We start from the raw sequence: 56453 nt of genomic DNA, 5'->3' as shown, positions 1-56453 counted from the left end.
CATCGTGGCCGGCGCGCCGCTGTCGTACTGGGCCGGCTGGCGCGGCATGAATCCCATGCGCTACGCCGGCGGCCTGCTGGGCGGCAGCTGGCTCACCGCGCTGACCAGCGACCTGGGCAACGGCATGTTCGACGGCGCCTGGCTGGTGCAGAACTTCGAGAACCTGAATCCGGCCAACACGCTGTGGTCCAAGCAGTACAACCTGTACTCCAAGGTGGACACCGAGTCCCCGCGCTACCTCAGCTTCGAGAAATGGTGGGGCGGCCACGTCTTCCTGAACGGCCCCGAGATCCAGTACATCGTCGACAACCTGTTCGTCGGCAACCGGCTGGCCACCGCCGGCCTGGTGACTTCCGACGGCATCCGCATCGACCTGCGCAACATCCGTTCGCCCATCGTGGTGTTCTGCTCCAAGGGCGACAACATCACGCCCCCGCCGCAGGCGCTGGGCTGGATTCCCGACCTGTACCAGAACGAGGCCGAGGTGCTGGCCCACGGCCAGACCATCGTCTACGCCGTGCATGAAAGCATCGGCCACCTGGGCATCTTCGTGTCCGGCAGCGTGGCCTGCAAGGAGCACCTGGAGTTCACCTCCAACATCGACATGATCGACGTGCTGCCGCCGGGCATCTACCAGGCCGAAATCGCCGACAAGACGCCCGACACGCCCAACGCCGACCTGGCCTATGGCAACTACGTGCTGTCGTTCGAGCAGCGCACGCTGGACGACGTGCGCGCCATCGTCGACCGCAAGGAAGAAGACGACCGCCGCTTCGCCGCCGTCGCCCGCATCTCCGACATCAACCTGGGCATGTACCGCAGCTTCGTGCAGCCCTGGGTGCGCGCCATGGTCACGCCGCAATCGGCCGAATGGGCGCAGCGCCTGCATCCGCTGCGCCTGCCCTACGAACTGATCTCCGACCGCAACCCGCTGGTCGCGCCGGTCGCCCAGGTGGCCGAGCAGGTGCGCGAACACCGCCAGCCGGTCTCGCCCAACAACCCCTTCCTGCAGGCCCAGGAAATGTTCTCGAAACTGATCGAGACCAGCCTGAACATCTGGCAGGAGCTGCGCGACTCGGCCGACGAGCGCACCTTCATGAGCGTGTACGGCTCGCCCCTGGTGCAGGACCTGGCGGGGCTGGGCGCGCGCTCCGGCCCGCCGCGCAAGCACCCCGGCGTTTCGCCCGAACACCTGCAGTTCATGGAGCAGCGCGCCGCCGAGCTGTGCTCGCTGCTGCAGGAAGGCGGCCTGCGCGTGGCCGCCATCCGCATGCTGCTGTACGTCTCGGGCGCCGAGGGCGGCCTGGACGAGCGCAGCTTCGCACTCATTCGCAAGATGCGCGCCGAGTCCGACACCGCGCTGACCCTGCAGGAATTCAAGGACATCACCCGCGACCAGGCCCTGATGATGACGCTAGATTCGGCCGCCGCGGTCCAGGCCATGCCGCGTCTGCTCGACGGCGCGCCGGCTGCCGCGATCCGCGAAACGCTGGACACCATGAAGCACGTGCTGGAGGCGGCCGAGCCCCTCAGCGAGGCCGCGCGCGCCAGCCTGGGCGAGATGGAACGCATCTTCGAGGCCGCCGAAGAACGCGCCAGGAAGCGCGAACAGGCCCTGCTCGAAGCCTCGCCTGCGGTCAAGCCCGCGGCGCGCGTGGCCTCGGCCCGCAGCGCCGCGCCGGCCGCCGCGGTCAAGCCCGCCAAGGCGGTGAAGGCCGTGAAAGCCGTGAAGACCGCCGCCAAGGCCGCCCCGCCGGCCAAGCGCGCCGCCAAGACCCCCGCACGCAAATCCGCCAAGGCCAACACACGATGACCCTGCCCGCCGCCACCCACTACGACAAGCTCATCGCCCGCGCGCAGACGCTGGCGCCGGCCCCGTGCGCCATCGCCCATCCCTGCGACGAACCGTCGCTGTCGGCCGCGCTGATGGCGCGCGACCTGGGCCTGCTGCAGCCCATCCTGGTGGGGCCGGAACTGAAGATCCGCTCCACCGCCACCGAGCACGGGCTGGACCTGGGCAACGCCCGCATCGTCGACGCGCCGCACAGCCACGCGGCCGCCGAAACGGCGGTCGCGCTGGTGCGCAGCGCCGAGGCCACGCTGCTGATGAAGGGCAGCCTGCACACCGACGAGCTCATGCACGAGGTCGTGGCCCGCAACACCGGGCTGCGCAGCGGCCGGCGCATCAGCCATGCGTTCATCATGGAGGTGCCCACCTACGCCGAGCCGCTGTTCATCACCGACGCGGCCATCAACATCTTCCCCGACCTCGAAACCAAGGCCGACATCATCCGCAACGTGATCGACCTGCACCACGGCCTGGGCCTGGGCGAGCCGCGCGTGGCCATCCTGTCGGCGGTCGAGCAGGTCACGCCCAGCATCCCCGGCACCATCGACGCGGCGGCGCTGTGCAAGATGGCCGACCGCGGCCAGATCACCGGCGGCCTGCTCGACGGCCCGCTGGCGCTGGACAACGCCATCAATCCCGAGGCGGCCCGCATCAAGGGCATCCGCTCCCCCGTCGCCGGCATCGCGCAGGTGCTGGTGGTGCCGGACCTGGAAGCCGGCAACATGCTGGCCAAGAACCTGACCTTCCTGGCCAACGCCGAGGCGGCCGGCATCGTGCTGGGCGCGCGCGTGCCCATCATCCTGACCAGCCGCGCCGACAGCCCGCGCTCGCGCCTGGCTTCCTGTGCGGTGGCGGCCATCTACGCGCACCACCTGAGCCAGCAGCAGGCCCGCCCGCTGGCGTAAAGGTAAAACCCGGCAAAGAACCCGCCGCCCCTACTCTCCCGGAGTCACAGCGCCATGAGCGACACGCCCCGCGACACCATTCTCGTCATCAACGCCGGCAGTTCCAGCATCAAGTTCTACCTGTACGACATCGGGGGCGAGCAGGACCTGACCCCGCGGCTGGGCGGCCAGATCGAGGGCATCGGCACGCTGCGCCCCAGGCTGCGCGTGCGCGACGCGGCCGGCCAGCCGCTGGTCGAGCGCGACATCGCGCCGGGCCACGCGTCCGACGTGCCCAATGCGCAGGAAGTGGTGGGCACCTGGCTGAGCGGCCATCTGGGCGGCGCGCCGCTGGCGGTGGGCCATCGGGTGGTGCATGGCGGCCCCGACCTCTCCGAGCCCGTGCTGGTCGACGACGAGATCCTGGCGCAGCTGGAGACCTATGCGCCGCTGGCGCCGCTGCACCAGCCGAACAACCTGGCCCCGATCCGCGTGATCCGCGAGCGCCGCCCGGCGATCGCGCAGGTGGCCTGCTTCGACACGGCCTTCCACCGCAGCCATTCCGACGTGGCCGACCGCTATGCGGTGCCGGAAAAGCTGTACCGCGAAGGCGTGCGCCGCTACGGGTTTCATGGCCTGTCCTACGAATACATCGCGCAGCGCCTGCGCCAGGCCCTGCCCGACATCGCCACGGGCAGGATCATCGCCGCGCACCTGGGCTCGGGCGTGTCGGCCTGCGCCATGCACCACGGCAAAAGCGTGGACAGCACCATGGGCTTCACCGCGCTCGAAGGGCTGCCCATGGGCACGCGTCCGGGCCGGCTGGACGCCGGCGTGGTGCTGTGGATGATGGAACAAGGCATGAGCCACGACGAGATCGAGCACATGCTGTACTACGACTGCGGCATGAAGGGGCTGTCCGGCATCAGCAACGACATGCGCGAACTGCTGGCCAGCGAAGCGCCGTCGGCCAGGATGGCGCTGCAGTATTTCGCATGGCGCGTGGCCGAAGGCATGATCGGCCTGGCCTGCGCCATGAACGGCGTGGACGCCATCGTCTTCACCGCCGGCGTGGGCGAGAACTCCGCCGAGATCCGCCAGGCGATCAGCGCGCACTGGGGCTGGCTGGGCATCAGGCTGGACCCCGAACGCAACGCCCGCCACGGCCCGCGCATCTCCAGCGACGACAGCCCCATCGGCGTCTACGTCGTGCGCACCAACGAAGAACTGATCATTGCCCAGCACACGCTGGCGCTGCTGCGCCAGCGTTAGGCGCCGGCCGGCGCCAGCGCTCGATCGCGTCGACCGCCTGCTCGGGGCTGCCGAAGATCTTGTCGCGGCCGATCTTCCTGACCAGGCCGGAACGCTCCAGCGCCGTGCGGAACTGGCCGTGTCCGCCGGCGATCAGCAGCGTCATGCCGCGCGCGTCCAGCTCGCGCTTGAGTTCGTACAGCGCCTCGACCGCGTCGGCGTCGGCCTGGGTCATCGCCTCGGCGTCCAGCACGAACCACTGCGCGCCGGCGGCCTGGTCCATCACTTCGCGGGCGCGCCGGCGGAACGCGTCGGCGTTGAAGAACCACACGGACGATTCGAACAGCCACACCACCGTGCCCGGCACCGGCTGGGCGTCGGGGTTCAGGTGCAGCTTGCCCAGCACCGATTCGCCGGGCAGCCGCCCCAGCAGCGCGTCGCGGGGATTGCCCGACACGTACATGGCGTACAGCAGCGTGGCGCCCACCGAGACCGCCACGCCCTGCAGCACGCCGAAGCCGATCACGCCCACGGCCGCCAGGATGCCGAAGGCCAGCTCGATGCGCGAAATGTGCGCCAGGCGCATGAAGGCCTGGCCGTCGAACAGGCTGACCGCGGCCAGCAGCAGGATGGCCGACAGCACCGCCTGCGGCAGCCAGTACAGCGGCGCGCTCAACAGCCCCACCACCACCGCCAGCGCCGCCGCGGCGCTGATGCTGACCAGCGGCGACGAGCCGCCGGCCACCAGCCCGACCGCGGTGCGCGAGTCGGCGCCGGTCACCACGAAGCCCTGGAACAGGCCGGCGGCCACGTTGGCCGCGCCAAAGCCCACCAGCTCGCGGTTGGGGTCGATGTGTTCGCCGGTGCGCGCGGCGAAGCTGCGGGCCGTGACGATGCCGCTGGAAAAGCTCACCACCAGCACCCCGGCCGCGCCCATCAGGATGCCGTCCACGCCCTCCAGCCGCAGCGGCAGGCTGAGCGCCGGCAGACCGGCGGGCACGTCGCCGACCACGGCGATGCCCAGCGAGGGAAAGTCGAACAGCCAGGACAGCAGGCAGGAGCCCGCCACCAGCATGATGGGGCCGGGCCAGCCCGGCCGCCAGCGCTTGAGCGCCACCAGCAGCACGCATGAAAGCACGCCCAGGACGAGCGTGGGAATCCGGACCTCCGGCAGGCGCCGCGACAGCTCCAGGAAAGGATGCACCAGGCCGCTGTTGCGCAGGCCCACGCCCGTCAGGCCGCTGAGCTGCGAAAGGGCCAGCGTGACCGCCACGCCCGCCATATAGCCGATCAGCACCGGCCGCGACAGCAGGTTGGCCAGCACGCCCAGGCGCAGCACGCGCGCGATCAGGCAGCCCACGCCCACCGTCAGCGCGATGCCGGTGGCGGCCACCAGGCGATCTTCGGGGGTGCTGAGCGCCATGCCGGTAAGCGTGGCGGCGATCAGCGTGCAGGTGGCGGTGTCGGGCCCGACGATGAGCGTGCGCGACGATCCGAAGACCGCGTAGCCCAGCATGCCCGCGATGGCGGCCCACAGGCCGGCCACGGGCGGCACGCCCATCATGGCCGCGTAGGCCAGCCCCACCGGCAGCGCCACCGCCGCCACGCTCAGGCCGGCCATGGCGTCGCGCCGCGCCGATTCCCGGGTGAGGCCGCGGAGGTTGTTCAGGCCGGGAAACAGGCGGAGGATCATGGCGGCGCAATGACGGCAATGGCGGCAGCGGGGCCGGGGAAAACCGGCGGCTCGCGCCGCCGGATGGGTTACGCGCCGGCGTCCGTCGAGGCGCGGGCTTCCAGCACCGCGACGGCGGGCAGGGTCTTGCCTTCCAGGAACTCCAGGAACGCGCCGCCGCCGGTCGAGATGTAGCCGACCTGCTCGCCGATGCCGTACTTGGCGATGGCGGCCAGCGTGTCGCCGCCGCCGGCGATGGAAAAGCCGGCCGAGTCGGCGATGGCGCGGGCCACCACTTCGGTGCCGTGGGCGAACTGGTCGAACTCGAACACGCCCACCGGGCCGTTCCAGACGATGGTGCCGGCCTGCTTCAGGATGCCGGCCAGCTGCGCCGCGGTCTGCGGGCCGATGTCCAGGATCATGTCGTCCTCGGCCACGTCGGCCGCGGCCTTGACCGTGGCTTCGGCGTCGGCGCCGAAGGACTTGGCGCAGACCACGTCCACCGGGATCGGCACGGCCGCGCCGCGCTGTTTCATCATGTCGATGACGGCGCGGGCCTGCTCGACCTGGTCGGGCTCGGCCAGCGATTTGCCGATGGGCAGGCCGGCGGCCAGCATGAAGGTGTTGGCGATGCCGCCGCCCACCACCAGCTGGTCGACCTTGTCGGCCAGCGATTGCAGGATGGACAGCTTGGTCGAGACCTTGGAGCCGCCGACGATGGCGACCAGCGGACGCTTGGGCTCGTGCAGCGCGCGGCCCAGGGCTTCGAGTTCGGCGGCCAGCAGCGGGCCGGCGCAGGCCACGGGCGCGAAGCGCGCGATGCCGTGGGTGGTGGCCTCGGCGCGGTGCGCGGTGCCGAAGGCGTCGTTGACATAGACGTCGCAAAGCGCGGCCATCTTGCGCGCGAGGGTTTCGTCGTCTTTCTTCTCGCCGACGTTGACGCGGCAGTTCTCCAGCAGCACGACCTGGCCGTGGTCGACCTTGACGCCGTCGACCCAGTCGCGCACCAGCTGCACGGGCATGCCCAGCAGCTCGGACAGGCGCTGGCCGACCTTGGCCAGCGAATCGGCCTCGGTCAGCACGCCTTCCTTGGGGCGGCCCAGGTGGGACGTGACCATCACGGCGGCGCCGGCGTCCAGCGCCATGCGGATGCCGGGCACCGAGGCGCGGATGCGGGTGTCTTCGCTGATGCGGCCGGCGTCGTCGAACGGCACGTTCAGATCGGCGCGGATGAACACGCGCTTGCCGGACAGGGCGCCGGACTTGGCCAGCGCGGACAGGGTATTGACCTTGGGCATGAGTATGGATTCCTACGATTGGCGTACAAAGGGGACGAACCCATTTTCCGCGCCGGCGGAAAACAAATCCGTCCCCTGTGGACTGACTGCGTGGCTTACTTGGCCGTCATCAGCGCGACGGTGGTGTCGAGCATGCGGTTCGAGAAGCCCCACTCGTTGTCGTACCAGGACGAGACCTTGACCAGGCGGCCCGAGACCTTGGTCAGCGACGCGTCGACGGTGCTGGAGGCCGGGTTGTGGTTGTAGTCCACCGAGACCAGGGGTTCGGTGTTGTAGTCCAGGATGCCCTTGAGCTCGCCTTCCGAGGCGGCCTTCAGGATGCCGTTGACTTCTTCGACGGTGGTGTCGCGCTTGGCCACGAAGGACAGGTCGACGATGGACACGTTGATGGTCGGGACGCGGATGGCGTAGCCGTCCAGCTTGCCGTTCAGTTCAGGCAGCACCAGGCCCACGGCGGCGGCGGCGCCGGTCTTGGTGGGAATCATGCTCATGGTGGCCGAACGGGCGCGGCGCAGGTCTTCGTGGTAGACGTCGGTCAGGACCTGGTCGTTGGTGTAGGCGTGGACCGTGGTCATCAGGCCGTTTTCCAGGCCCAGCTTGTCGTTCAGCGGCTTGACCAGCGGGGCCAGGCAGTTGGTGGTGCACGACGCGTTGGAGATGACGGTGTCCGAGGCCTTCAGCACGCCGTGGTTCACGCCGTACACGACGGTGGCGTCGACGTCCTTGCCGCCGGGAGCCGAGATGATGACCTTCTTGGCGCCGCCCTTGATGTGCGCGCCGGCCTTTTCCTTGGTGGTGAAAAAGCCCGTGCATTCCAGCACCACGTCGACCTTCAGCTCGCCCCAGGGCAGCTCGGCCGGGTTGCGGTTGGCCAGCACGCGGATCTTGTCGCCGTTGACGACCATGTATTCGCCGTCGACCTCGACCGTGCCCGGGAACTTGCCGTGGGCGGTGTCGTAGCGCGTCAGGTGCGCGTTGGTCTTGGGATCGCCCAGGTCGTTGATGGCGACGATTTCGATGTCGTGCTTCTTGCCACCTTCGTAGTGGGCACGCAGGATGTTGCGGCCGATGCGGCCGTAACCGTTGATGGCGACGCGAATGGTCATGACTAAGCTCCTTTTTACAAAACTTGGCGGACGGTCTCGGCCACCTTGTCGGCGGTCAGCCCGAAGAACTTGAACAGAGCGCCGGCCGGCGCGGATTCGCCGTAGCGGTCGATGCCGACGACGGCGCCTTCCAGGCCCACGTACTTGTGCCAGAAGGCGGTGATGCCGGCCTCGACGGCCACGCGCGGCAGGCCCTTGGGCAGCACCGACTGCTTCCAGGCGGCGTCCTGGCGGTCGAACACATCGGTGCTGGGCATGGAGACCACGCGCACCGCGATGCCTTCCTTGGCCAGCTGGGCCTGCGCGTCCAGCGCGATGGCGACTTCCGAGCCGGTGGCGATGATGACGGCGCGGGCGCCCTCGGCGTCGCGCAGCACGTAGCCGCCGCGGGCGATGGCGTCCACGGTGGCGGCGTCACGCTGCACGAACGGCAGGTTCTGGCGCGACAGCAGCAGCGCCGTGGGGCCGCCGTCGTGCACGTCCATGCCGATGCTGGCCGGGCGCGTCACGGCCGCGTTCCAGGCCACGGCGGTTTCCGTGGTATCGCAGGGGCGCCACAGCGACAGGTTGGGGATCAGGCGCAGGCTGGAGGCGTGTTCGATGGACTGGTGGGTCGGGCCGTCTTCGCCCAGGCCGATCGAGTCGTGGGTGAACACGTGCACCACGCGCTGCTTCATCAGCGCCGCCATGCGGATGGCGTTGCGCGAGTAGTCGGAGAAGGTCAGGAAGGTGCCGCCGAACGGCAGGTAGCCGCCGTGCAGGGCCACGCCGTTCATGATGGCGGCCATGCCGAATTCGCGCACGCCGTAGTTGATATGGCGGCCGAACTGGATGCCCTGCTCGCCGGCGCGCACGGGCGCGACGCCCTTCCAGTCGGTGAAGTTGGAGCCGGTCAGGTCGGCCGAGCCGCCCAGCATTTCCGGCAGCGCGGCGGCCAGCGCCGCGATCGCGAACTGCGACGCCTTGCGGGTGGCCACGGTCTCGGCCTTTTCCAGCGTGGCGTTCAGGAAGGCCTGGAACTGCTCGGCGTAGCCGGCGGGCAGCTCGCCCTTCATGCGGCGGGTGAATTCGGCGGCTTCGGCCGGGAATTCGGCGGCGTAGGCGTCGAAGGCGGACTGCCATTCGGCCTGGGCCGCGGCGCCGCGCTTGCGGCCGTCCCAGCCGTCGTAGATTTCCTGCGGGATCTGGAACGGCTCCGACGACCAGCCCAGCGCGGCGCGGGTGGCGGCGATCTCGTCCTTGCCCAGCGGCGCGCCGTGCACGTTGTGGGTGCCGGCCATGTTGGGCGAACCCTTGCCGATGACGGTGCGGCAGACGATCAGGGTGGGCTTTTCCGATTGCGAGCGCGCGGCCTTGATGGCGGCGTCCACGGCGGCGACGTCGTGGCCGTCCACGCCGCGGATCACGTTCCAGCCGTAGCCTTCGAAGCGCTTGGCGGTGTCGTCGGCGAACCAGTGCTCGACGTGGCCGTCGATGGAAATGCCGTTGTCGTCATACAGCACCACCAGCTTGCCCAGCTTGAGCGTGCCGGCCAGCGAGCAGACTTCGTGCGAGATGCCTTCCATCAGGCAGCCGTCGCCGGTGAAGGCGTAGGTGTGGTGGTCGACGATGGTGTGGCCGGGCTTGTTGAATTCGGCGGCCAGCAGGGCTTCGGCCAGCGCCATGCCCACGGCGTTGCCCAGGCCCTGGCCCAGCGGGCCGGTGGTCGTTTCCACGCCCGGGGTGATGCCCACTTCGGGGTGGCCCGGGGTCTTGGAATGCAGCTGGCGGAAGTTCTTGAGTTCTTCGATCGGCAGATCGTAGCCGGTCAGGTGCAGCAGGGCGTAGATCAGCATGGAGCCGTGGCCGTTGGACAGCACGAAGCGGTCGCGGTTGGCCCAGGCGGGATCTTTGGGGTTGTGACGCAGGTTGCCGGCCCACAAGGCTTGGGCGATTTCCGCCATGCCCATGGGAGCACCCGGGTGCCCGGAGTTCGCTTGTTGCACGGCGTCCATCGCGAGGGCGCGGATGGCATCCGCCAAGGCAAGTTTAGGGGCGGTCGGATTGCTCATTCGGAAGGCTCTTTGAAGCTGGTCACCTGGAACACGGCAGGGCCAGTTAAGTAGGTTGCGAAGCAGGGGATTTTAGCACCCGGGGGTTTCCCTCAGGCCATCGGCCATAAGCCGTCCCCCATGCTAGGCTACGCGGCTGACGCAAATGCCCCGCGCCGGCTCCGCCGCCGGGGCCGGCCGCCCCCCGGAGGGGCTGTTTTTCCCCCGATCCGCCACGTTTCGTTTCATGTCCGCCCCCCGCTTCTTCTGCGACCTCCCTCTGACCGCCGGCGTCCGAGTCGCCCTGCCGGACGCCCTGGCCCACCACGCGCTGCGGGTGCTGCGGCTGCGCCACGGCGAGGCCATCGTCCTGTTCAACGGCCAGGGCGGCGAATTCCCCGCCGTACTGGAGGCCGAGGGCAAGGCCGGGTTCGCCCGGCTGGGGCCGTTTTCGCCGCGCGAGGCCGAGCTGGCCGGGCGCATCACCCTGGTCCAGGGCCTGCCTTCCGGCGACAAGATGGACTGGGTGGTGGAAAAAGCGGTGGAACTGGGGGTGGCCCGGGTCTGCCCGGTGGCGGCGCAGCGCAGCGTGCTGCAATTGTCGGGGCCGCGGCTGGACAAGCGCGTGGCGCACTGGCGGCGCATCGCCCAAGCCGCCAGCGAGCAATGCGGACGCAACCGGCTGATGGCGGTGGACGCGCCCCTGGCGCTGGCCGAATGGCTGGCGCAGCCCGCCGACGGCCTGCGCCTGATGTGCCATCCGGAAGCGGCCGACGATCTGGCCGCCCGGCTGCGCGCTGATCCCGGTCTGCAGGCGCTGACGCTGCTGGTCGGCCCCGAGGGCGGATGGTCGGACAAGGAACTGGAACAGGCGCGGCAGGCGGGGGTCCAGGCGGTGCGCTTCGGCCCGCGGGTGCTGCGCACCGAGACGGCGGGCCTGGCGCTGGCCTCGGCCGCCGGGGCGCTGCTGGGCTGGTAGCCCGGCCAGGGCTTCAGTGGTTTTCGCCGTAGGGCGCGGCCGCCACGCCCGGCTCGGGATCGGGGTGCCTGCCGGCGTGTTCGATCACGTACGAAAACACGCGCCCGTTTTCGCGGGCGAAATCGGACGCATCGGAACATACGGTTTCGATCAGGCCGGCGTCTTCCTCGAGCGCCGGATCGCCCGAGTGCAGCCGGTACAGCCACAGCACCACGCCGGTCTTGTGGTCCAGCACGGTGTCGCACAGACAGTCGTAGAGCGCGTCGAGATTGCCGCCGAAGTACTCGGGAAAGTCGACCGCCTTGACGATGGCGCGCAGCACCGCCGAACGGCTGCGGGCGGGATCGCAATTGGCGACGAACAAGGCCAGGCCGAGCTCATGGGCGGCGTCTACCACGGCCTTCTTGTCCAGCCCCTCGTGGGCCAGCGCACCGCCGCGCAGCAGCTGCCGCTGCAAAGTAGATTGGCCATTGCGCGTCATGCCCGAGCCTCCTTGAAAAAGGCGATCACTTCATCGCTACGCTGCATCGTATCGGCATAACCCAGTTCAATCAATCGCTTGGTGTAGCTGGATTCAAACAGGAGGTAGGACATCAGCGACCCGCCTCCCGGACGGCCTGGATCGGACGATACACCGAGCACGCGGAAAAGGGCACGGGCCTGGGTCGGCATGTCCTTCAAATGCTCCAGCGCCATCAGGTCCAGCGACTGGCTGGGCGTGATGGTCAGCACCTCCACGCGGCGCACGCCGCCGCGGACGCCCTCCTCGCCGGCCAGCTCTGTCAGGAAGTTCATGCGCTGCAGGCGCTCGACGTCGGCCGACAGCCCGTCCAGGAAGATGCTGGCCAGCGCATGGCCGCCCACCTGCGCCAGGGACGGGTACGGCGGCGAGTCTTCGCGGTTCTCGGGGTGGGTGTCGTCGCGGAATCCGGTGCCGATCACCAGCACGCGGCTGGCGCCCAGGTGGATGGCCGGGCTGATCGGCGCCAGCTGGCGCATCGAGCCGTCGCCGCACCATTCGCCCTTGCCGTGCACCTGTACCTGGCGGGCCGGGAAGACGAAGGGAATGGCCGACGAGGCCATCAGGTGGTCGATGCCGATCGGGGTCGGGATGGCCAGGCGCAGATAGCGGTGCCAGGGCTCGATCGGCGTATGCGCCTGGTAGAAGGTCAGGTGCTCGCCGCTGGTGTAGCCCGAGGCCGTGATGGCCAGCGCCGACAGGGCGCCGCTTTCGAGGTTGGCGCGCAGGTGCTGGAAGTCCAGCACCCGGCCCAGCAAGGCCTCCATGGGGCTGTTGTCCAGCAGCGAGGTGGGCCGCTTGCGCGCCAGGCCCGAGAACATCCAGCCCAGCGACAGCAGGCCCAGCCAGCGGCCGCCCGTGCGGATGATGCCGGGCGTGTCGGCCCGGTAGATCATGTCGGTGTTGAGCGAAGACCACAGGCGCCGGATGCGGCGCACGCCCAGGTGCGGACGGTCGGCGCGGCAGGCCAGCGCGGCGGCGTTGATGGCGCCGGCGGACGTGCCGCAGATGATGTGAAACGGGTTCTGGAAGCGCGAATGCCAGTCCGGGTCCAGCAGCTCCATGATGGCGCTGAGCACGCCGACCTGGTAGGCGGCGCGGGCGCCGCCTCCGGTCAGGACCAGGCCGGTCTGCGTGCGCGGGCACGCAGGGCCGGCCGGGCGGACTTCAACGCGGGGTGTTGGCATCGACGACCGTCATGGCGGTCATGTTGACGATGCGGCGCACGGTCGAGCTGGAAGTCAGGATGTGCACCGGCGCGTTCGCGCCCAGCAGGAACGGACCCACCGCCACGTTGCTGCCCGCGGTGGTCTTGAGCAGGTTGTAGGCGATGTTGCCGGCGTCCACGTTCGGGCACACCAGCAGGTTGGCCTCGCCCTTGAGCGAGGACGAAGGCAGGATGCGCATGCGCAGCGCCTCGTCCAGCGCGCAGTCGCCGTGCATCTCGCCGTCGATCTCCAGCTCCGGGTCGATCTCGCGCACCAGCTCCAGCGCGCGGCGCATCTTGGCGCCCGAGGCCGAGCTGCCCGAGCCGAAGTTGGAACGCGACAGCAGCGCCGCCTTGGGCGCCAGGAACATGCGGCGCATCTCGTGGGCGGCCGCGACGGTGAACTCGGCGATCTGCTCGGCCGTGGGCTCGTCGTTGACGTGGGTGTCGACCAGCACCACCGTGCGCTCGTTGAGCAGCAGGATGTTCATGGCCGCGTACACGTTGTGGCCGGGGCGGCGGCCGATCACCTCGTCCACGAAACGCAGGTGGTCGTGGTAGGCGCCGACCGAACCGCAGACCATGCCGTCGGCGTCGCCCAGGCGCACCATCATCGCGCCGATCAGCGTCATGCGGCGGCGCATCTCCACCCGCGCCATTTCCTTGGTGATGCCGCGGCGGCACATCAGCTCCCAGTACGTGGTCCAGTACTGGTGGAAGCGCTCGTCGTATTCCGGGTTGGTGACTTCCACGTCCTGGCCCAGGCGCAGGCGCAGGCCCAGTTTTTCGATGCGGGCCAGCAGCACCGACGGGCGGCCCACCAGGATGGGGCGGGCCAGGCCTTCGTCGACCACCACCTGCACCGCGCGCAGCACGCGCTCGTCCTCGCCTTCGGCGAACACGATGCGAGCCTTGCCACCCTCGCGCACGATGCGCTTGGACGCCGCGAACAGCGGCTTCATGAACGCGCCCGAGTGGTACACGAACTGCTGCAGCTGCGCCTCGTAGGCCTCCAGGTCGGCCAGCGGGCGCGTGGCCACGCCGTCTTCCATCGCCGCCTTGGCCACCGCCGGCGCGATGCGCACGATCAGCCGCGGATCGAACGGCTTGGGAATCAGGTAGTCCGGGCCGAACGAAATGTCATAGGTGCCGTAGGCGGCCGCCACCACTTCGTTCTGCTCTTCCTCGGCCAGCTCGGCGATGGCGTACACCGCCGCCTTTTCCATCTCGCGCGTGATGGTGGTGGCGCCCACGTCCAGCGCGCCGCGGAAAATGTACGGAAAGCACAGCACGTTGTTGACCTGGTTCGGGTAGTCCGAACGGCCCGTGGCCATCACCACGTCGTCGCGCACGCCGTGCGCCACTTCCGGCAGGATCTCCGGCGTCGGGTTGGCCAGCGCCAGGATCAGCGGACGCGGACCCATCGCCGCCACCATCTCCGGCTTGAGCACGCCGCCGGCCGACAGGCCCAGGAACACGTCGGCGCCCTGGATCACCTCGGCCAGCTTGCGCGCGTCGGTCTTTTGCGCGAAGCGCGCCTTGTCCGGGTCCATCAGCGCCGTGCGGCCTTCGTAGACCACGCCTTCGATGTCGGTGACCCAGACGTTCTCCAGCGGCAGCCCCAGGTCCACCATCAGGTCCAGGCAGGCCAGGGCGGCCGCGCCGGCGCCCGAGGTCACCACCTTGACCTGCTTGATGTCCTTGCCTACCACTTTCAGGCCGTTGATGAAGGCCGCCGACACACAGATCGCGGTGCCGTGCTGGTCGTCGTGGAAAACCGGGATCTTCATGCGGTCGCGCAGCTTGCGCTCGACGACGAAGCATTCGGGGGCCTTGATGTCTTCGAGGTTGATGCCGCCGAAGGTGGCTTCCAGGCCGGCGATGATCTCGACCAGCTTGTCCGGGTCGGTCTCGTTGATTTCGATGTCGAACACGTCCAGGCCGGCGAACTTCTTGAACAGCACCGCCTTGCCTTCCATCACCGGCTTGGACGCCAGCGCACCGATATTGCCCAGCCCCAGCACCGCGGTGCCGTTGGTGATCACGCCCACCAGGTTGCCGCGCGCCGTGTAGCGGAACACGTTGGCCGGGTCGGCCACGATTTCCTCGCAGGCCGCCGCCACGCCGGGCGAATAGGCCAGCGCCAGGTCGCGCTGGTTGGTGAGCTGCTTGGTCGGCATGACCGAGACTTTGCCGGGGCGTCCGTGCTCGTGGTATTCAAGGGCGGCTTTGCGGAGATTGGCATCCATAGGGGCGGGCTACTTGCTAGAGTGTGAGACACGGAAAGGGGGGAATTCTATTCCGATGGCGCCGGCCGCGATACCTCCGCGCCCCTTGCCAGGCTTGCGTTTCCATCTTAACGCGAGCTTACAAATTGTCGCTATTGCGGCGCCGACAACAAGGGGAAACGGCCGTCCGGATCGAACAGCGCCTTCACCCGCGAATCCAGCCGGGTCGTGGCCAGCCCGGGCGGCTCGGCCGGCGGCGGCAGTTGCGGCGCCGGCGGCGCGTCGGCCAGCGTGACGCCAGACACCCACGCCAGCGTGCCGCCGTGGCCCAGCAGCAGCTGCCCCAGGTTGACGGTGGCCGGCGCCTCGGGCTTGAGCGCGTCCAGGCGGTAGCGTCCCAGCCAGCGTTCGCCGTCGCGCGTGGCGAAGGCGTCCCCGCCCGAGGCCAGCTGGAACAGCGACGGCACCAGGCGCTGCACGGTGGCGGAACGCAGCGGCTGCACGTCGGCCTCGCCGAAGGCCCCCAGCGTTTCCTCCACCCCATCGGCCAGCATCACGTCCACCGCCAGCACGCCCGAACCGGCGCAGCGCCCGGCCTCCCAGCGCGCCGGCGCGGCCAGCCAGGCGGCCAGCGTCAACTCGCCCGGCAGCCCGGCGAACTGGCGCAGCCCGGCGCGCGCCAGCGCGGCCAGCGGCACCCCGGGCCGGGCATGCCAGCGCGCGGGCTCGCCGGGCAGGCGCAGCAATTCCGTCAGGGCCGACGGGTCCACCCGCAGCAACGGCCCGTAATGGGTTTCGAACGGGCCTTCGGCCCCTTCCAGCGCCAGCGTGACGCGGTACTCGGCGCACAGGGCGCGGGCGTGCGCCACGTCGGCCTCGCGCGCCGGGATCAAAACGGCCCGCGGGCCGGCCTCGCCGCTCTCGCCCAGGTCGCGCACGGCGCCCTGGCACAGCAGCCCCAGGCGCTGCAGGAATGCCGCCCAGGGGCTCTGGGCCGGACGTCGGCCCAGGAGGAAAGCGCGGCGCGATGGCTGCATGACTACAATTCCTTTTTTGCTACGAGACGCCTTCGAGAATCCCATGCCCCGCCTTGCCGCCCGCACCCACGATTTCCTGACCTTCCAGGTAATGGAGCTTTTCAAGCAGGCGCAAGCGCTGCAGGCGGCCGGCAAGGACATTATCAGCCTGGGCATCGGCGAACCGGACTTTACCGCGCCGCCCCAGGTCGTGGAAGCGCTGGAACGCGCGGCCCGCGCCGGGCTCAGCGGCTACAGTCCCTCGGCCGGCCTGACCCCGCTGCGCGAAGCCATCGCCCGGTTCTACCACGAACAGTTCGGCGCCAGCATCGATCCGTCGCGCGTCATCGTCACCGCGGGCGCCTCGGGCGCGCTGACGCTGGCCTGCGCGGCCCTGGTCAACGGCGGCGGCGAAGTGCTGATGCCCGACCCCTCCTACCCCGCCAACAGCAATTTCGTGCTGGCCGCCGGCGGCGTGCCGCGGCTGATTTCCAGCACGGCGCAGAAGCGTTTCCAGCTGTCGGCCCAGGACGTGGCCGACAACTGGACGCCGGCCACCCAGGGCGTGCTGATCGCTTCGCCCAGCAACCCCACCGGCACCTCCATCGCCCACGGCGAACTGGCCGAGCTGCTGGCGCAGGTCCGCGCGCGCGACGGCTTCGCCATCGTCGACGAGATCTACCTGGGCCTGTCCTACGAGGGCCAGCCGCGTTCGGCGCTGACGCTGGACGACGACGTCATCGTCATCAACAGCTTCTCGAAGTATTTCCACATGACCGGCTGGCGCCTGGGCTGGATGATCGTGCCGCAGGACATGGTGGCGCCGGTGGAGAAGATCGCCGCCAGCCTGGCGATCTGCGCGCCCACGCTGGCCCAGCATGCCGCGCTGGCCTGCTTCACGCCGGGCGCGATGAAAACCTTCGAGCACCGCCGCGAGGCGTTCAGGCAGCGCCGCGACTACCTGCTGCCGGAATTCGAGCGCCTGGGCATCCAGGTGCCGGTCAAGCCGGACGGCGCCTTCTATATTTATGCCGACATCTCCAACCTGGGCATGGACAGCGCCGCGTTCTCGCAGCGCCTGCTGCTGGAGGCCGGCGTGGCCGCCGTGCCCGGGCTGGACTTCGGCCCGGCCCACGGCGGGCACACCATGCGCTTTTCCTATGCCACGGGACTGGACCGCCTGGAAGAGGCGGTGGCCCGAATGGGGCGGTTGCTGCAGGGGTGAGGGGCGGCGGCGGCTGGGGCCGCCGTTTTCGGGCGCTCAGTCGCGCGCCAGCGCGATGCCCGAGGCCAGCGCCAGGCGGCGCCGTTCGGCCTGCACCTTGGCGCCGTAGCCGTTGTCGTCCGGCCCCGTAGCGCCCACGTAACAGGCCAGGCCGCCGTCCACCGATCCGCGGCGGTTGATGCAATCGCGCAGGATCGTGGTGCCCACGCCGATGTTGGCGGCCGGGTCCAGCGGGTTCTTGCCGACGGCGTCGAACTTGTCCTGGTGCACGCTGGTCATCACCTGCATCAGGCCCTGGGCGCCCACGTGGCTTTCGGCCAGCGGGTTGTAGCGGGACTCGATGGCGATCACGGCCAGCACCAGCAGCGGGTCCAGCTTCTTTTCGCGGCTGACCTTGTATACCGTGTTCAGCAGCGGGCCGGTCGCGTCATACGCGACCTTGTACTTGCGCGAGATATAGTTGCGCAAGGCTTCGGCCTGCGGGCCGCTCGCGATGCTGGCGACCGGCTTCACCGGCGGCGGAGCGACACGCGCCGGCCCCAGCATGCCGGTGGCGTTGCTGGCGGGCGCGTCGGGGATGGCCATGGCGATGGCCGACGACATGTCCGTGCCGAGTTCGGAACCCGTATCGAGATCGGTGCCGGCTTGCATGGACGTGGGCGCTAGGGCGGTCAACAAGGCTTTGTGCACCTGCAATGCCTGGTCGCGCAATCCAGGCAGGGCGAATCCCATGCTTACCGTCACGATCACCGCGATGCCCAGGTAGACGGAGCAGATGCGCAGCGATTCGGCAAGATATTGGTGCACTCCTTGGGCCATGCTCCTGAAGAGCGAGGCCACTGACGCATCGGGCATATAACCTCCTGCGTAAAAAAGAGGGAGTCAATGTTAACCTCTCTTTCTCTCCAAAATGTAACCAAATCGCCGGGATCTGTAGTGAAATACCGCGACCTTAGAGACTTCCTCGCTCAACTCGAACGCATGGGCGAGCTCAAACGCATCGCCCCGCCGGTGTCCACCCGGCTGGAAATGACCGAGATTTCCGACCGCGTGCTGCGGGCCGAAGGCCCCGCCCTGCTGTTCGAAAACGCCATGCACGACGGCCGTCCGGCGCAGATGCCGGTGCTGACCAACCTGTTCGGCACGCCGGCCCGCGTGGCCCGCGGCATGGGCGCCGACGACGTCAGCGCGCTGCGCGACATCGGCGAGCTGCTGGCATCGCTGCGCGAGCCCGAAGCGCCCCGCGGTCTGCGCGACGCGCTGGCCAAGGTGTCGATGCTGAAATCGGCGCTATGGGACATGAGCCCCAAGAACGTCAAGAGCCCCGCCTGCCAGGAGATCGTCTGGGAAGGCAAGGACGTGGACCTGACCCGCCTGCCGATCCAGACCTGCTGGCCGGGCGACGTGGCGCCGCTGCTGACCTGGGGCCTGGTGATCACGCGCGGCCCGAACGCGCGCCGCCAGAACCTGGGCATCTACCGCCAGCAGCTGCTCGGCCCCAACAAGCTGATCATGCGCTGGCTGTCGCATCGCGGCGGCGCGCTGGATTTCCGCGACCACGCCCTGGCCCATCCCGGCACGCCCTTCCCGGTCGCCGTCGCCCTGGGCGCGGACCCCGCCACCACGCTGGGCGCGGTCACGCCGGTGCCGGACAGCCTGTCCGAATACCAGTTCGCCGGCCTGCTGCGCGGCTCGCGCACCGAAACGGCGCAGGCGCTGGGCAGCAACCTGTCGGTGCCGGCCTGGGCCGAGATCGTGCTGGAAGGCCACCTGCTGCCCTCGTCGGACCCGCGCGCCGTCGCGCCCCGGGTGCCCGAGGGCGTCAATCCGCCGGCCAACACCGACTACGAGATGGCGCTGGAAGGCCCCTACGGCGACCACACCGGCTACTACAACGAGCAGGACTGGTTCCCCGTCTTCACGGTGGAGCGGATCACGATGCGGCGCAATCCCATCTACCACTCCACCTATACCGGCAAGCCGCCGGACGAGCCCGCCGTGCTGGGCGTGGCGCTCAACGAGGTGTTCGTGCCGCTGCTGCGCCGCCAGCTGCCGGAGATCGTGGACTTCTACCTGCCGCCCGAGGGCTGCAGCTACCGCCTGGCGGTGGTGTCCATCCGCAAGCAGTATGCCGGCCACGCCAAGCGCGTGATGTTCGGCCTGTGGAGCATTCTGCGGCAGTTCATGTACACCAAGTTCATCGTCGTGGTGGACGAGGACATCAACCCGCGCGACTGGAAGGAAGTGGTGTGGGCGATGACCACGCGCATGGACCCGGTGCGCGACACCCTGCTGGTGGAGAACACGCCCATCGACTATCTGGATTTCGCCTCGCCGGTGTCCGGCCTGGGCGGCAAGATGGGCATGGACGCCACCAATAAATGGCCGGGCGAAACCCAGCGCGAATGGGGCACGCCCATCACGATGGACGCCGACGTCAAGCAGCGCGTGGATGCGCTGTGGGGCCAGCTCGGCCTGTAGGCCGGGCCGCCCGGCTCAGCGCGGTTCGCCGTCGCGCCCGCCGTCCTGGCGGGCGCCGCGCCAGGCCTTGAACAGCTGCCAGCCGACGAACGCGCCGCCGGCGATCTTCAAGAGCCTGGAACGCTTGCCCCCGCGCATGACCATGGCCGAGAGCGAGGAACTGACGAGAGGATAGCGGCGCGCCAGGCTGATCGCCTGCAGCGCCCAGCGCGATGCGCTGCTGGAGGCCAGGCTGGGCAGCAGGCCGCGCAGAAGCGCGGACGGCTCCAGCCTGCGGCCCGCGGACGCGATGCTTTGCGCCAGCGATTCGCGCTCGATCGCGGCGCGGGCGCGCAGCAGTTCGATGCGCACGGCGCGGTCGACGGAAGGAGATCTTTTCGCCATCGCTCAGGCCTCCTCGCGGCGGGGCGCCTGCGGCGCTTCGTCTTCGTCCTGCGCGTCGCGGATGCGGTCGAGCAGCTCCGCGTCGCGCCCCAGCTCTTCGAGCGTGGCGGAGAACGGCGGCGCGCCGTAAACCAGCCCGTGCCGGACCATCAGCAGCAGCACCACGCCGACGATGCCGTAGAAGGCCGCCAGCAGGCCCAGGGCCAGATAACGGTCTTCGGTGGGCCAGAAGGCCACCGCCACCGTGACGGTAAAGACCAGCACCGCCAGCGTCAGGAAGAGCAAGGCAGCAAACGCCATGCCCAGCAGCTTGAGCAAGCGCGCCTTTTCGTCCGAGGCCTCCAGGGCCAGGAGTTCCAGGCGCGTGCGCAGCAGCCCGACCAGGCTGGACGCGACGCCAAATACAGATTTACGCAGACCCATGGCGTGATGGACGCCGGGCGGCAGACGGCTGGCGTCGCCCGCCCGGATGCCCGGCCCCGTCAGCGGCGGCTGATCAGCAAGCCGAGCAGCAGGCCAGTCACGCCTGCGATGCCGATGGCTTGCCAGGGATTGTCATGCACGTAGTCGTCGGTCGCGCGGGCAGCCTTGCGGCCCCGTTCGAGCACGGCGTCCTGGGCCTCGTACAGGGCCTCGCGCGTGCGCTTGAGCGAAGTCAGCGCGCGGTCGCGCAGTTCGTTGGCCTTGTCGCCCGTGCTGCTGGCGGCTTCGCGCAGCAGGCTTTCGGCGTCGTTGAGGCTGGACTTGACACTGTCGATGAGTTTTTCTTTTGCGACGTCTTCGGATTTTCTCGTGGCCATTTTCTTGAGCTCCTGTTGTGTGTCCATGACGCAAACATAATACCAGCCGCCATCGCCGCGGCGCGGCGCGCTTGCTACGGTGTGCTACTTGATCTGCGTAATCTCAACGGCCGACTTCACGCCGCCCTGGTCGATGTCCTGTTTCATTACCAGATTGACGGCCGGACAGTACCAGTCCGTCACGGTGGTGTTCATGCCGGGAATGGGCAGGGTGAGGCCCTGGAAGGTGGCCATGGTGGGGGTGGTGTCGCGGCTGTAGGTGATCGGATGGCAGGACTGCTTGCCCAGGGCGGTGTCCAGGGCCGTCTTTTTGCCCACTGTTTTTTCGCCGATGCGCACCGTGGTGGTGGGCTGGCCGCCCACCGGCGCCTCCTTGCCGATCTTCAGGCGAAACGAGGAGCCGGGCAGCTTCTGGCCCGGGCTGAGCTGGCCGTCGTAGGCGAACAGGCCCAGCATGCGCAGGTCGAACTGGCCCTCGGACGGCCGCGGCGCTTCGCCGGCGGTGGCGTAGCGCACGAAGGTGGCCTGCCCGCTCTTGACGGTCATCAGGTAATCGAGCCTGGACTTGCCCGGCGGCAGGCCGGCGTAGCTGAACGTGGCCACGCCGCGCACCCGCGCGCGGCAGTTGTCGCCGTTGGTCTTGGAGACTTCGGCGAAATTGAGGTCGGCGCCCAGCGCCAGGTTGCCCGTGCCGGTCAGCTGCACCGCGCCGCCGTCGTGCATGAACTGCGCGTCGCACACGCCGGCCTGCGTCGCCTGCGCCGCCGCCAGCGCGCCCGCCGCGAAAACAAAGGATGCCATTTTCCGCATCGTCACAAGCCACTCCATGAATCCGTAAAAAACCGTCCGCCGGACCTGCGGCGTAGGGGTGGCTCGATACTACACCGGGTTCGTCCCGGGGCGTATGTCGGAACGTGTCGGCGGCGGCGCGGCGCGGGCCATCATGGCCAGGATCTCGGGCACGCACGAACCGCAGCCCGTGCCGCAGCCCAGTCCGGATTTCAGCGCGGCCAGGTCGCAGCCCTGCCCGATGCCGGCCTGGATGGCCGCTACGCTTACGCCATTGCACACGCACACGGTGCGCGAGCGCGCCGCGCCGGCGATGCGGCCGGTCAGCAGCGCCGCCACGCCGCGCGGCGCCTCGCCGCCGGCGGCCCATGACAGCAGCGCTTCCTGGGCCCGCAGATCGCCGGTCAGCAGAAAGCCGCGCAGGGCGCCCTGCTCCACCCTGACCCGCCGCATCAGGCCGCGCGCCGGATCGTCGAAGGCCACGTCGGGCCGGCGCAGATCCAGCGCGTCCGCCAGGGCGTCCAGCATGGCGGACGGCGGCGCGGCGGGCGCGGCCAGCCGCAGGCGCACGCCGCCCGCGCCCGCCGGCAGCGCCACGGCGTAGTCGAATCGGCGCAGCCACGGCGCCAGGCGCAGCCGCAGCGCGGCGGCGTCGCCCTGCAGCCACGCCGCCGCCTGCCATGGCAGGCCGGCGGGTTCGGCCGACACGGCGCAGTGCTTGAGTTCGGGCTGGCGCGACAGCGGATCGGCCGCCGGATTGGTCAGCGCGTTCACGCCCAGGCCCGCCATGAACGCGCTGCCCCAGTGCATCGGCAGGAACGCGCAGCCCGGCCTCAAGCCCTCGTCCGGCTGCGCCGGCGCGACCACGCTGCCCCGGCGCGACGTCAGCCTGGCCAGCGCGCCGGGCTCCAGGCCCAGGCGCCGCATGTCCTCGGGATGCAGCGACACCCAGGGTTCCTCGACGTGCCGCGTCAGCGCGCGCGCCAGCGAGGTGCGCGCCATCGTGTGCCAGTGGTCGCGCAGCCGCCCGGTGGTCAGCTGCAGCGGAAACGCCGGGCTGGCGGCTTCGGCCGTGGGCCGATACGCCAGGTCGATGAAGCGGGCCCGCCCGCCGGGCGTGGCGTACACGCCGTCGCCATACAGGCGCGCCGCGCCCCGCCCCTGCCGGTACGGCCATTGCTGCGGCCCGCCGGCTTCCAGCGCGGCGTAGTCCAGCGCGCTGTAGTCCAGGTCTCGGCCGGCCGTCATGCGGGCGTGCTCGGCGAAGACCTCGGCCTCGTCGCGGTAGCCGAACAGCGCCGCCTTGCCCGGCGCCCGCCTGGCGGCCAGGCGCTGCGCGACGGCCTGCGCCAGCCGCCAGTCGGGCCGGGCGTCTCCGGGCGGCGGGACGGCCGCGCGCACCCGGCTGATGCGCCGCTCCGAATTGGTCACCGTGCCGGACTTCTCCGGCCAGGTGGCCGCCGGCAGCACCAGGTCGGCATAAGCCAGGGTCTCGGTGCCCGCGTACGCTTCCTGCACGATCACGAATTCCGCGCGCTCCAGCGCCGCGCGCACGCGGGCCTGGTCCGGCAGCGACTGCGCGGGATTGGTGGCCGCGATCCACAGCAGCTTGATGCGTCCGTCCAGCGCGGCGTCGAACATCTCCAGCGCGGTTGCGCCCGGCGCCTGCGGCAAGGCGTCCACGCCCCACAGCGCGGCCGTCTCGCGGCGGTCCCCGGCCGAGGCCGGATCGCGGTGCCCCGGCAGCAGCGTCGCCATGCCGCCGGCCTCGCGCCCGCCCATGGCGTTGGGCTGGCCGGTCAGCGAAAACGGTCCGGCTCCCGGCCTGCCGATCTGGCCGGTGGCCAGGTGCAGATGGATCAGCGCGGCATTCTTGTCGGTGCCGCTGGTCGACTGGTTCAGGCCCATGGTGTAGAGCGACAGCGCCGCCCCGGCCTGGCCGAACCAGCGCGCCGCCTGCGCGATGTCGGCCGCCGGCACGCCGCAGATCTCCTGCGCGGCCGCCGGCGTGCAGGATCGCACCCGCTCCCGCAGCGCCTCGAAGCCCTCGGTGTGGCGGCGGATGTAGCCGCGGTCGATCAGGTCCTCGTTCACCATGACGTGCAGCATGGCGTGGAACAGCGCCACGTCGGTGCCGGGCGCCAGCTGCAGGTGCAGGTCGGCGCAGGCCGCGGTATCGGTGCGCCGCGGATCGGCCACGATCAGCTTCATGCCGGGACGGCGCGCGCGCGCCGCCTCCAGCCGCCGGAACAGCACCGGGTGGGCGTAGGCCATGTTGGAGCCGGCGATCAGCACCGTGTCCGCCAGCTCCAGGTCTTCATAGCAGGCCGGCGGCGCGTCGGCGCCCAGGGTGCGCTTGTAGCCCGACACCGCGCTCGACATGCACAGGCGCGAATTGGTGTCGATATTGTTGGTGCCGACCAGCGCCCGCGCCAGCTTGTTGAAGACCGCATAGTCCTCGGTCAGCAGCTGGCCCGACAGATAAAAGCCCACCGAGTCGGGACCGTGGCGCGCGACGCAGTCGGCCAGCCGCCCGGCCGCGATGTCCAGGGCCTGGTCCAATGCGATGTCGGCCAGCGGCTGGCCGCGGGCCGCGCGCCATTGCGCCGACAGCACGCGCGCGCCGTCGCGCCGCACCGTGTCGGCCAGCGCCAGTCCCTTGCTGCACAGCCTGCCGCGGTTGGCGGGATGCGCGTCGTCGCCCCGCACGCCCACCACGGCGCCGTCCCGCACCTGCACGCGCACGCCGCAGCCGGTGCCGCAATAGCAGCACACCGACGGCACTTCGGCGACGCCATCGGCCGCGGCGGGCCGGATCATGATCGTGTCCATGCGCTACCCGCCCGCCGCGCTTTCGCCGCCCATGAGCCGGTCGCGCAGCGCGCCTATGCCCCGCCCTTCCCGGATCAGCCGCAAGTACCAGGCGCCGTCGGCGGTGTCGCCGTACAGGCAGACGCCCACCAGCCTGTCGCCGCGGATGACCAGCTTCTTGTAGACGCCGTCCAGCGAGTCGGCCAGCGTGATGGCTTCGGTCTGCCCGCCGCCGGCGAATTCGCCGGCGGAGAACAGCTCGATGCCGCTGACCTTGAGTTTGGCCGACGCGACGCTGCCCTGGTAACGGCCGATGCCGTGCAGCGCCAGATGATTGGCCGCCACCCGGGCCTGCTCGAACAGCGGCGCCACCAGCCCGTAGGCCGTGCCCCGATGGTTGGCGCATTCGCCCACCGCGTAGACGCGCGGATCGTAGGTCTGCAAGGTGTCGCTGACCACCACGCCGCGGTTCACGTACAGGCCGCAGCGCTCGGCCAGCTCGGTGTTCGGCCTGACGCCGGCCGCCATCACGACCAGGTCCGCCGGGATCTCCTCGCCGTCGGCGAAACGCAGCGCGCGCACGCGCCCGTCCGCGCCGCCCAGGATGGCCTGGGTCTGGCGCCGCAGCAGGAATTTCAACCCGCGAGCCTCCAGGCTGGCGCGCAGCAGCGCCGCGGCCGCGCCGTCCAGCTGCCGGTCCAGCAGCGACGCGCCCAGGTGCACCACCGACACATCCATGCCGCGCGCGGCCAGGCCGTTCGCGGCCTCCAGGCCCAGCAGTCCGCCGCCGACCACGACCGCGTGCCGGTAGCGCGCGGAAGCGTCGATCATCTCGTTCACGTCGCCGATCCCGCGAAAGGCGACCACGCCCCGGAGATCCTTGCCCGGCACCGGCGGCATGTAAGGCGTCGAGCCGGTGGCCAGCAGCAGCCGGTCGTAGGGCGCGCAGCCGCCCTCGTCGTCCAGCACCCGGCGGCGCGCGCGGTCCACCTCCACCACCTTGCGCCCCATCAGCAGGCGGATGCCGTGGCGCGCGTACCAGTCCTCGTCGTTCAGCACGATGTCCTGCAGGCTTTGTTCGCCGGCCAGCACGGGCGAGAGCAGGATGCGGTTGTAGTTGGTGTAGGGCTCGGCGCCGTACACCGTGATGTCGTACAGGTCGGGCGCCAGCTTCAGCAGTTCTTCGAGCGTGCGTATGCCCGCCATGCCGTTGCCCACCACCACCAGTTTCTGTTTCGCTCCCATGATGCCGCTAGGCCGCGGCGCGCGCGGCGCCGGCCTCCTCCAGCGCGACCGGGGCAGCGGCCGCGTCCGCCTGCGCGGCGGCCGGCGCGCGCTCCGGATTGCCGTAGCGCCGGTGCAGGAAGTCCACCACGGCGGCGCGGCATTGCAGATAGACGGCGTCGTTGGCCAGCCCGACCCGGTCGCGCGGCCGCGCCAGGGGCACGGGCAGGATGTCGCCGATGGTCGCGGCGGGGCCGTTGGTCAGCATCACGATGCGGTCCGACAGCAGCACCGCCTCGTCCACGTCGTGCGTGACCATGATGGTGGTGGTGCGCGTCTGGGCCACGATCTTCAGCAGCTCGTCCTGCAGGTGCGCGCGGGTCAGCGCGTCCAGCGCGCCGAAGGGTTCGTCCATCAGCAGCACGCGCGGCTCGATCGCCAGCGCCCGCGCGATGCCCACGCGCTGCTTCATGCCGCCGGAGATTTCGCGCGGCAGCTTGTTCTGCGCGGGCAGCAGCCCCACCAGGTCCAGCGCGGCCCGCGTGCGCTGCGCCAGCTGCGGGCGTTTCTCGACGCCGCCGTACACCCGCTCCACCGCCAGATACACGTTCTGGAAGCAGTTCAGCCAAGGCAGCAGCGAATGGTTCTGGAACACCACGGCGCGGTCCGGCCCGGGACCGGCGATCTCGCGTTCCGCACACAGCAGCACGCCGCGGGTCGGGCGCGTCAGGCCCGCGATCAGGTTCAGCAGGGTCGACTTGCCGCAGCCGGAATGGCCGATCAGGGTGATGAATTCGCCCTGCGCCACGGTAAGGTCGATGTCGCGCAGCGCCACGAACGGGCCGCGGCCGGTGTTGAACGTCTGCCCGACGCCTTCGATGCGTACGAATTTCTTCATGGCCTCATTCCTCGGTGTAGGTGTAGCGGCGCGCCAGCGCGATCAGCATGGTCTCCAGCAGCAGCCCGACGATGCCGATCACGAAGATCGCGATGACGATGTGGTCGACCTTCAGGTTGTTCCATTCGTCCCACAGCCAGAAGCCGATGCCGGTGCCGCCGGTCAGCATTTCGGCGGCCACGATCACCAGCCAGGCGGTGCCGATGGACAGCCGCACGCCGGTCAGCACGTGCGGCAGCACGGCCGGCAGCAGCACCTTGGTGATGACCTTCCATTCGGACAGGTTCAGGACCCGCGCCACGTTCAGGTAGTCCTGCGGCACCCGCGCCACGCCGGCCGCGGTGTTGACGATCATGGGCCAGATCGAACAGATGAAGATCGCCCAGATGGCGGCCGGGTCGGCCGCCTTGAAGAGCAGCAGCCCCAGCGGCAGCCAGGCCAGCGGCGAGACCGGGCGCAGCAGGCTGACGATGGGCGAGAACATCGCGCGCACCGCCGCGTAGCGGCCGATGACGAAGCCGGCGGGTATGCCGACCAGCGCGGCCAGCCCGAAGCCGATGGCCACGCGCTGCAGCGAGGCCAGCACGTTCCAGCCGATGCCGCGGTCATTGGGCCCGTTGTCGTAGAACGGATCGGCGAACAGCTGCACGGCCGAATGCCAGGTGGCGCCCGGCGTGGGGATTTCCGGTATGCGCATCGCCACCGCCTGCCACAGCAGCACGAACAGCGCGAAGCCGGCCGCCGGCCCCACGATGGCGCGCAGCGCGGACTCCAGGCGCACGCGCCACAGGATGGCGGCTTCGCCGCCGCCGGACACATTCGTCAAGGTGGACATGGCCACTCCTTTTTTCGTATCGGCGCTCAGGCGCGGACCTTGAACCCGTCGGCGTAGGCCGCGGGGTTGCTGCCATCCCAGGCCACGCCGTCGATGAGCCTGGAGCTGCGCATCTCGCCGGCCGGCAGCGCCGCGCCGGCGGCCTGCGCGGCCTGCTTGTAGATATCGATGCGGTTGACCTGGCGGGCCACCGCCAGGTAATCGGGATGTTCCTTCAGCAGCCCCCAGCGCTTGTGCTGGGTCAGGAACCACATGCCGTCGCTCAGGTAGGGGAAATTGGCCGAACCGTCGGCGTAGAAGCGCATGGCGTGATCGTCGGTCCAGCGCTTGCCCGCGCCGTCGTCGTAACGGCCCTGCATGCGGTCCACGATGGTCGCGGCGTCGGTGTTGACGTAGGACTTGGCGGCGATGGTCTCGGCGGTCTTCTGGCGGTTGGCGGGCGAGGCGTCTATCCATTTGCCGGCTTCGAGTATGGCGGCGGTGACCGCGCGCGCCGTATTCGGATGGCGCGCGACGAAGTCCGCGCTGGCGCCCAGCACCTTCTCGGGGTGCTCGGGCCAGATGGCCTGCGAGGTGACCGCGGTGAAGCCGATGCGGTCCTGGATGGCGCGCGCGCCCCAGGGTTCGCCCACGCAGTAGCCGTCCATATTGCCCACGCGCATGTTCGCGACCATCTGCGGCGGCGGCACCGTGATGACCCTGGCGTCCTTCATCGGATCGACGCCGTAGGCCGCCAGCCAGTAGTACAGCCACATGGCGTGCGTGCCGGTGGGAAAGGTGTGCGCGTAGGAGTAGGTGCGCTTCTCGGAAGCCATCAGCCGGGCCAGCGATTCGCCGTCGCGCGCGCCTGCCTCCAGCAGCTTGTTCGACAGCGTGATCGCCTGGCCGTTCTGGCTCAGGCCCATCAGCACCGCCATGTCCTTGCGCGGCCCGCCTATGCCCACGTGCACTCCGTAGACCAGGCCGTAGAGCACGTGCGCCATGTCCAGCTCGCCGTTCATGAGCTTGTCGCGCACCGCCGCCCAGGAGGCTTCCTTCGACGGCTGGATGGTGACGCCGTATTTCTTGTCGATGCCCAGCACCGAGGCCATCACCACCGACGCGCAGTCGGTCAGCGGGATGAAGCCGATCTTCACCTCGGTTTTCTCGGGCGCGTCGGTGCCGGCGGCCCAGGCGCCGGCGCGCACCAGCGGATCGACCAGCGACAGCAGGCCGGCGCCGGCGACCGCGCGCGCCGTGCCGCCCAGCCACTTGCGGCGCCCCAGGTCGGCGCCGGCGTCTGCGCGGGCCGCGGTGTCGGTGGAATGGCTGGCGATGGTTGGCTTCATGCGTGGCTCCTGGCGAAAAAAAACGTCCCGCGCGCCACGGCGACCAGGCCGGTGGCGATGCGGAACGTCGTTGTCCCTTGCCGCGGATCGCGGCGCTTTGCGTGGGCAGCCGCCGTTGGCCGCCCGTTTTCACTCAAGCAAAGACCGTGCCAATCGCGAAAAGACCCTGCCGCGCAGGGCGCGCGCCGCCGGACGCCGCGGCGCGAACCGACTTGGTGCGCAGTCCGATGCGGCGCCGCACCATTCCTGTGCGGACGCCGCCCCCTCGCCGGGCGCGCCCAGGGCGGGACGCGATGGCATGGAACTTGCATGACCGTCTCCATCAGGAGGAAGCGTCATGCTCAAGGTCATGCTGCTCAACGATGGCGAAGGACGCGCGGCGTCGCTGCGGCAGGTGCTGGCCGCGGCGGGCGTGCGCGTGGTGGCGGAAGCGGCGACCGGCATGGATCTCGCCGCCCGCATCGCCCGCGCGGCGCCGGACGTGGTGCTGATCGACAGCGATGCGCCCGGCCGCGACACGCTAGAGGACGTCTGCGTGGCCAGCGAGCACAGCGACCGCCCGGTGGTGATGTTCACCGGCGACGGCGACCGCGCAACCATACGCGCGGCCCTGCGCGCCGGCGTCGCGGCCTATGTGGTGGGCGAGGTGCCAGCGGCGCGCATCGAGCCCTTGCTGACCGTGGCCATCGAACGCTTCGCCATGGAAAAGTCGCGCCGCGACGAGCTGCGCGAGACGCGCGAGCGCCTGGCCGAGCGCCAGGTGGTGGAAAAGGCCAAGGGCATTCTGATGAAGGCCCGCGCGGTCCCGGAAGACCAGGCCCACCGCCTGCTGCGCGAGTACGCCATGCAGAACCAGAAACGGCTGGGCGAGGCCGCCCGCGAAATCGTGGAGATGAGCCAGTGGCTCAATCGCGCCTAGGCGCGGCGAGCTAATAAGTTATGGCTATATGGAATGAAGAAATCAAAAGTTGTGGGGATGAAACCCCGTCCCTATGATCGAAAGACATTTACCCGGGTTCGCCCGAGGCGGGCATTCATGAAGCTTTTCCCGATTTTTGCCGATCTGAAAGACAGGCGGGTCGTCGTGGTGGGCGGCGGCGCGGTGGCCGAGCGCAAGACGCTGGCGCTGCTGGAGGCCTCGGCCGACGTGGTCGTGGGCGCGCCGGAACTGACCCCGGCCCTGGCGGCGCTGGCGGCCGAAGGCCGCATCCGCCATCTCGCCGGCCGCTTCGACCCGGCCTGGCTGGACGACGCCTGGCTGACGGTCGCCGCCACCGACGACCGCGAGGCCAACGCCGCGGTGTCGCAGGCCGCCGGCGAGCGGCGCCTGTTCTGCAACGTGGTGGACGACCCGGAACTGTCGTCGTTCCAGGTGCCGTCCATCGTCGACCGTTCGCCGCTGATCGTGGCGATTTCGTCCTCGGGCGTGGCGCCGGTGCTGGCCCGGCGGCTGCGCGAACGCATCGAATCCCTGTTCGACCACACGCTGGGCCAGCTGGCCGCGCTGGCAGCCCGCTACCGCAAGCCCATCCGCGCCAGCCATCCGGACCTGGGCGCGCGCCGCCGCTTCTATGACTGGCTGCTGGACGGCCCGGTGGCCGGCCTGCTGCGCCAGCAACAGCCGGTGCAGGCCGAGGCGGCGCTGACCGCGGCGCTGGCGGCCCCGATCGCGCCGGCCGCCGGCAGCGTGGCGCTGGTCGGCGCCGGCCCCGGCGACCCCGGGCTGCTGACGCTGAAGGCCTTGCGCGCGCTGAACGAGGCCGACGTCATCCTGTACGACCGCCTGGTCAGCGACGAGGTCATGTCGCTGGCGCGACGCGACGCCGAACGCGTGGCGGTCGGCAAGCAGCCGGGCGAAGACCACCACGCCACGCAGGCGCGCATCCACGCGCTGCTGGTCGAGCACGCGCGCGCCGGGCGGCGCGTGGTGCGGCTCAAGGGCGGCGACGCCTTCATCTTCGGCCGCGGCGGCGAGGAACTGGAATACCTGCGCGCGCACGGCGTGCGCTACGAGGTGGTGCCGGGCATTACCGCCGCGCTGGCCTGTGCGGCCTACGCCGGCATCCCGCTGACGCACCGCGACCATGCCCAGTCGGTGCGCCTGGTCACCGCGCACTGCCGCGAGGACGAGGACAACCTGGACTGGGCCGCGCTGGCGCAGGAAAGGCAGACCGTGGCGTTCTATATGGGCGTGGGCCAGCTGGACCTGCTGACGCAGCGCCTGCTGCGCCACGGCCGCGCGCCGGACACGCCGTTCGCGCTGATCGAAAACGGCAGCCGGCCCGGGCAGCGGGTGCTGTCGGGCACGCTGCAACGGCTGCCGGCCCTGGCCGCCGAACACGCGATACGTTCGCCTGCCCTGCTGCTGGTGGGCGAGGTCGCGGGGCTGGCGCCGCGGCTGCGGTGGTTCGGGGAGTATGTCGAGGGGAATCTGGAGAGGATGGCGGCTTGAAGGGGGGATTGGCGGCTGGCGCCGCCTGATGGGTGTCGCGCGTTCGACGGTTGATTGCTTGCGCGAACCGGTTCGCGCTTTACCCATCCTACCCGATGCGTGATCGCGCGCATTGGGTCATCCCGCGCGTTGCGGCCATCCCGGGCATGCCGGGCATTCCGCAACCATCGTAGGATGGGTAAAGCGCGAGACGGTTCGCGTAAAAACCCCGCCGTCCAACGCGCGGCACCCATCACCCCGCCCGCCTATTCCGTCTTCTGCGTGGTGCCGAAGATCCGGTCGCCGGCGTCGCCCAGGCCCGGCATGATGTAGCCGTTTTCGTTCAGGCCGTCGTCGATGGACGCGGTGTAGATGTGCACGTCGGGGTGCTTGGCCAGCACGGTGTCGATGCCGACCGGGGCGGCCACCAGCACCAGGGCGCGGATTTCCTTACAGCCGGCGCGCTTGAGGAGGTCGATCGCGGCCACCATCGAGCCGCCGGTGGCCAGCATCGGGTCGACGATCAGCGCCAGGCGCTGGTCCAGTTCGCCGACCAGGCGCTCCAGATAGGTGTGGGCCTCCAGCGTCTCTTCGTTGCGGGCCACGCCCACCACGCTGACCTTGGCGCCCGGAATCAGGCTGAGCACGCCGTCCAGCATGCCGATGCCCGCGCGCAGGATCGGCACCACGGTCACTTTCTTGCCGGCGATCTTCTCCACCTCGACCGGGCCGCACCAGCCCTCGACGGTGGCCGGGGCCAGCGGCAGGTCCTTGGACGCCTCATAGGTCAGCAGCGCGCCGACTTCCTGGGACAACTCGCGGAAGCTCTTGGTGCTGAGGTCGGCGCGGCGCATGATCCCGAGCTTGTGGCGGATCAGCGGATGGCGGATTTCGTGCACGGGCATGTGCGTAACACTCCAGAATATTGATCAAGGGGTTGGTCGCCCCGGACGCAACCGCGGCAGCGCGGCGCTGCGCGCCGCCCGCGTCGAGCCGCTTCCGGGGATCGTAATCGGGTTTGGGGCCGGTGCGAAGTTCCTTTTTCTCTGTACAGGCCCCGGGGCACCGTTCGCTATTGTTCGGCGAGCCAGGCGATCAGCGCGTCGTCGAAGGCACGCACGGCGCCGGCCTGCTCGTGGTTGACGATGCTGACCACCACGTAGCGCTTGCCGCTGGCGCCCAGCACGTAGCCGGCGATCGCGCGCACGTCGCGCAGCGACCCGGTCTTGAGGTGGGCCATGCCCTGGGCGCCGTTGCCCTTGAGGCGGCGGCGCACGGTGCCGTCCACCCCGGCGATCGCGAAAGACGAAATGTACTCCGGCATCAGGGGAGAACTCCAGGCCAGGGTCAGCATCGAGGCCAGGCTGTCGGCCGAGACCCGGGCCTCGCGCGACAGGCCGGCGCCGTTGTCGATGACGAGTTCCGGCATGTCCAGGCCCTGCCTGGCCAGCAGGTCCTTGGCCACGGCCTCGCTGCTGGGCACGGTGGCCGGCCGCCGGCCGCGCTCGGCGCCCAGCGTCAGCAGCAGGGTGCGGGCCATGACGTTATTGCTGCGCTTGTTGATCTGGCGGATCGCCTCGGACAGCGTGGGCGAATCGTGCGAGGCCAGCACCACCGCGTCGGGCGGCACCACACCGGCGCGCACCTGGCCCTTGAACGTGCCGCCCAGCTCCTTCCACAGCATGCGGAACACTTCGGTGGCGTAGTCCGGCTGCGACAGCGCCAGCCGGTACAGGCTGAATTCGCCGCAGGAGCCGGCCACCTTGCCGTTGACGCGGATGGTCACGCCCTGCTGGGTGATCACCGGATCGGTGGTCACCACCGGCGGGCCGGGGCAGCGCACGTCGCTCCATTCGACGCGGCCCTCGATCTTCAGGCCCGGCAGCGGCGGATCGATCAGCGGCACCCACTTGTTGGCCACCGGATCAGGCGTGAACAGCAGGCGCAGCGCGCCGAAGCCCACCATCAGGGCGTCCGGGCTGGCGTTGTAGGCGCGGTCCGGAGCGCCGTCGAAAGCGCCGGGGTCGGTCGCGACCTGGCCGAAGATGCTGCGGTCTATGACCAGGTCGTTGATCTGCTTGACGCCCTTCAGGCGCAGCTCGCGCAGCAGCACCCACAGGTCCTGCAGCAGGAACTGCGGATCGCCGCCGGCCTTCAGGTACAGGGGGCCGGCCAGCGCGCCCTTGGCGTCGGGCCGCGCGCCGGGCGCCGTCATGAATTCGGTGCGCCAGACGTAGTTCGGCCCCAGCTCGGACAGCGCGGCCCAGGTCGTCACCAGCTTCATGACCGAGGCCGGATTGCGCGCTTCCTTGGCGTTCAGGGCCGCCAGGCGCGGACCGTTCACTTCCTGGACCACCAGCGACAGGGAACTGTCGGGCAGCTTGGTGGCTTTCCAGGCGCGGACCACGTCGGCCGGCAGGCCGGGAACCTGGGCGCAGGCGGCGCCCGCGGCGAGGGCCAGCAGCCCTCCCGCCAGCCACCGCTTCAGCCCGCCCCTACGCTTGTACCCTAGTCCCGTCATGCCACGCCCGTCCGGTTGCTCATCCAGCAAAAACGAGAGCATACAAAATCGGCAGGGCTTGCGGGCGCGGCGCGACGGCCGCTACTTCTTTTCAAGCTTCCATTTGCCGGCGGCGATGGTCGCCATCACCAGCGCGCGTTCGTCCAGGCCGTTATGGTCGGTCGGGCTCATCGTGACCACGCCGGTCGCGGTGGGCAGGTTCCTGACGTTCTCCAGCGCGTCGCGCAGCGCCGCCCGGAATTCGGCCGTGCCGGGCTTGGCCTGCTTCAGCGCCACCGGAATCGCCTGCTGCAACAGCAGGCCGACGTCCCAGGCATAGGCGGCGAACAGCGAGACGCTGCCCGCGCCGTTGGCGGCCTCGTATTTCCGGGCGAAGGCGCTGGCCGTGGCCTTGACCGGGTTGTCGTCGGGCAGCAGGTCCGCCACCATCACCGGGCCGACCGGCACCCAGGCGCCGTCGCAGGCGGCGCCGCAGACGCGCAGGAAATCGTTGTTGGCCACGCCGTGGTTGAAGTAGATCCTGCCCTGGTAGCCGCGCTCGCGCAGCGCCCGGGCCGGCATGGCGGCGGGCGTGCCCGAGGCCCCCACCACCACCGCGTCCGGCGCCGCGCCGACCAGCTTGAGCGTCTGGGCCACGGCCGAAGTGTCGGTGGGCGCGAAGCTCTCCTTGCCCACCACTTCGATGCCATGCTTCTTGGCCGCCTTCTCGACCTCCACCCAGAAGGTCTCGCCCAGCGCATTGTTGAAGCCGATGAAGGCCAGCTTCTTCACGCCGTTGGCGGCCGCGTGGCGCGCGATGCCCTCGGCCATCAGCGAATCGGAGTGCGGGGTCTTGAACACCCAGCGCCGCTTGTCGTCGACCGGCTCGATCAGGCGCGCCGACGAGGCCAGCGTGATCACCGGCGTGGCGCCGCTGGCCACCGTGTCCAGCATGGCCATCGTGTTGGGCGTGGTGCTGGACCCGACGATCAGGTCCACCTTGTTCTCCGAGATCAGCTTGTGCGAATTGCTGACCGCGCGGGTGGTGTCGGAGGCGTCGTCCAGCACCACGTACTCGACCTTGACGCCGCCGATCTCGGCGGGCAGCAGGCTGATGGTGTTGCGTTCGGGAATGCCCAGCGAAGCCTGCGGGCCGGTGGTCGACAGGGTGGCACCTATCTTCACCTGGGCCAGCGCGGGCGACGCGCCTAGGGCCAGCAGGGCCGCCAGCGCGGCGGCGGTCAGGGTATGGCGGGGAATCATGCGCGGTCTCCAGTGGTGGACGTACGTCGGTGGGCGGATGTCTGGTTATGCATGGCGCCGATCCGCTACGGCGTGAAACGGCGGTCAGGCGGCGCGCACGCCCGCAAGCGGCATGGCCTGCTCCATCAGGCGCTGCATGGAGTCCAGCACCAGGTCCTGCGGCATCAGCCCGAAGTTGTGCAGGCCGAGCACGTGGTCCAGGCCCATGTCGGCCAGCCGCGCCAGCTTGGCGGCCACGGTGGCCGGGGAGCCGAACAGCGACAGGCCGCTGGCGATGATGTCGTCGTAGACCTGCTTGCGGGCGTACAGCCGGGTATCCACGTACAGGTCGAAGGCGCGCGCGGCGCGCCGGCGCGCCTCCTCGTCGGTGGCGGCCACGTGCGTATGCAGCGCGACCGCCGCCATGCCGGCGGCGTCCCCGATGCCGGCCTCGGCCAGCCCGCGGCGGTAGTCCTGCATCATCTGGCCGATTTCCTCGAAATCGTCCACCGCCGCGTAGGGCACGAACAGCATGCGCCGGCCCTGGCGGCCCACGTGGTAGGCGGCCTCGCGCCGCAGGATGGCCACGTACAGCGGCACCGGGTCCTGCACCGGCTGCACGTTCAGGCGCACCTCGTGCAGGGTGTTGAACCTGCCCTCGTGGGTCACGCGTTCGCCGTGCAGCAGCCGCTCGACCAGCATCAGGTTCTCGTCGAAGCGCTCGCGCTTGGTCGCGGGGTCGATGCCGTAGCCGTCGAACTCATGCTTCAGGTAGCCCGAGCCCACGCCCAGCGCCAGCCGCCCTTGCGACAGCTGGTCCACCAGGGCATAGTTTTCCGCCACCGTCAGCGGGTTGTGGAAGGTCAGGATGGAGATGGCGGTGCCCAGCCGCAGCCGGCTGGTCTGCTGCGACAGCGCCGCCAGGAACACGGCGGGGTTGGGCACCGCGCCGTATTCGTGGAAATGGTGCTCGGCCACCCAGAAGGTGTCGTAGCCCAGCTGTTCGGCGCGCCGCGCCTGCTCCAGCACCTGGCTGTAGAGCTGGCCCAGCGTGCGCGGCTGGGACGGATAGTGGTCCTGGACCGAGAAGATGGACATCTTCATGGCTGGCTTGTCTCCGCGATTGTCCGCCGCTTGCGGCTGATGTATTTTTTAGTGATACACGTATTCTAATAAGCGACGACCCCATGTCAACAAACAGCAGTACCGGCATCCAGTCCGCCGAAATCGCGCTGGACGTGCTGACCCGGCTGGCCGAGCTGGGCGGTGCGCTGTCGGTGTCGGAGCTGGGCCGCAGCCTGGACATGCCGCGCGCCAAGGTGCACCGTTATCTGGTCTCGCTGGAGCGGCGCGGCTACGTCGAGCAGGACCCCGCCAGCGCCCGCTACCGGCTGGGCCCGCAGGCGCTGCATACGGGCCTGGCGGCGCTGGCCGAAGTGGATTTCGTGAAGCTGGCGGCCGGCTGCCTGGACGGCCTGAGCGCGGCCATCGGCCAGACGGTGTTCATTTCGGTGTGGGGCCAGCACGGCCCGACCATCGTGCAGTGGCGCGACGCGCGGCTGCCGGTGACCGTCAACGTGCGGGTGGGTTCGGTGCTGCCGCTGCTCAACAGCGCCACGGGCCGCGTCTACGCCGCCTGGCTGCCTGAAACCCTGGTCCTGCCGCGCGCGCTGTCCGAATGGGACGCGCTGCTGGCCCAGCACGCCGACGCCGCCCGCGCCCTGGACGCGCCCGAACCGCCGGCCGACCCCGCCGCCCTGCTGCGCCGGCAATGGCAGGCCACGCGCGAGCGCGGCTACGCCAGCGTCAGCGGCAACCTGCTGCATGGCATCGATTCGGCCGCCGTGCCGGTCATGGACGCCCAGGGCCGGCTGGCGGGCGCCATCACCGGCCTGGGGCTGCACGGCGGCTTCGACCTGGCGCCGCAGGGCCTGCCGGTGCGGGCCCTGGTCGCGGCGGCGGCCGACTGCTCGCGCCGTCTGGGCTGGAATCCGTCCCCCTGAACAAAACCCGCGCGCGGCGGCCGCTTTACAATACCGGGTTGCGCCGGGCTTGCCCGGCCCGTCCGTGCCATCAACGGCCGCCCTTTTCTGCCGTCCTGTCCGGGCGGATACCCGCGTGACCCAGTCCCTTACCGTTTCCGATTTCGATTACGACCTGCCGCCTGAGCTCATCGCCCAGACGCCCGCCGCCGAGCGCACCGGCAGCCGCCTGCTGCACCTGGATCGCGCCGGCCAGCTGCACGACCGGCAGTTCGCCGACCTGGCCGCGCTGCTGCGCCCCGACGACCTGCTGGTCTTCAACGACACCCGCGTCATCAAGGCGCGCCTGACCGGCCACAAGATCACCGGCGGCAAGGTCGAGGTGCTGGTCGAGCGCATCACCGAGCCCGACCGCGTGCTGGCCCATGTGCGCGCCAGCAAGTCGCCCGGCGCCGGCATGGTGCTGCGCCTGGCCGAGGCCTTCGACGCCACCGTGCTGGGCCGGGACGGCGAACTGTTCGACATCCGCTTCCCCGGCCCGGTGCTGGAACTGCTGGACGCCCACGGCGCGACGCCGCTGCCGCCCTACATCACGCACCAGGCCGACGCCGGCGACGACGAACGCTACCAGACGGTCTATGCGCGCGAACCGGGCGCGGTGGCCGCGCCCACCGCCGGCCTGCATTTCGACCAGCCCACCCTGGACCGCCTGCAGGCGCTGGGCGTGGCGCGCGCCTTCGTCACGCTGCACGTGGGCGCGGGCACCTTCCAGCCCGTGCGGGTCGACAACCTGGCCGACCACGTCATGCATGCCGAGTGGTACACCGTGCCGCAGGCCACGGTCGACGCCATCGCCGCGGCCCGCGGCCGCGGCGGCCGCGTCATCGCCGTGGGCACCACCAGCGTGCGCGCGCTGGAATCGGCCGCCGCCCAGACCGAGGGCCGCGCCGCCCCCGGCCTGCCGCTGGCGCCCGCCCAGGGCGACACCCGCCTGTTCATCACGCCCGGATACCAGTACCGTGTCATCGACGCGCTGGTCACCAACTTCCACCTGCCCCAGTCGACCCTGCTGATGCTGGTGTCGGCGCTGGCCGGCGTCGAACCGATACGCCGCGCCTACGCCCACGCCGTCGCCGAGCGCTACCGCTTCTTCAGCTACGGCGACGCCATGTTCATCGAATCCCCTGCCCCATGACCGGACTGAACTTCGAACTGCTCGCCACCGACGGCGGCGCCCGCCGCGGCCGCATCACGCTGAACCACGGCGTGGTCGAGACGCCCATCTTCATGCCCGTGGGCACCTATGGCAGCGTCAAGGCCATGCTGCCGCACGAACTGAAAGAGATCGGCTCCCAGATCGTGCTGGGCAACACCTTCCACCTGTGGCTGCGTCCCGGCACGCAGATCATGGAAAAGCACGGCGGCCTGCACGGCTTCATGCAATGGGACAAGCCCATCCTGACCGACTCGGGCGGCTTCCAGGTGTTCAGCCTGCAGGGCATGCGCAAAATCACCGAGGAAGGCGTCAAGTTCGCCTCCCCCATCGACGGCGCGCGCCTGTTCCTGACGCCCGAAGAGTCCATGCGCATCCAGCGTTCGCTGAACTCGGACATCGTGATGGTGTTCGACGAATGCACGCCCTATGAAATCGACGGCCGCCCCGCCACCGTCGAGGAAGCCGCCCGCTCGATGCGCATGTCGCTGCGCTGGGCGCGCCGCTCGCGCGACGAATTCGACCGCCTGGGCAACCCCAACGCCCTGTTCGGCATCGTCCAGGGCGGCATGTACGAGTCGCTGCGCGACGAATCGCTGGCCGGGCTGCAGGATATCGGCTTTCACGGCTACGCCATCGGCGGCCTGTCGGTGGGCGAGCCCAAGGAAGACATGATGCGCATCCTGGCGCACGTCACGCCCCGGCTGCCGCAGCACGCGCCGCGCTACCTGATGGGCGTGGGCACGCCGGAAGACCTGGTCGAGGGCGTGGCCCGCGGCGTGGACATGTTCGACTGCGTCATGCCCACCCGCAACGCCCGCAACGGCTGGCTGTTCACCCGCTACGGCGACGTCAAGATCCGCAACGCCAAGTACCGCGACGACACCCGCCCGCTGGACCCGAGCTGCGGCTGCCACACCTGCGCGAATTTCTCGCGCGCCTATCTGCACCACCTGCAGCGCGCCAACGAAATCACCGGCGCGCGCCTGAACACCCTGCACAACCTGCATTTCTACCTGATCATCATGCAGGAGATGCGCGAGGCCATCGCCGAGGGCCGCTTCGAGGCCTGGCGCGCCCGCTTCGCCGCCGACCGCGCGCGGGGGGTGGATTAGAATTTGAACAGGCCGCCGGCCCCTATATACAATAGTCGGCTTGCCCTATCCATGGCTCGCGCGGGGATGGGTGCAGAAAAATACAAACATGACCCTCCAAACATACTAAACGCAGGAGAATTCAATGTCCGTTATCGATACCGCCAGCCTCGTCGTGGCCCAGGCCGCCGCTCCCGAAGGCAATGCGCTGATGGGCATGCTGCCCATCATCCTGATGTTCGTGATCCTCTACTTCCTGATGATCCGTCCCCAGATGAAGCGCCAAAAGGAACACCGCAACCTGCTCGCCGCCCTGGCCAAGGGCGACGAAGTCGTCACCGCCGGCGGCCTGCTCGGCAAGGTCACCAAGGTCAACGACAGCTACGTCACCGTGGAAGTCTCGGAACTGGCCGACAAGCCGGTCGAAGTCATCATGCAGAAGTCCTCGGTCTCGACCGTGCTGCCCAAGGGAACCATCAAGGCCCTGTAAGCGTCCCACAGGGGCCCGCCGGGCTCCTGCGCCCGATGGTCCCCGCCGCCCGCCGCGCCCGCCGCCCGGGCGGCCCTTCTATCACTCTCTCATGAAGTAGCCGGCAATGAACCGCTATCCTCTCTGGAAGTACATTACGGTCCTGATCGCGGTCCTCATCGGCCTGCTGTACACGCTTCCCAATTTCTACGGCGAGTCGCCCGCCGTCCAGGTCTCCAGCGCCAAGGCCACCGTGAAGGTGGACAACGCCATGCTGAGCCGGGTCGAACAGGTGCTGACCGACGCCAAGATCCCTAACGAAGGGGTCTACTACGAACAGAACGGCACGCTGGGCACCGTGCGCGCCCGCTTCGCGTCCACCGACCTGCAGCTGCAGGCCCGCGACCTGCTCGACCGTTCCCTCAACACCGTCGCCGACGATCCCCACTACACGGTCGCGCTGAACCTGCTGCCGGCCTCGCCGGCCTGGATGCGCTCGCTGGGCTGGTTCGCGCCCAAGCCCATGTACCTGGGCCTGGACCTGCGCGGCGGCGTGCACTTCCTGCTGCAGGTCGACATGCAGGGCGCGCTGACCGCCCGCTACGACTCGCTGGCCGCCGACGTGCGCTCGGTGCTGCGCGACCAGAAGGTCAACGTGGCCGGCGTCGAACGCTCCGGCCTGGGCATCGCCGCCACCTTCGCCAACAACGATGACCGCGACCGCGCCATCTCCACGCTGCGCAGCCGCCTGCCCGACCTGGAATTCACCGAGCGCGAGGAAAACGGCAAGCCCCTGCTGATGGGCGCCCTGAATCCGGCCGCCGTCACCCGCGTGCAGGACTCCGCGCTCAAGCAGAACATCAACACCCTGCACAACCGCATCAACGAACTGGGCGTGGCCGAGCCGGTCATCCAGCAGCAAGGCGGCGACCGCATCGTGGTCCAGTTGCCCGGCGTGCAGGACGTGGCCAAGGCCAAGGAACTGCTGGGCCGCACCGCCACGCTGGAAATCCGCATGGTCGACGACACCCCGGCCGCGCAGGCCGCCCTGCTGGGCGGCACCGTGCCCTTCGGCCTGGAACGCTACAACGACCGCGACGGCCGTCCCATCCTGGTGCGCCGCCAGGTCATCCTGACCGGCGAAAACCTGCAGGACGCCCAGCCCGGCCGCGATTCGCAGACCCAGCAGGCCGCCGTGCACCTGACGCTGGACTCCAAGGGCGCGCGCATCTTCCGCGACGTGACCCGCGACAACGTCGGCAAGCGCATGGCCATCCTGCTGTTCGAGAACGGCAAGGGCGAAGTGGTCACGGCCCCGGTCATCCGCAGCGAAATCGCCGGCGGCCAGGTCCAGATCTCCGGCAGCATGACCTCCGAAGAGGCCGCCGACACCGCGCTGCTGCTGCGCGCCGGCGCGCTGGCCGCGCCCATGTCCATCATCGAGGAACGCACCATCGGCCCGAGCCTGGGCGCCGACAACATCGCCAAGGGTTTCCACTCGACGCTGTACGGCTTCCTGGCCATCGCCGTGTTCATCATCCTGTACTACCACCTGTTCGGGGTGTTCTCGACCATCGGCCTGACGCTGAACGTGCTGCTGCTGCTGGCGCTGCTGTCCATGCTGCAGGCCACCCTGACCCTGCCGGGCATCGCGGCCATCGCGCTGACGCTGGGCATGGCCATCGACTCGAACGTGCTCATCAACGAGCGCATCCGGGAAGAACTGCGCGGCGGCGCCTCGCCGCAGCAGGCCATCCACCACGGTTTCGAGCGCGCATGGGGCACCATTCTCGACTCCAACCTGACCACGCTGATCGTCGGCCTGGCGCTGTTGGCGTTCGGTTCCGGCCCGATCCGCGGTTTCGCGGTGGTCCATTGCCTGGGCATCCTGACCTCGATGTTCTCGTCGGTCGTGGGCGTGCGCGCGCTGGCCAACCTCTGGTACGGCCGCAAGAAGAAGCTCGCGTCCATCTCCATCGGCGAAGTCTGGAAGCCGAAGACCAACTGAACATGCTTGCGGGCGGCCATGCCGCCCGCCACCGAATAGCCAGGGCTAAAAATGGAATTTTTCCGGATTCACCGCACCATCCCGTTCATGCGCCACGCGCTGGTGCTGAACATCATCAGCCTCGTCACCTTCGTGGCGGCGGTCTTCTTCATCGCCACCCGCGGCTTCCACCTGTCGATCGAATTCACCGGCGGCACGGTCATGGAAGTCAGCTACGCCCAGACCGCGCAGCTGGAGAACGTGCGCGGCGTGGTCTCCAAGCTGGGCTACACCGACTTCCAGGTGCAGAACTTCGGCACCTCGCGCGACGTCATGATCCGCCTGCCCCTGCAGGAAGGCCAGACCTCGGCGACCCAGAGCGAAACCGTCATGGCCGCGCTCAAGGCCGCCGATTCCGGCGTCGAACTGCGGCGGGTGGAATTCGTCGGCCCGCAGGTCGGCCAGGAGCTGCTGCACAACGGCCTGATGGCGCTGCTGGTCGTGGTCATCGGCATCATGGTGTACCTGGGCTTTCGCTTCGAATGGAAGTTCGCCGTCGCCGGCGTGATCGCCAACCTGCACGACGTGGTCATCATCCTGGGCTTCTTCGCCTTCTTCCAGTGGGAATTCTCGCTGTCGGTGCTGGCGGGCGTGCTGGCGGTGCTGGGCTACTCCGTGAACGAATCCGTGGTCATCATGGACCGTATCCGCGAGAACTTCCGCAAGTACCGCAAGGCCGACGTGCACGAGGTCATCAACAGCGCCATCACGCAGACCATCTCGCGCACCATCATCACCCACGGCTCGACCCAGATGATGGTGCTGGCCATGCTGTTCTTCGGCGGCCCCAGCCTGCACTACTTCGCCATGGCCCTGACCATCGGCATCTGGTTCGGCATCTACTCGTCGGTGTTCGTCGCCGCCGCGCTGGCCATGTGGATGGGCGTCAAGCGCGAAGACCTGGTCAAGCCGGTCAAGAAGGAAGGCGAGGAAGCCGCCTGAGCGCGCCGCGTTCCTTCCCCAACCGACGACCCGCCCGCGTGGCGGGTTTTTTATTGCGCGCCGCGTGACATTTCCGTCCCTGGAAATGAAATCCCCGGCTCAAGGCCGGGGTGAAATCAGGTCTTACATGATGGGTCGTAGGCGCCTTGCGCACCCATTGGAAGCCATCACCAACCTGTACTGGATCGTACGCGCGCCTGTCCGTCCGGGTCAAGCCTGATCCAGGACAGGCTGGAGCACACTGGAGACCGCCCGGCCATGCCTCACACCCTGCAATACCGTCCCGTACTGATCGACGCGCTGATCAGCAATGAACGCATCGCCAGCTACGCCCGCGTCTTCCGGCCTTCCAATGACGTGGAGCTGATCGGCGCCTACCTCTGGAATGTCCATGTATGCAGCGCCTTGTATCCGCTGGTCAGCTCAGTGGAGATCGCCCTGCGTAACGCCATCGACCAGGCACTGGTCGCGGACATGGGCGCCTTCTGGTGGTCGGCCTCGAAGCTGAAATATCGTAGCTACAAGGCGGACGCGCCGCCGCCTCGTGCGGTGCAGGCGGTGCATGAAAATTTTGTCAAAGCCACCCGCAAGACCATCAATGAAATGCGCGGCCGCCATCATGTGCGTGGGCGGATCACTCCCCGCCACGCCGACGTTCTGGCGAAGGCGGAATTCTCGACGTGGGGCTACCTGCTCGATGCGGAATTCATGGGGCGTGGGCTGATCTGGCCCAAGCATTTGTCAGCCGTGTTTCGTGGCCCTTGGCCAGTACGCCGCGCCGGCGCCACGCTGGCTCAGGCTCACGATCTGGTAGCCACGGTCCGCGAGTTCCGCAATCGGCTCTTCCACCACGAACCAGCCTGGAAACGATATGGAGTCCATACCGAGGCGGACGCACTTCTGCATCTGCATGAAAAGCTCGATGTGGTCGAAAAGCTGCTGGGCTTGATACACCCGGAGAATCTACGGCTGTTGCAAGTCTACGGACTGCTGCTGGCGGCGCGCCGCAGCTGCACGGTCGAAGAAATTCGACGGTTCCAGCACCTGGCGCAGGTACACCGCGTTGAATCCATGGATGTCCTGGCCGGACTGGTGGCGCGGTGCCATGCGCGCAACGAAACCTTGGCGGCGCGATTGGGCCACAGCCCGTCAGCGCCGTTTCTGATTTCCCTGCCCTGAAAGACCGCTTGCTCAATACATAAGTATCCGCTAATGTATAGACATGATCGAGAACGACATCTTCAAGGCCCTGGCCGATCCGACGCGGCGCGCGATATTCGAGAAGCTGGCCGCGGGCGGCATGAACGCCAGCGCGCTGCGCGCGGGCATGGACATCAGCCAGCCCGCCATGTCGCAGCATCTTGCCGTGCTGCGCAAGGCCCGGCTGGTGCGGGAAAGCCGGCAGGGCCGCTACGTCAACTACCAGGTCGACCCCGACGGCCTGGCGCTCATCGCCGGATGGCTGGCGAAGTACCGCGCCTACTGGCCGGCCCGCGTCGACGCCCTGAAGGCCCTGCTCAAGGACATGGACCAATGAATCCGACCGCTCCCGAAGACCCGTCCCAGGACATCGTGCTCGAGTACGAGCTGGACGCGCCGCCCGAGAAGGTCTGGCGCGCCATCAGCATCCCCGAATTCCGCGAGCAGTGGCTGCCCGGCCAGGCGCTGGCCAGCCCCGAGCCGGTCGATGCGACGCCCGCCGAGGAACTGCGCTTGCGCCTGCGCGAGAACGAGCCGCCCTTTCTCGAAAGCCTGGTGACCTTCCAGCTGCAGCCGACCGGCGACGGACGCACCGTGCTGCGGATCATCCATGCGCTGGAGGACGTCCGCGGACGCATCGCCGCGAACGACGCCGCGCCGTTCATGTGCGCGGCCTGAAAACGAAAACCCACGCAACACAGGAGACAGTCCATGCAGGGCGTCATGCAATACGTGCCGATGGTGGTCGAGCAGTCGGGCCGCGGCGAACGGGCCTTCGACATCTATTCCCGGATGCTGCGCGAGCGCATCATTTTCCTGAACGGCGAGGTCAACGACTCGGTGGCCGCGCTGGTCTGCGCCCAGCTGCTGTTCCTGGAATCCGAGAACCCCACCAAGCCGATCCACCTGTACATCAACTCGCCCGGCGGCGTCATCACCAGCGGCCTGGCCATGTACGACACCATGCAGTACATCACCGCCCCGGTGCATACGCTGTGCATGGGCACCGCCCGTTCCATGGGCTCGTTCCTGCTCATGGCCGGCCAGCCCGGCGAGCGCTGCGCGCTGGCCAATTCCAGCCTGCACGTGCACCAGCCGCTGGGCGGCTTCCAGGGCCAGGCCTCGGACGTGCTGATCCACGCCGAGGAAATGCAGCGCACCAAGGACCGCGTGATCCGCGTCTACGCGCAGCACTGCGGGCGCAGCTACGAAGAGGTCGAGCGCACCCTGGACCGCGACCGCTACATGAGCGCGGAGGAAGCGCTGGAGTGGGGACTGATAGACCGTATCCTGACGCGGCGCGAAATCGGCTGAGGCGCGATGCTGGGCTACCATAGCCCATCATGAAACTCGCCATCGATCACCTCGTCATCGCCGCCGCGGACCTCGACAGCGGCACGCGCTACGTCGCCGAGCGTCTCGGCATCTCGCCGGCCGGCGGCGGCGCCCATCCGCGCATGGGCACCCACAACCGGGTCCTGGGCATGGCCGAGGGCATCTACCTGGAAGTCATCGCCATCGACCCGCGGGCCGAGCCGCCGGCGCGGCCGCGCTGGTTCGGGCTGGACCAGGACGCCGTGCGCGCCCGGCTGGCCCAGGGCCCATACCTGGCCCACTGGGCCGCCCGGGTCGAGGCGCCGCTGGACCTGAGCCGCATGCAGGCCGAGCACCCCGACCGCCTCGCCCCCGCCATCGCCATGACGCGCGGCGCGCTGCGCTGGCGGCTGACGGTGCCGGACGACGGCAGCCTGCCGGCCTGGCGCGAGGCCGGCGTTGCCGCGGGCGACGGCCTGCTGCCCACGCTGATCCAATGGGACGTGCCGGACTACCCCGGCGTGAGCCTGCCGCGCCAGGACCTGGCGCTGCTGCGGCTGAGCGGCAGCCATCCGCAGGCCGGGCTGCTGCGCCAGGGCCTGGCCTGGATGGGCGCGGACCACCTCATCGAACTGGAACAGGCCGACGGCCCGCCCCGCCTCAGCGCGCAGATCGCAACGGCGCAAGGCCTGCGGACCCTGTCCTGAGCGCCTCTTGCGCATCCCTTTGACACCCTATCCGGAGGAGATCCATCCATGCCCGCCCCGCGCAAGCGATTCGACGAAGACCCCTACCTGGACCGGTGCGAGGCCACCGTGGTCGCGGTCGGTCCCGAAGGCATCGAACTCGACGAGACCGTCTGCTATGCGCGCAGCGGCGGACAGGCCGGCGACAGCGGCACGCTGACCCTGGCCGACGGCCGCGTGCTGGCGCTGGCCGATACGCTGTACGCGGACGACCGCCAGCGCATCCTGCACGTGCCGCAAGGCGACGCGCTGCCCCAGGTGGGCGAGCGGGTGACGGTGGCCATAGACTGGCCGCGGCGCCACCGGCTCATGCGCCTGCATACCTGTCTGCACTTGCTGGGATCGCTGGTGCCGGCGCCGGTGACCGGCTGCAATATCTCGCCCGATTCGGCGCGCATCGATTTCGACCTGCCCGAGTCCACGCTGGACAAGGCCGACCTGACCGAGCGCCTGAACGCGCTGGTCGGCGCCGCCATCGGCGTCAGCGTCGACACCATCACGCCGGAACAGCTGGCGGCCGAGCCGGACCTGGTGCGCACCGTGGGCGCGGCGCCGCCGGCCGGCACCGCCAGCATCCGCATCGTCGAGATTCCGGGCGTGGACCGCCAGCCCTGCGGCGGCACGCACGTGGCCAATACGGCCGAAATCGGCGCCGTGGCCGTGACCAAGATCGAAAAGAAAAGCCGCAGCAACCGGCGCGTGGTGGTGAACTTCGCCTGAGCCGGGGCGCCCGGGCCTCAGGCTTGCGGGCCGGGGCTCTTGCGCCACCAGCGCCACGGCGCGCGCAGCGGCCATTGGTAGCGCCCGTCCAGCACACGCGGCGCCAGCATGTGGCCCACCAGCACCGCGATGCCGGCGGCGGTCATGACGTCGGACAGATAGTGGTCCAGGTTGACCAGCCGGCTGACGGCCACCAGCGCGGCCAGCAGCAGGAAGACCCAGCGCCAGCGCGGCGCCAGGATGCCCAGCACCACGGCCACGGCGAACGCCGCGTAGGTGTGGCTGGACGGGAAGGAGTTGAACAGCTGCGAGCGCGAGAACGATTCGCCCAGCCCGTAGACGCCTTGCTCGAAATAGAGCTCGGGGCGCGCGCGCGCCACCGAACGCTTGAGCACCAGCACCACCAGCCCGCCCACCGCCATGGTGGAGAGCATCAGCAGGCTGCCGCGGGCCATGCTGGCATAGCTCATGCGCATGGGATTGCGCCAGCCGCGCGCCAGGCCGATCAGGCCGATCACGTAGAACGCCAGCGCCACGCCGATGTAGCGGCCGCTTTCGCCCAGTTCGCCCACCCATTCGAACGATTCGTTCACGTTCTCGGTCACCGACTGCTTGATCCACACGGCCAGGGGCAGGTCTATCCACAGGGCGCTGGCGCCGGCGGCCAGCGCCAGCGCGCAGCCCAGCAGCACCCAGGTCAGCGGCGAAAACGGATTACGCCAGCTGCCAGTCGCGGGCGCGCCGGCGGCGCTTTCGGCCCCGGCGACGGATACCGGAGGAATCGGGGGATTGGGGGTCATCGGCACCGCTATCGGGGGGAATGAGATTGGTTACAACCGCCTGAATGGCGGCGGGCACGCTATCGTAACGGCCCTTGCGCCGCATTCCAAGAAACAAATTTCACGCAAGGGTTAAAATTCCGCGTTTCCCCTCTTTCTGCCCCCGGGATCTACACCCGTCACGGCGACCACCATGCAAGAAATCTCCATCAAGCGCGCGAACGCCGCGCACGACGGCGCGGCCGACGCGCCCATGACCGCAGGCAGCGGCTCCCCCCGCAAGCTGTACATCCGCACTTTCGGGTGCCAGATGAACGAGTACGACTCCGACAAGATGGCCGACGTGCTGCGCGGCGACCAGGGGCTGGAGCTGACCGACGACCCGGAAGAAGCCGACGTCATCCTGTTCAACACCTGTTCGGTGCGCGAAAAGGCGCAGGAGAAAGTGTTCTCCGACCTGGGCCGCGTGCAGCACCTGAAGAAGATCAACCCGGATCTGGTGATCGGCGTGGGCGGCTGCGTGGCCAGCCAGGAAGGCGAGGCCATCGTCAAGCGCGCGCCCTACGTGGATGTGGTGTTCGGTCCGCAGACGCTGCACCGCCTGCCCGAGCTGATCCAGCGCCGCCGCGCCGAGGGCCGCTCGCAGGTGGACATCAGCTTCCCGGAGATCGAGAAGTTCGACAACATGCCGCCGCCGCGCGTCGAGGGCGCCACGGCCTTCGTGTCCATCATGGAAGGCTGCAGCAAGTACTGCAGCTTCTGTGTGGTGCCCTACACCCGCGGCGAGGAAGTCTCGCGTCCCTTCGAGGACGTGCTGGTCGAGGTGGCCGACCTGGCCGACCAGGGCGTCAAGGAAGTGACGCTGCTGGGCCAGAACGTCAACGCCTACCGCGGGCGCATGGCCGACAGCGGCGAAATCGCCGACTTCGCCATGCTGCTGGAATACGTGCACGAGATTCCCGGCATCGAACGAATCCGCTACACCACCTCGCACCCCAAGGAAATGACCCAGCGCATGGTGGACGCCTACGCCCGCCTGCCCAAGCTGGTGTCGTTCCTGCACCTGCCGGTGCAGGCCGGCAGCGACCGCGTGCTGGCCGCGATGAAGCGCGGCTACACCACGCTGGAGTTCAAGTCCGTGGTGCGCCGCCTGCGCGCCGCCCGTCCGAACCTGACGCTGTCCTCGGACTTCATCGTCGGCTTCCCGGGCGAGACCGAGGAAGACTTCGAAAAGACCATGAAGCTGATCGAGGACGTCGGTTTCGACACCTCGTTCTCGTTCGTGTATTCGCGCCGTCCGGGCACGCCCGCGGCCGACCTGCACGACGACACCCCGCAGGACGTCAAGCTGCGCCGCCTGCAGCGCCTGCAGGCGCTGATCAACCAGCAGGCCGCCGAAATCGCCCGCAACATGATCGGCACCCGCCAGCGCCTGCTGGTCGAGGGCCCGTCGCGGCGCGACCCCAACGAACTGATGGGCCGCACCGAGAACAACCGCATCGTCAACTTCGCCGCTCCCGCGCGGCTCATCGGACAAATGGTCGACGTCATCATCACCGAAGCGCACACCAATTCGCTGCGCGCGCGGGTGGCCGACGTGGACCGCGATTCCCCAGAGGCCGAATGACCACACCCCGCTCCCGCGCCCGTCGCAGCATGCCCGCCGTCGTCGTCCTGGACGGCGACAACACCCATCTGGCCAACCTCTGCGGCCCGCTGGACGAAAACCTGCGGCAGCTGGCCGACGGCATGAACGTCAAGCTGTCGCGCCGCGGCAGCCGCGTCACGATAGAAGGCGAACTGGCCGAGCTGGCCGCCCGCGTCCTGCGCCGCTTCCATGAACAGGCCGTGCACCGCGCGCTGTCGGTCGACGACATCCAGCTGGGGCTGGTCGAGATCGGCGTCGGCCGCCAGGAAGCGCAGCTGAAGGAAGAGCAGGCCCAGGCGCTGGACCCGCTGCCGCCGCTGGACGACGAAAGCGACGGCATCGCGCTGCGCACCAAGCGCAGCGACCTGCGTCCGCGCACGCCGCGCCAGCGCGACTACCTCAACAACATCCTCAAGCACGACATCACCTTCGGCGTCGGCCCGGCCGGCACCGGCAAGACCTGGCTGGCGGTGGCCTGCGCCATCGACGCGATGGAGCGCGACACCGTGCAGCGCCTGGTGCTGACGCGCCCGGCGGTCGAGGCCGGCGAGCGCCTGGGCTTTCTGCCCGGCGACCTGGCGCAGAAGGTCGATCCGTACCTGCGGCCGCTGTATGACGCGCTCTACGACCTGATGGGCTTCGAGAAGGTGCAGCGCCTGTTCGAAAAGCAGACCATCGAAATCGCGCCGCTGGCCTATATGCGCGGACGCACGCTGAACCACGCCTTCGTCATCCTGGACGAGGCGCAGAACACCACGCCGGAACAGATGAAGATGTTCCTGACCCGCATCGGTTTCGGCAGCAAGGCCGTCATCACCGGCGATCCGTCCCAGGTGGACCTGCCGCGCGGCCAGGACAGCGGCCTGGCGCACGCGGTCAAGGTGCTGCACGACGTGCAGGGCATCGCCACCACCCGCTTCACCAGCCGGGACGTGGTGCGCCATCCGCTGGTCGCGCGCATCGTCGACGCCTACGACCGCGCGGCGGAAAGCGAGGAGTGACCCGTGCACAGTGATCCCGCGAAGCCCGGACTGTCGCTGTCGGTGCAGTACGGCGTGCAGGAAGACCGGCTGCCGCGCTGGCGCCTGCGCCGCTGGGCCGAACGCGCGCTGGCCGGCGCGGCCGGCGACGGCCTGGTGGAATTCTCGGCCGCCGAGCTCAGCCTGCGCCTGGTCGGCGCGGCCGAGGGCCGGCGCCTGAACCGCGATTTCCGCGGGCGCGACTACGCCACCAACGTGCTCACCTTCGAGTACGGCGTGGACCCGCTGGGCGTGGCCCGCGGCGACATCGTCATGTGCGTGCCGGTGCTGGTGCGCGAGGCCCGCGAACAGCGCAAGCAGCTGCTGGACCACGCCGCCCACCTGACCGTCCACGGCGTGCTGCACGCGCTGGGCTACGACCACATCAAGGCCCGCGAGGCCAAGCGCATGGAAGCGCTGGAAACCGCCACGCTGGCCGCCATGGGCATCGCCGACCCCTACCTTGAGTCCTGAAAACGGCCCCTCGGGACAACCCTGAGAAATTGCCGAAAAATGGCGTGCAGCAAGGCGCAGATGGCGGGGGTTCCGCGCATTTCGGACCACCGCGTTACAAATTGGAAGCCAGTTTCGGTTATGCTGGCCGTTCCGCAACCTGTCCTCCCGGACGATGTCTGACCCTTACCCTGCTCCTGAAGCGACGCCTGCTCGCTCTACCAAACCCGCCACCAAATCCCTTCTAGACCGCCTGCTTTCCCTCGTGCGCCGCGAGCCCGAGGACCGCGAAGGCATCAAGGCCGTCCTGGAAGCCGCGCACGAGCGTGAACTGCTCGATGCCGAGTCCTACAAAATGATCAAGGGCGCGCTGGCCGTGTCCGAAGGCACCGTCGGCGACATCATGGTCCCGCGCTCGCGCATGGACCTGCTCGACGTCACCCAGCCCCTCGCCCATCTGGTCGCCTCGGTCATCGAGACCGCGCACTCGCGCTTCCCCGTCTACGAAGGCGACCGCGACAACATCATCGGCATCCTGCTGGCCAAGGACCTGCTGCGCTGCATGCTGGAACCCGGCATCGAAGTGCGCACGCTGGTGCGCCCGGCCGTGTTCATTCCGGAATCCAAGCGCCTGAACGTGCTGCTGCACGAGTTCCGCGCCAGCCGCAACCACCAGGCCATCGTCATCGACGAGCACGGCGGCATCTCCGGCCTGGTCACGATGGAAGACGTGCTGGAACAGATCGTCGGCGACATCGAAGACGAATTCGACGAAACCGAGGAAGACTCCATCTTCCCGGAAGGCGAGAACCAGTGGCGCGTCCTGGCCGCCACCGATATCTCGCATTTCAACGAAGTGTTCGGCTGCCAGCTGCCCGACGACGAGTACGACAGCGTCGGCGGCTGGATGGGCGGCCAGCTCGGCCGCATCCCGCGCCGCGGCGACACCGCCGAATTCGACGGCCTGCGCCTGGAAGTGGCGCGCGGCGACGCGCGCCGCGCCATCTGGCTGCGCGTCAAGCGCAACGCTCCCCCCTCAGCCTCCCTGCCCTCTACCGACGCATGACGAGTCCCACTCGCGGCCGCATCCTGCGCGGCGCCGCCGGCCTGCTATTGGCCGGCGCCGTGCACGCCCTGACTTTCTCGCCCGGCCCCCTGCCCGACTGGGCGCTGGCCGGCATCCAGATCCTGATGCTGGCCATCGCCGCGCGCGTGACGCTGTACGCGCCCTCGGCCCGCCAGGCCTGGGGCCGCGGCTGGCTGTTCGGCTTCGGCACTTACGCGCTGGGGCTGTACTGGATCTTCATCAGCCTGCACCGCTACGGCGACCTGTCGGCGCCGCTGTCGGTGGCGGCGGTGCTGGCGCTGTCGGCTTTCCTGGCGCTGTTTCCGGCCACCGCCGGCGCGCTGGCGCGCCGCTACGCGCCGCTGGCGCCGGACGCCGCGCCCGCGCGCATCCTGTCGGCGACCCTGGCCTGGGCCGCGATGTGGGCGGCGTTCGAATGGCTGCGCGCCGTGCTGCTGACGGGCTTTCCGTGGCTGAACATCGGCTACGCCCAGGTCGACGGCCCCATCGCCGGCTGGGCGCCGCTGCTGGGCGTGCACGGCATGGCGTTCATTTCCGCCTTCGCCGCCGCCGCGCTCGCCAGCCTGTGGCAGCCCTCGAAAAAATCGCGGCAGGGCTCGCGCCACGCGCTGGCCGCCGGCATCGCGCTGGCGCTGGCCGCGGCCGGCTGGCCGCTGTCGCGCATCGACTGGTCGGCGCCCGCGGGCGAGCCGCTCAACGTGCGGCTGGTCCAGGGCAATATCGAGCAATCGCAGAAATTCGACCCGGCGCTGCTGGAACAAAGCCTGGCGCGCCACCTGGACCTGGCGGCCATGCCGCCGGCGCCCGGCGTGCCCGATCCGCAGCTGGTCATCCTGCCGGAGACCGTGCTGCCCGTTTTCCAGGACCAGCTCGATCCGCGCGTCTGGGACGCCTGGCGCGGCGTGGCCGCGCAGCGCAATACCGTCATCGCCATGGGCGTGCCGCTGCACGACCGCGTGGACGGGCGCGACCGCTACACCAACAGCGTCATGGGCTTCGACGGCAATACGCCGGTGGAGCACCTGGTGGCCGGCGCCACCGCGATGCGCTACGACAAGCGCCATCTGGTGCCCTGGGGCGAATACGTGCCGCCGGGCTTTCACTGGTTCGTCGACATGCTGAACATTCCGCTGGGCGACTTCGACCGCGGCGCGCGGCGCCAGGCGCCGTTCGCCGTGGGCGGCCAGCACATCGCGTTCAACATCTGCTACGAAGACCTGTTCGGCCCCGACCTGCTGCCCGCGCTGCAGCCCGGCCCCAACGGCGAACCGGGCGCCACCATCCTGGTGAACGTCAGCAACCTGGGCTGGTTCGGCGACACCTGGGCGCTGCGCCAGCACCTGCAGATCGGCCGCCTGCGCACCATCGAAACGGCGCGGCCCATGCTGACCTCGACCAATACCGGCATCACCGCCGCCATCGACGCCAAGGGCCGCGTGGCGGCGCAGCTTGCGCCGCTGCAGGCCGGCGTGCTGCCGGTGTCCGTGCAGGGCATGACGGGCCTGACGCCCTACGCCCGCTTCGGCGACAAGACCGCGCTGGCCCTGATCGGGCTGGCGCTGATCGCGGCCGTGGGCAGCGGCCGCAAGAGCCGCCGCGCGTAAACGTACGCGCGCTCAGGCGAACAGATAATCCGGCAGCGCGCCGTTCTCTTCGGGCGGGCGCAGCGGGCCGAAGCCCGCGCCGCTGCGCTCGATCGCCTCGGCGATGGCGTCCATGTCCTCGCTGTCCAGTTCCAGCTCCGCGGCACCCAGCAGCCCGTCCACCTGCGCCGCGCTGCGCGCGCCCACGATGGCCCCGGTCACGCCCGGCCAGGCCAGCGTCCAGCCCGCCGCCACCGCGGCGACGGTCGCGCCGTGGCGCTCGGCGACCGGCTTGAAGGCCTCGGCCAGCGCCAGGTTGCGCTCGATGTTGGGCGTGGCGAATTCCGCGTTGCGCGCGCGCCAGTCGTCGGCCGGCAGCGCGCGGGCGCGCTCCAGGCTGAAGCGCCCGGTCAGCAGGCCGGACTGCATCGGGCTGTAGACGATGACGCCGGTGCCGTTGCGCGCGCACCAGGGAATCAGGTCGCCGCCGGCGCCGCGCTGGATGGCCGAGAACGGCGGCTGCAGCGTGTCCACGTGGCCCAGCGCCTCGGCGTGCTGCAGTTGCGCGAGATTGTGGTTCGACAGTCCCACCGCCCGCACCTTGCCCTCGCGCTTGAGGTCCAGCAGCTCCTGCCAGTACGCCTCCAGCGGCGTGCCGTCGCCCGCCGGCCAGTGCATCTGGTAGAGGTCGATGCGCTCCACCCCCAGACGGCGCAGCGAGTCCTCCAGTTCGCGCCGGATGCTGGCCGGCGCGCCGGTGCGCCGCGGCATGGCCTGCGGCTGCTCGGCGGACCAGGTCAGGCCGCACTTGGTGAATACGTACGGCCGTTCCGCTGCCGGCATCTGCGCCAGCGCGCGGCGCACGATTTCTTCGGAATGGCCCAGGCCGTACACCGCCGCGGTGTCGATCCAGTTGATGCCGCGCTCCACGGCCCTGCGGATCGCGGCGATGGAATCGGCATCGTCCTGCGGGCCCCAGCCCACCGCCCAGCCGTTGCCGCCGATGGCCCAGGCGCCCAGGCCGATGCGGGTGATCGCCATGCCGGTGCTGCCCAGCGGGCGCGTGGGAAAAGAAGTCCTGCTCATCGCGTTCCGTCCTGATCGATGCCGTCGGCCAAGTGTGGCAAAACGGCAAAATTTTCGCTATTGCGATGATATTCCCGCAAGCCCTTGATTTTCCTGGACTTGGCTTGGAAAAGACTTTCCCGGGCTGCCCAACAAATACGCAACCGTCACTCGACGGTCCGCCGCCGCCCCCACTTTTTCACAACTTTTTTGTTTTTTGCCGCAAACCGACTTGCACGCAAAATTTAGTTCGTGCATAATCTCGTTTCTTCGCCAACGGCACTAAACAAAACCGGTGACGAGCAGAAAAGTGAAGCAGACGCAACACTTAAAAGCCAGTCGGAATTGATTAGAAAACGGGGGTATAGCTCAGCTGGGAGAGCGCTTGCATGGCATGCAAGAGGTCAGCGGTTCGATCCCGCTTACCTCCACCAGTCCAAAGCGAAGAAAGCAGTCCAAGTCCCCTTCGTCTAGAGGCCTAGGACATCACCCTTTCACGGTGAGTACAGGGGTTCGAATCCCCTAGGGGACGCCAGTTCGCTGGTAGTAAATGCAGTACCTAGATGCAGTTGAAGTGATCTAGTTTGAGTAAGCCGCTGCGGAGCGGTAGTTCAGTTGGTTAGAATACCGGCCTGTCACGCCGGGGGTCGCGGGTTCGAGTCCCGTCCGCTCCGCCAAAAGCTCCTTGAACGGGATCTTTCAAAAGCTCCGTATTCGGGGCTTTTTGCTTTTTAGGGTGTAAGGCCTGGTTGCCGGCAGTCTGTGGCAACAAGGTAACCTGGGGGGTATAGCTCAGCTGGGAGAGCGCTTGCATGGCATGCAAGAGGTCAGCGGTTCGATCCCGCTTACCTCCACCAGTAAGTAGTACGGTAGTAATATCGCAGCAGTTCGTGCGATACGCAGTCCAAGTCCCCTTCGTCTAGAGGCCTAGGACATCACCCTTTCACGGTGAGTACAGGGGTTCGAATCCCCTAGGGGACGCCAGTTCGCTGGCCCTATTTTGCAGTACCGCTGCCTTGACACCGCAGCGATGAAAGTCGTCAAGCACACCGCTGCGGAGCGGTAGTTCAGTTGGTTAGAATACCGGCCTGTCACGCCGGGGGTCGCGGGTTCGAGCCCCGTCCGCTCCGCCAAGAATTCAGGAAAGCCCTGTAAGCCCTTGCTTACAGGGCTTTTGTCATTTCGGCGCCAGCCTGATTGCGCCCTTCCCCTCCCCCCTTCCCCTGCCTGCCTGCGACGCCAGCCGCCTAGGACTTACCCTTAAATATGTTGTTGATATATTTAATGGATATTAGACTGTGCCGCAAATCACCGCTCCGATTTCCACATCCACAAGGGGAAACCATGAAAACACTGACCCGCGCCCTGGCCGCCGCCGTCATTTCGGCATGCGCCGCCGGTTCCGCCGCCGCGGCGGACGTCACCTGGCGAGTGCCGACCTCGGTTCCGGAAGGCTCGCCCTTCTACAAGAATTTCCTGGAACGTTTCGCCGCCAACGCCAAGACCCTGACCGGCGGGCGCGTGGAGATCCAGCCCTTCGGCGCGGGCGTGATCGTGCCGGCGCTGAAAGTGTTCGACGCGGTGCAGGACGGCGTGGTCGAGGCCGGCCATTCCACCTCCAGCTACCTGGTCAACCAGAATCCGGAAAACGCCATCTTCTCGGGCTTTCCGGGCGGCATGGGCCCCGACGCCTACAAGGCCTGGCTGTACGAGGGCGGCGGCAAGCAGCGGCTGGAAAAGCTGCGCGCCGGCCAGGGCCTGAAGACCATGATCGTGGGCATCGGCTCCTCCGAGATCATGGCGCACGCCAACAAGCCCATCCGCAACGCCGAGGACCTGAAGAACCTGAAGTACCGCACCTCCGGCCCCTGGGCCGAAGTGATGCGCGACTACTTCGGCGCGGTACCGACCGTGGTGCCGCCGGGCGAGACCTATACGCTGCTGCAGCGCAAGGGCGTGGACGCCGTGGAGTGGGCGCCGCCGTCGGCCAACATGCCCGAGGGCTTTCACCAGGCCGCCAAGTACATCGTGGTGCCGGGCGTGCACCAGCCCACTTTCATGTGGGAAGTGGTGGTGAAGAAGGAAACCTGGGACAAGGTGCCGG

49 protein-coding genes, 6 tRNA genes and 1 pseudogene (2 of these 56 cut by a window edge) are annotated in these 56453 nt (G+C 69.1%); 32 read left to right on the top strand and 24 right to left on the bottom strand.

All coding sequences use genetic code 11. The features are described from left to right. The 3 genes in view from AC1M14_RS06025 to AC1M14_RS06015 are tightly spaced (at most 54 nt apart) and all read left to right on the top strand, a layout consistent with a single transcriptional unit that may run on beyond the window. Nucleotides 1–1813, top strand: partial view of a DUF3141 domain-containing protein gene (locus tag AC1M14_RS06025; protein WP_111825655.1) — the 3' portion only. Its footprint begins 581 nt before the window's first position; the window shows 1813 of its 2394 coding nt (coding positions 582–2394); the start codon falls outside the window, past its left edge; it ends in the stop codon at nt 1811–1813. Beyond that, entirely contained in the window at nt 1810–2754 is a 945-nt protein-coding gene (locus AC1M14_RS06020; protein ID WP_479731205.1) for a phosphate acetyltransferase, read from the top strand. The genes AC1M14_RS06025 and AC1M14_RS06020 overlap by 4 nt, the downstream gene beginning before the upstream one ends. Before the next feature lie 54 nt (nt 2755–2808). Beyond that, nucleotides 2809–4005 carry an acetate/propionate family kinase gene (locus AC1M14_RS06015; protein ID WP_479731204.1) on the top strand — a complete coding sequence of 399 codons (1197 nt, stop codon included), beginning with the start codon at nt 2809–2811 and terminating at the stop codon, nt 4003–4005. On the opposite strand, the gene AC1M14_RS06010 is transcribed toward AC1M14_RS06015, so the two are convergent. The 4 genes from AC1M14_RS06010 to tkt form a co-directional block, all read right to left on the bottom strand. Then, nucleotides 3965–5677, bottom strand: a complete 1713-nt coding sequence (locus AC1M14_RS06010; protein WP_479731203.1) for a SulP family inorganic anion transporter — start codon at nt 5675–5677, stop codon at nt 3965–3967. The genes AC1M14_RS06015 and AC1M14_RS06010 overlap by 41 nt on opposite strands. A 68-nt stretch (nt 5678–5745) precedes the next feature. Continuing rightward, nucleotides 5746–6954 (bottom strand): phosphoglycerate kinase, encoded by a 1209-nt coding sequence (locus AC1M14_RS06005; RefSeq protein ID WP_111825657.1) that lies wholly within the window; start codon nt 6952–6954, stop codon nt 5746–5748. A gap of 95 nt (nt 6955–7049) precedes the next feature. Beyond that, entirely contained in the window at nt 7050–8060 is a 1011-nt protein-coding gene (gene gap, locus AC1M14_RS06000) for a type I glyceraldehyde-3-phosphate dehydrogenase (RefSeq protein ID WP_102773681.1), read from the bottom strand. 14 nt (nt 8061–8074) lie between these two features. Next, on the bottom strand, nt 8075–10111 hold the full coding sequence (gene tkt / locus AC1M14_RS05995; RefSeq protein ID WP_209165826.1) for a transketolase: 2037 nt from the start codon (nt 10109–10111) through the stop codon (nt 8075–8077). 226 nt (nt 10112–10337) lie between these two features. Between tkt and AC1M14_RS05990 the strand changes: the two genes are divergently transcribed. After that, nucleotides 10338–11069, top strand: coding sequence for a 16S rRNA (uracil(1498)-N(3))-methyltransferase (locus AC1M14_RS05990; RefSeq protein ID WP_479731202.1), 732 nt, complete (start codon nt 10338–10340; stop codon nt 11067–11069). Between the two features lie 13 nt (nt 11070–11082). Here AC1M14_RS05990 and AC1M14_RS05985 read toward each other — a convergent pair whose 3' ends face one another. The 4 genes from AC1M14_RS05985 to AC1M14_RS05970 all read right to left on the bottom strand — a co-directional run bounded on the left by AC1M14_RS05985 (nt 11083) and on the right by AC1M14_RS05970 (nt 16061). After that, nucleotides 11083–11550, bottom strand: coding sequence for a barstar family protein (locus AC1M14_RS05985; protein WP_102773683.1), 468 nt, complete (start codon nt 11548–11550; stop codon nt 11083–11085). Then, nucleotides 11547–12776 (bottom strand): patatin-like phospholipase family protein, encoded by a 1230-nt coding sequence (locus AC1M14_RS05980; RefSeq protein ID WP_168202165.1) that lies wholly within the window; start codon nt 12774–12776, stop codon nt 11547–11549. The genes AC1M14_RS05985 and AC1M14_RS05980 overlap by 4 nt, the downstream gene beginning before the upstream one ends. Beyond that, nucleotides 12757–15045: an NADP-dependent malic enzyme gene (locus AC1M14_RS05975; protein ID WP_479731201.1), complete on the bottom strand. Its 2289-nt coding sequence runs from the start codon at nt 15043–15045 to the stop codon at nt 12757–12759. Before AC1M14_RS05975 ends, AC1M14_RS05980 begins: the two co-directional genes overlap by 20 nt. A 131-nt stretch (nt 15046–15176) precedes the next feature. Further along, nucleotides 15177–16061, bottom strand: coding sequence for an FAD-binding protein (locus AC1M14_RS05970; RefSeq protein ID WP_479731200.1), 885 nt, complete (start codon nt 16059–16061; stop codon nt 15177–15179). 43 nt (nt 16062–16104) lie between these two features. On the opposite strand from AC1M14_RS05970, the gene AC1M14_RS05965 reads away from it, so the two are divergent. Continuing rightward, entirely contained in the window at nt 16105–17265 is a 1161-nt protein-coding gene (locus AC1M14_RS05965; protein ID WP_479731199.1) for a pyridoxal phosphate-dependent aminotransferase, read from the top strand. Nucleotides 17266–17301: 36 nt separating this feature from the next. On the opposite strand, the gene AC1M14_RS05960 is transcribed toward AC1M14_RS05965, so the two are convergent. Continuing rightward, a complete protein-coding gene (locus tag AC1M14_RS05960) occupies nt 17302–18120 on the bottom strand; it encodes a lytic transglycosylase domain-containing protein (protein WP_102773686.1) in 819 nt (272 codons plus the stop codon). Nucleotides 18121–18201: 81 nt separating this feature from the next. Here AC1M14_RS05960 and ubiD point away from each other — a divergent pair, with 81 nt between their 5' ends. Then, nucleotides 18202–19746, top strand: coding sequence for a 4-hydroxy-3-polyprenylbenzoate decarboxylase (gene ubiD, locus AC1M14_RS05955; protein ID WP_102773687.1), 1545 nt, complete (start codon nt 18202–18204; stop codon nt 19744–19746). Between the two features lie 15 nt (nt 19747–19761). Here the strand turns inward: ubiD and AC1M14_RS05950 are convergent, their stop codons facing one another. The 9 genes and pseudogenes from AC1M14_RS05950 to AC1M14_RS05910 all read right to left on the bottom strand — a co-directional run bounded on the left by AC1M14_RS05950 (nt 19762) and on the right by AC1M14_RS05910 (nt 28815). Beyond that, nucleotides 19762–20130 carry a hypothetical protein gene (locus AC1M14_RS05950; RefSeq protein ID WP_102773688.1) on the bottom strand — a complete coding sequence of 123 codons (369 nt, stop codon included), beginning with the start codon at nt 20128–20130 and terminating at the stop codon, nt 19762–19764. A 3-nt stretch (nt 20131–20133) separates the two neighbouring features. Continuing rightward, entirely contained in the window at nt 20134–20553 is a 420-nt protein-coding gene (locus AC1M14_RS05945; protein ID WP_102773689.1) for a phage holin family protein, read from the bottom strand. 59 nt (nt 20554–20612) lie between these two features. After that, entirely contained in the window at nt 20613–20930 is a 318-nt protein-coding gene (locus AC1M14_RS05940) for an ElaB/YgaM/YqjD family protein (protein WP_043544379.1), read from the bottom strand. A gap of 84 nt (nt 20931–21014) precedes the next feature. Then, nucleotides 21015–21740, bottom strand: a complete 726-nt coding sequence (locus AC1M14_RS05935) for a hypothetical protein (RefSeq protein ID WP_479731790.1) — start codon at nt 21738–21740, stop codon at nt 21015–21017. Between the two features lie 69 nt (nt 21741–21809). Beyond that, complete coding sequence (locus AC1M14_RS05930; protein WP_479731198.1) at nt 21810–24551, bottom strand: nitrate reductase; 2742 nt, start codon at nt 24549–24551, stop codon at nt 21810–21812. A 9-nt stretch (nt 24552–24560) separates the two neighbouring features. Beyond that, nucleotides 24561–25775 (bottom strand): annotated as a pseudogene (locus tag AC1M14_RS05925) (NAD(P)/FAD-dependent oxidoreductase); the annotation flags it as partial. Nucleotides 25776–25782: 7 nt separating this feature from the next. Continuing rightward, on the bottom strand, nt 25783–26652 hold the full coding sequence (locus AC1M14_RS05920; RefSeq protein WP_479731197.1) for an ABC transporter ATP-binding protein: 870 nt from the start codon (nt 26650–26652) through the stop codon (nt 25783–25785). A 4-nt stretch (nt 26653–26656) separates the two neighbouring features. Continuing rightward, the gene (ntrB, locus tag AC1M14_RS05915; RefSeq protein ID WP_479731196.1) at nt 26657–27487 is read right to left on the bottom strand and encodes a nitrate ABC transporter permease; all 831 of its coding nucleotides are present in this window, start codon (nt 27485–27487) and stop codon (nt 26657–26659) included. Between the two features lie 26 nt (nt 27488–27513). Further along, nucleotides 27514–28815, bottom strand: coding sequence for a CmpA/NrtA family ABC transporter substrate-binding protein (locus AC1M14_RS05910; protein ID WP_479731195.1), 1302 nt, complete (start codon nt 28813–28815; stop codon nt 27514–27516). Between the two features lie 337 nt (nt 28816–29152). Between AC1M14_RS05910 and AC1M14_RS05905 the strand changes: the two genes are divergently transcribed. After that, entirely contained in the window at nt 29153–29734 is a 582-nt protein-coding gene (locus tag AC1M14_RS05905) for an ANTAR domain-containing response regulator (RefSeq protein WP_102773694.1), read from the top strand. A gap of 117 nt (nt 29735–29851) precedes the next feature. Further along, a complete protein-coding gene (cysG, locus tag AC1M14_RS05900) occupies nt 29852–31267 on the top strand; it encodes a siroheme synthase CysG (protein ID WP_102773695.1) in 1416 nt (471 codons plus the stop codon). 245 nt (nt 31268–31512) lie between these two features. On the opposite strand, the gene upp is transcribed toward cysG, so the two are convergent. The 4 genes from upp to AC1M14_RS05880 all read right to left on the bottom strand — a co-directional run bounded on the left by upp (nt 31513) and on the right by AC1M14_RS05880 (nt 36092). Further along, nucleotides 31513–32151, bottom strand: coding sequence for a uracil phosphoribosyltransferase (upp, locus tag AC1M14_RS05895; protein ID WP_102773696.1), 639 nt, complete (start codon nt 32149–32151; stop codon nt 31513–31515). 167 nt (nt 32152–32318) lie between these two features. Continuing rightward, the gene (gene dacB, locus AC1M14_RS05890) at nt 32319–33767 is read right to left on the bottom strand and encodes a D-alanyl-D-alanine carboxypeptidase/D-alanyl-D-alanine endopeptidase (RefSeq protein ID WP_102773697.1); all 1449 of its coding nucleotides are present in this window, start codon (nt 33765–33767) and stop codon (nt 32319–32321) included. An 81-nt stretch (nt 33768–33848) separates the two neighbouring features. Beyond that, nucleotides 33849–35009 carry an ABC transporter substrate-binding protein gene (locus AC1M14_RS05885; RefSeq protein WP_111825666.1) on the bottom strand — a complete coding sequence of 387 codons (1161 nt, stop codon included), beginning with the start codon at nt 35007–35009 and terminating at the stop codon, nt 33849–33851. Between the two features lie 84 nt (nt 35010–35093). Beyond that, nucleotides 35094–36092, bottom strand: a complete 999-nt coding sequence (locus tag AC1M14_RS05880) for an LLM class flavin-dependent oxidoreductase (protein WP_479731193.1) — start codon at nt 36090–36092, stop codon at nt 35094–35096. An 83-nt stretch (nt 36093–36175) separates the two neighbouring features. On the opposite strand from AC1M14_RS05880, the gene AC1M14_RS05875 reads away from it, so the two are divergent. From AC1M14_RS05875 to AC1M14_RS05820, 12 genes are all read left to right on the top strand, one after another. Beyond that, nucleotides 36176–36991 (top strand): IclR family transcriptional regulator, encoded by an 816-nt coding sequence (locus AC1M14_RS05875; protein ID WP_102773700.1) that lies wholly within the window; start codon nt 36176–36178, stop codon nt 36989–36991. A 115-nt stretch (nt 36992–37106) separates the two neighbouring features. Further along, nucleotides 37107–38165 (top strand): tRNA preQ1(34) S-adenosylmethionine ribosyltransferase-isomerase QueA, encoded by a 1059-nt coding sequence (gene queA, locus AC1M14_RS05870; protein ID WP_111825668.1) that lies wholly within the window; start codon nt 37107–37109, stop codon nt 38163–38165. After that, complete coding sequence (gene tgt, locus AC1M14_RS05865) at nt 38162–39298, top strand: tRNA guanosine(34) transglycosylase Tgt (RefSeq protein ID WP_479731192.1); 1137 nt, start codon at nt 38162–38164, stop codon at nt 39296–39298. The genes queA and tgt overlap by 4 nt, the downstream gene beginning before the upstream one ends. Before the next feature lie 124 nt (nt 39299–39422). Further along, the gene (gene yajC, locus AC1M14_RS05860; RefSeq protein WP_102773703.1) at nt 39423–39767 is read left to right on the top strand and encodes a preprotein translocase subunit YajC; all 345 of its coding nucleotides are present in this window, start codon (nt 39423–39425) and stop codon (nt 39765–39767) included. A gap of 106 nt (nt 39768–39873) precedes the next feature. Continuing rightward, nucleotides 39874–41754 (top strand): protein translocase subunit SecD, encoded by a 1881-nt coding sequence (gene secD, locus AC1M14_RS05855; protein WP_102773704.1) that lies wholly within the window; start codon nt 39874–39876, stop codon nt 41752–41754. A 51-nt stretch (nt 41755–41805) separates the two neighbouring features. Beyond that, entirely contained in the window at nt 41806–42735 is a 930-nt protein-coding gene (gene secF, locus AC1M14_RS05850; RefSeq protein WP_102773705.1) for a protein translocase subunit SecF, read from the top strand. Between the two features lie 258 nt (nt 42736–42993). Beyond that, nucleotides 42994–43914, top strand: a complete 921-nt coding sequence (locus AC1M14_RS05845; RefSeq protein WP_479731191.1) for a CAAX protease — start codon at nt 42994–42996, stop codon at nt 43912–43914. Nucleotides 43915–43957: 43 nt separating this feature from the next. After that, nucleotides 43958–44272 carry an ArsR/SmtB family transcription factor gene (locus tag AC1M14_RS05840; protein WP_102773706.1) on the top strand — a complete coding sequence of 105 codons (315 nt, stop codon included), beginning with the start codon at nt 43958–43960 and terminating at the stop codon, nt 44270–44272. Beyond that, nucleotides 44269–44613: an SRPBCC family protein gene (locus tag AC1M14_RS05835; RefSeq protein WP_102773707.1), complete on the top strand. Its 345-nt coding sequence runs from the start codon at nt 44269–44271 to the stop codon at nt 44611–44613. Before AC1M14_RS05840 ends, AC1M14_RS05835 begins: the two co-directional genes overlap by 4 nt. Before the next feature lie 33 nt (nt 44614–44646). Then, entirely contained in the window at nt 44647–45249 is a 603-nt protein-coding gene (locus tag AC1M14_RS05830) for an ATP-dependent Clp protease proteolytic subunit (protein WP_102773708.1), read from the top strand. A 29-nt stretch (nt 45250–45278) separates the two neighbouring features. Next, entirely contained in the window at nt 45279–45956 is a 678-nt protein-coding gene (locus AC1M14_RS05825; RefSeq protein ID WP_111825669.1) for a VOC family protein, read from the top strand. Between the two features lie 48 nt (nt 45957–46004). After that, complete coding sequence (locus AC1M14_RS05820; RefSeq protein WP_479731190.1) at nt 46005–46715, top strand: alanyl-tRNA editing protein; 711 nt, start codon at nt 46005–46007, stop codon at nt 46713–46715. A gap of 17 nt (nt 46716–46732) precedes the next feature. Here the strand turns inward: AC1M14_RS05820 and AC1M14_RS05815 are convergent, their stop codons facing one another. Continuing rightward, nucleotides 46733–47515 (bottom strand): phosphatase PAP2 family protein, encoded by a 783-nt coding sequence (locus tag AC1M14_RS05815; RefSeq protein ID WP_479731189.1) that lies wholly within the window; start codon nt 47513–47515, stop codon nt 46733–46735. A 172-nt stretch (nt 47516–47687) separates the two neighbouring features. Between AC1M14_RS05815 and miaB the strand changes: the two genes are divergently transcribed. From miaB to lnt, 5 genes are all read left to right on the top strand, one after another. Then, complete coding sequence (gene miaB / locus AC1M14_RS05810) at nt 47688–49121, top strand: tRNA (N6-isopentenyl adenosine(37)-C2)-methylthiotransferase MiaB (RefSeq protein ID WP_102773712.1); 1434 nt, start codon at nt 47688–47690, stop codon at nt 49119–49121. Next, the gene (locus AC1M14_RS05805) at nt 49118–50143 is read left to right on the top strand and encodes a PhoH family protein (RefSeq protein ID WP_102773713.1); all 1026 of its coding nucleotides are present in this window, start codon (nt 49118–49120) and stop codon (nt 50141–50143) included. The genes miaB and AC1M14_RS05805 overlap by 4 nt, the downstream gene beginning before the upstream one ends. Before the next feature lie 3 nt (nt 50144–50146). Next, nucleotides 50147–50635: an rRNA maturation RNase YbeY gene (gene ybeY / locus AC1M14_RS05800; protein ID WP_168202167.1), complete on the top strand. Its 489-nt coding sequence runs from the start codon at nt 50147–50149 to the stop codon at nt 50633–50635. Nucleotides 50636–50789: 154 nt separating this feature from the next. Next, nucleotides 50790–51680, top strand: a complete 891-nt coding sequence (locus AC1M14_RS05795; protein WP_102773714.1) for an HlyC/CorC family transporter — start codon at nt 50790–50792, stop codon at nt 51678–51680. Beyond that, nucleotides 51677–53305 carry an apolipoprotein N-acyltransferase gene (gene lnt / locus AC1M14_RS05790; RefSeq protein WP_479731188.1) on the top strand — a complete coding sequence of 543 codons (1629 nt, stop codon included), beginning with the start codon at nt 51677–51679 and terminating at the stop codon, nt 53303–53305. Before AC1M14_RS05795 ends, lnt begins: the two co-directional genes overlap by 4 nt. Nucleotides 53306–53317: 12 nt before the next feature. On the opposite strand, the gene AC1M14_RS05785 is transcribed toward lnt, so the two are convergent. Next, entirely contained in the window at nt 53318–54325 is a 1008-nt protein-coding gene (locus AC1M14_RS05785) for an aldo/keto reductase (protein ID WP_168202206.1), read from the bottom strand. 382 nt (nt 54326–54707) lie between these two features. On the opposite strand from AC1M14_RS05785, the gene AC1M14_RS05780 reads away from it, so the two are divergent. The 7 genes from AC1M14_RS05780 to dctP form a co-directional block, all read left to right on the top strand. Further along, nucleotides 54708–54783 (top strand) — tRNA-Ala (locus AC1M14_RS05780). A gap of 25 nt (nt 54784–54808) precedes the next feature. Beyond that, nucleotides 54809–54884 (top strand) — tRNA-Glu (locus AC1M14_RS05775). A gap of 65 nt (nt 54885–54949) precedes the next feature. After that, nucleotides 54950–55026, top strand: a tRNA-Asp gene (locus tag AC1M14_RS05770). A gap of 104 nt (nt 55027–55130) precedes the next feature. Next, nucleotides 55131–55206 (top strand) — tRNA-Ala (locus AC1M14_RS05765). A 51-nt stretch (nt 55207–55257) separates the two neighbouring features. After that, nucleotides 55258–55333, top strand: a tRNA-Glu gene (locus AC1M14_RS05760). A 72-nt stretch (nt 55334–55405) separates the two neighbouring features. Then, nucleotides 55406–55482: transfer RNA gene (locus tag AC1M14_RS05755), tRNA-Asp, on the top strand. A 211-nt stretch (nt 55483–55693) separates the two neighbouring features. Next, a protein-coding gene (dctP, locus tag AC1M14_RS05750) for a TRAP transporter substrate-binding protein DctP (RefSeq protein WP_102773716.1) crosses the window boundary here: on the top strand, nt 55694–56453 show its 5' portion. It continues 296 nt past the right edge of the window; 760 of the gene's 1056 nt are visible here — the first part of the coding sequence; the start codon lies at nt 55694–55696; its stop codon lies off the right edge, out of view.

It is taken from the genome of Achromobacter sp. SX5 (genome assembly GCF_056711425.1).
This window is presented reverse-complemented; position numbering and strand designations above follow the sequence as displayed.

Bases quoted from the DNA above. Each gene is read 5' to 3' on its own strand.
- AC1M14_RS06020 (WP_479731205.1), top strand. From the start codon at position 1,810: ATGACCCTGCCCGCCGCCACCCACTACGACAAGCTCATCGCCCGCGCG.
- AC1M14_RS05785 (WP_168202206.1), bottom strand. From the start codon at position 54,325: ATGGCGATCACCCGCATCGGCCTGGGCGCCTGGGCCATCGGCGGCAAC.
- AC1M14_RS05885 (WP_111825666.1), bottom strand. From the start codon at position 35,009: ATGATTCCCCGCCATACCCTGACCGCCGCCGCGCTGGCGGCCCTGCTG.
- AC1M14_RS05840 (WP_102773706.1), top strand. From the start codon at position 43,958: ATGATCGAGAACGACATCTTCAAGGCCCTGGCCGATCCGACGCGGCGC.
- AC1M14_RS05930 (WP_479731198.1), bottom strand. From the start codon at position 24,551: ATGGACACGATCATGATCCGGCCCGCCGCGGCCGATGGCGTCGCCGAA.
- AC1M14_RS05980 (WP_168202165.1), bottom strand. From the start codon at position 12,776: ATGCCAACACCCCGCGTTGAAGTCCGCCCGGCCGGCCCTGCGTGCCCG.
- cysG (WP_102773695.1), top strand. From the start codon at position 29,852: ATGAAGCTTTTCCCGATTTTTGCCGATCTGAAAGACAGGCGGGTCGTC.
- tgt (WP_479731192.1), top strand. From the start codon at position 38,162: ATGACCGGACTGAACTTCGAACTGCTCGCCACCGACGGCGGCGCCCGC.
- AC1M14_RS05880 (WP_479731193.1), bottom strand. From the start codon at position 36,092: ATGAAGATGTCCATCTTCTCGGTCCAGGACCACTATCCGTCCCAGCCG.
- secD (WP_102773704.1), top strand. From the start codon at position 39,874: ATGAACCGCTATCCTCTCTGGAAGTACATTACGGTCCTGATCGCGGTC.
- AC1M14_RS05825 (WP_111825669.1), top strand. From the start codon at position 45,279: ATGAAACTCGCCATCGATCACCTCGTCATCGCCGCCGCGGACCTCGAC.
- AC1M14_RS05945 (WP_102773689.1), bottom strand. From the start codon at position 20,553: ATGGGTCTGCGTAAATCTGTATTTGGCGTCGCGTCCAGCCTGGTCGGG.
- AC1M14_RS05985 (WP_102773683.1), bottom strand. From the start codon at position 11,550: ATGACGCGCAATGGCCAATCTACTTTGCAGCGGCAGCTGCTGCGCGGC.
- AC1M14_RS05960 (WP_102773686.1), bottom strand. From the start codon at position 18,120: ATGCCCGATGCGTCAGTGGCCTCGCTCTTCAGGAGCATGGCCCAAGGA.
- AC1M14_RS05940 (WP_043544379.1), bottom strand. From the start codon at position 20,930: ATGGCCACGAGAAAATCCGAAGACGTCGCAAAAGAAAAACTCATCGAC.
- lnt (WP_479731188.1), top strand. From the start codon at position 51,677: ATGACGAGTCCCACTCGCGGCCGCATCCTGCGCGGCGCCGCCGGCCTG.
- AC1M14_RS05815 (WP_479731189.1), bottom strand. From the start codon at position 47,515: ATGACCCCCAATCCCCCGATTCCTCCGGTATCCGTCGCCGGGGCCGAA.
- AC1M14_RS05970 (WP_479731200.1), bottom strand. From the start codon at position 16,061: ATGCAGCCATCGCGCCGCGCTTTCCTCCTGGGCCGACGTCCGGCCCAG.
- AC1M14_RS05935 (WP_479731790.1), bottom strand. From the start codon at position 21,740: ATGCGGAAAATGGCATCCTTTGTTTTCGCGGCGGGCGCGCTGGCGGCG.
- tkt (WP_209165826.1), bottom strand. From the start codon at position 10,111: ATGAGCAATCCGACCGCCCCTAAACTTGCCTTGGCGGATGCCATCCGC.
- AC1M14_RS05910 (WP_479731195.1), bottom strand. From the start codon at position 28,815: ATGAAGCCAACCATCGCCAGCCATTCCACCGACACCGCGGCCCGCGCA.
- AC1M14_RS06005 (WP_111825657.1), bottom strand. From the start codon at position 6,954: ATGCCCAAGGTCAATACCCTGTCCGCGCTGGCCAAGTCCGGCGCCCTG.
- dacB (WP_102773697.1), bottom strand. From the start codon at position 33,767: ATGACGGGACTAGGGTACAAGCGTAGGGGCGGGCTGAAGCGGTGGCTG.
- ntrB (WP_479731196.1), bottom strand. From the start codon at position 27,487: ATGTCCACCTTGACGAATGTGTCCGGCGGCGGCGAAGCCGCCATCCTG.
- AC1M14_RS05805 (WP_102773713.1), top strand. From the start codon at position 49,118: ATGACCACACCCCGCTCCCGCGCCCGTCGCAGCATGCCCGCCGTCGTC.
- AC1M14_RS05990 (WP_479731202.1), top strand. From the start codon at position 10,338: ATGTCCGCCCCCCGCTTCTTCTGCGACCTCCCTCTGACCGCCGGCGTC.
- AC1M14_RS05920 (WP_479731197.1), bottom strand. From the start codon at position 26,652: ATGAAGAAATTCGTACGCATCGAAGGCGTCGGGCAGACGTTCAACACC.
- yajC (WP_102773703.1), top strand. From the start codon at position 39,423: ATGTCCGTTATCGATACCGCCAGCCTCGTCGTGGCCCAGGCCGCCGCT.
- gap (WP_102773681.1), bottom strand. From the start codon at position 8,060: ATGACCATTCGCGTCGCCATCAACGGTTACGGCCGCATCGGCCGCAAC.
- AC1M14_RS06010 (WP_479731203.1), bottom strand. From the start codon at position 5,677: ATGATCCTCCGCCTGTTTCCCGGCCTGAACAACCTCCGCGGCCTCACC.
- AC1M14_RS05795 (WP_102773714.1), top strand. From the start codon at position 50,790: ATGTCTGACCCTTACCCTGCTCCTGAAGCGACGCCTGCTCGCTCTACC.
- upp (WP_102773696.1), bottom strand. From the start codon at position 32,151: ATGCCCGTGCACGAAATCCGCCATCCGCTGATCCGCCACAAGCTCGGG.
- AC1M14_RS05975 (WP_479731201.1), bottom strand. From the start codon at position 15,045: ATGGATGCCAATCTCCGCAAAGCCGCCCTTGAATACCACGAGCACGGA.
- AC1M14_RS05835 (WP_102773707.1), top strand. From the start codon at position 44,269: ATGAATCCGACCGCTCCCGAAGACCCGTCCCAGGACATCGTGCTCGAG.
- secF (WP_102773705.1), top strand. From the start codon at position 41,806: ATGGAATTTTTCCGGATTCACCGCACCATCCCGTTCATGCGCCACGCG.
- AC1M14_RS05965 (WP_479731199.1), top strand. From the start codon at position 16,105: ATGCCCCGCCTTGCCGCCCGCACCCACGATTTCCTGACCTTCCAGGTA.
- AC1M14_RS05905 (WP_102773694.1), top strand. From the start codon at position 29,153: ATGCTCAAGGTCATGCTGCTCAACGATGGCGAAGGACGCGCGGCGTCG.
- AC1M14_RS06015 (WP_479731204.1), top strand. From the start codon at position 2,809: ATGAGCGACACGCCCCGCGACACCATTCTCGTCATCAACGCCGGCAGT.
- AC1M14_RS05820 (WP_479731190.1), top strand. From the start codon at position 46,005: ATGCCCGCCCCGCGCAAGCGATTCGACGAAGACCCCTACCTGGACCGG.
- AC1M14_RS05830 (WP_102773708.1), top strand. From the start codon at position 44,647: ATGCAGGGCGTCATGCAATACGTGCCGATGGTGGTCGAGCAGTCGGGC.
- miaB (WP_102773712.1), top strand. From the start codon at position 47,688: ATGCAAGAAATCTCCATCAAGCGCGCGAACGCCGCGCACGACGGCGCG.
- AC1M14_RS05845 (WP_479731191.1), top strand. From the start codon at position 42,994: ATGCCTCACACCCTGCAATACCGTCCCGTACTGATCGACGCGCTGATC.
- AC1M14_RS05875 (WP_102773700.1), top strand. From the start codon at position 36,176: ATGTCAACAAACAGCAGTACCGGCATCCAGTCCGCCGAAATCGCGCTG.
- AC1M14_RS05950 (WP_102773688.1), bottom strand. From the start codon at position 20,130: ATGGCGAAAAGATCTCCTTCCGTCGACCGCGCCGTGCGCATCGAACTG.